The organism is Gillisia marina (genome assembly GCF_000258765.1).
Classification (GTDB): Bacteria; Bacteroidota; Bacteroidia; order Flavobacteriales; family Flavobacteriaceae; genus Gillisia; species Gillisia marina.
Genome location: NZ_AJLT01000003.1, coordinates 115,343 through 157,423 on the forward strand (window position 1 = coordinate 115,343; position 42,081 = coordinate 157,423).

The window sequence follows — 42,081 nt, forward strand, 5'->3', positions numbered from 1 at the left end:
TGACATTATCTGAAAGAGACAAAAAACACCTTTGGCATCCCTTAACTCAGCATAAAACTTCTCCAGAGACCCTTGCAATAGCAAAGGCAAAAGGCGTAAAATTATGGGATGAGCATGGGAAGGAATACATAGACGGAATTTCCAGTTGGTACACATCTATGTATGGGCATTGCAATTCGTTTATAACAGATAAAGTTGCTAAACAAATGCAACAATTGGATCAAGTGGTTTTTAGCGGATTTACACACGAACCTGCAATAAAGCTTTCTGAGGCTTTGATAAAAATTTTACCGGCGAATCAGGAAAAATTATTTTTCAGCGATAATGGTTCTACCGCTACTGAAATTGGGATCAAAATGGCCTTGCAATATCATTTTAATCTGGGGAACAACAGGAAAGTGATGCTAGCTTTCGAAGAAGGCTTTCATGGAGATACTTTTGGTGCCATGTCGGTTTCAGGACTTTCGGTTTACAATGGTGCTTTCGAAGATCATTTTTTGGAAGTGGTTCGAATCCCAACTCCGAATGGAGAGAATAATAATGAAGTTTTTCAGCAATTAAGGAATTTAATAAAAGAGCAAGCCATAGCAGGTTTCATTTATGAGCCTTTAGTACAAGGAGCTGCAGCGATGAAAATGCATGATGCAACCGGTTTAAACACAATTTTAAAAATTTGCCGAGAAAATGAGATTATTACCGTGGCAGATGAGGTGATGACAGGCTTTGGAAAAACCGGAAAGAATTTTGCCTCAGAATATATGGAAGAGCAACCCGATATTATTTGCATGTCTAAGGCTTTAACGGCAGGACTACTTCCCATGGCCATTACGTCTTGTTCCATGAAAATATATGATGCTTTTTATTCTGAAGACATTTCAAAAGGCTTATTTCATGGCCATACATATACTGCAAATCCATTGGCTTGTACAGCTGCTTTGGCAGGAATAGAATTATTAAATTCAGAAGAGATTCAGCAAAATATTCAGGAAGTGATTCAATCGCACGCTGGATTTTTGAAAGAAATCAAAGATCATCCAAAAGTTACAAACCCACGACAATTGGGCGTAATCCTCGCTGTTGAACTGAATGTGGAAATGGAGCGATATGGCAACCTAAGAAATAAACTCTTTCAGCATTTTATGGAAAATGGAGTGTTTTTGAGACCTCTAGGAAATACCATCTATATTCTTGCGCCTTATGTAATCTCGCAAGAAGAGCTCCAAAAAGTATATAATTCCATCCGTTCTGCCTTAGAAATATTTTAACTAATTTTTGAAATCTTTCAGTGCTTATTATACTTAAATTCGTTTAGTTATAATCGCTATATGATACATCCAGACACAGAGGTTAGATTTATAAGTGAAGAAATTGGTTACGGAATCGTGGCTACCAAATTAATTCCTGAGGGAACTATTACCTGGGTGCAGGATGAATTAGATCAGGTTTATACTCCAGCGCAAGTAGCTAAAATGTTACCATTTACTCAGGAGATGATAGATAAATTCACATTTCGGAACAATAAAGGGAATTATGTGATGTGTTGGGATACGGCAAAATATGTAAATCACAGTTTTAATTCTAATTGCGTTTCTACGGCCTACGATTTTGAAATTGCTGTTAGGGACATACTGCCGGGAGAAGAATTAACCGATGATTATGGCTATTTAAATGTGAGCGAAGCCTTTAAAGCTAAAAATGAAGGGACTTTACGAACAACAGTATATCCCGATGATCTTCTAAATTTTCATAAAGAATGGGATTCTAAATTGGCTAAATCTTTTAAAAACTTAAAAAACGTTCCGCAGCCTTTGGAATCTTTGTTGCCAAATAACATTAAAACTACTGTGCAGCAAGTGTTAAAGGGCGAAAAGAAATTAGACTCTATTTTAAAACTTTATTATTCTGAAAAAGTGAAGTAGGATTTTTGCTTAATTTTTCCTTCAACTTTAAGACAATAAACTTATAGAAATCTATTCAAGACCTTATTTTTGCTGAAAATTCTAAGTATTGAAAAATCCTGTTTATATAAATTCCATCGCTTCCATATCTCCGTTAGGAACTACAAGGGAAGAGATCTGGAATAATTATAAAACCGATAAACATTTTATTAAATCACAAAATTTTTCCAGTACTGATGCATTCGCCGCATTTTTATCTTCCAAGCAAAAGGTGGAGGTAGAAAATTTAAGAAACTCTGAATCCAGATTTAAAGCTCTAGATAACTCTGTGCTATACGCTATTGTATCGGCCAGAGCTGCATTTCAAGAAGCAAAATGGAAAAAGGAGGATACTATTGGGATAAATATAGGAAGTTCTCGGGGCGCAACTCAACTTTTCGAAAAACATCATAAAGAATTTATAGAAAATGGGAAAGTGGAGGTTTTGGCTTCTCCAAGTACAACTCTAGGAAATATATCTTCTTGGGTGGCACAAGACCTTAGAACTTCCGGGCCGGAAATTTCGCACAGTGTAACATGTTCCACAGGTTTACATGCAATTTTAAATGGTGTAGTTTGGCTTCAATCTGGTTTTGCCGATAAGTTTATAGTTGGGGGAAGCGAGGCTGCTTTAACCCCATTTACGATCGCTCAGATGAAAGCGATGAAAATTTATGCTTCACAAGATCTAGATTTTCCTTGCCAAGCTTTAAATATGGACAAGAAATATAATTCTATGGTTCTGGGAGAAGCAGCCGGCGTTGCTTGTATTTCTAACAATACTGAAAATAGTATCGCAAAGATCACAGGTATTGGTTTTGCTACAGAAGAGCTGAAGCATTCGGTTTCTATTTCAGCAAATGGAAGCTGTTTCCAAAAATCGATGAAAATGGCGATTGGAGATAAAGCATTAAACGATATTGATGCTGTTGTAATGCATGCTCCGGGAACAGTTAAAGGTGATGAAGCAGAAATAAATGCGATAAAAGCCATTTTTGGAGCTAAACTTCCGGCATTAACTTCTAATAAATGGAAAATAGGTCACACGTTTGGTGCTTCTGGCATTTTGAGTATGGAATTAGCCATCTTAATGTTACAAAACGACGATTTTATCCCGGTTCCATTTTCAACAATAAGTAAGACGCCTAATAAATTGGAAAATATCCTTATAAATGCCGTTGGTTTTGGGGGGAATGCAGTTTCTATTTTAATAAGTAAAAATTAATATATTCTGGCTTTTGGCTAGTAGTAAGGCAAAACTTTTATAAGTAAATATCCAAGAAAGCTTAGTTTTAGCTATTTTTGGAATTCAAATACAATTTCATGACAATTAAACACGACTGGACCAAGGAAGAAATTCTTGAAATATATAACAAACCCTTTATGGATCTGCTTTACGAAGCAGCCTCTGTTCATAGAGAAAATCACGATCCAAATGTAGTTCAGGTTTCTACCTTACTTTCAATAAAAACAGGAGGATGTCCGGAAGATTGCGGGTATTGCCCACAAGCAGCAAGATATCATACAGATATTGAAGGCAACGATCTTATGAGTGTAAACCAAGTGAAAGCACAAGCCTTACGGGCAAAAGCGTCTGGAAGTTCCAGAGTTTGTATGGGTGCAGCTTGGAGAAATGTAAAGGATGGGGAAGAATTTGATTCGGTTTTAGAAATGGTAAGAACCATCAATAAACTGGATATGGAAGTATGTTGTACTTTAGGTATGATTACCGAAAACCAGGCGCAGCGTCTTGCTGAAGCCGGTTTATATGCATATAACCACAACTTGGACTCTTCAGAAGAATATTATAAAGAGGTGATTTCTACAAGAGGTTACCAAGATAGACTAGATACTATTGGAAATGTTAGAAAAACCAATGTTACAGTTTGTAGTGGTGGAATTATAGGAATGGGTGAATCTAACGACGATCGCGCCGGGATGTTAGTTGCTTTGGCAACTTTGAGTCCGCAGCCGGAATCTGTGCCGATTAATGCCCTTGTTCCTGTTGAAGGAACGCCATTAGAAGAGCAACAACCGGTTTCTATCTGGGATATGGTTAGAATGGTAGCAACGACCCGAATTGTAATGCCGGAAACTCAGGTAAGACTTTCTGCAGGAAGAACTCAAATGAGTAGAGAGGGACAAGCTATGTGTTTCTTTGCAGGTGCTAACTCAATTTTTGCAGGAGATAAATTATTGACTACTCCAAACCCGGATGTGGGAGAAGATATGGAAATGTTTAAAGCACTAGGCTTCAGCCACAAAAACCATTTGTGAAGAAATCTCAGCCGGAAAGTATAGATGCTGCAGAATCTAAATTTCAAAATTTAGGTGAGAAACCAAAATGGTCTAGACCAGGACACAAAATTGAAAGAAATTTAGAGGCACAAAATCAGAAAAAAGCAAAAACTACCTTATAATTATCTTTTAGAATGTGCCACTTAATTTAAAATCCATACCGCGCGTTACAGCGATAGATAAAGAAACTTTTTTGAAGGAGTATTTTATTCCGCAGCGACCTGTGGTAATGGAAAATTTAAGCGAAGACTGGCCAGCTAGAGATAAATGGGGTTTTGAATATTTCCGAAGCAAAGCCGGTGAAATTGAAGTGCCATTATACGATGGGCAGCCTGCTAAAGGAAACCAAAAGAGCCATATTGTAGCCCAAAAAATGAAAATGTCCGCTTATATAGACATTTTAAAAAGTGGCCCTACAGATTTAAGAATGTTCTTTTTTAATCTGCTTCAGAATTGTCCAGATTTATTAAAAGATTTCAAGTATCCCGAGCTTGGAGTGAAATTCTTCAAAAAACTTCCGGTGCTATTTGTAGGAGGAGAAGGGGCAAAAGTGCTGATGCATTACGATATGGATTTAGCGAACAATTTTCATTTCAACTTTGCTGGGACTAAGAAGTTTATTTTGTATCCACCTTCAGAAACTAAATATCTATATAAAGTACCATATTCTATAGTGAGTATGGAGACTTTAGATATGGATAATCCGGATTTTGAGAAATACCCGGCCTTGGCAAAGGCAAAAGGTTTTGAGGTTGCTTTAAAGAACGGTGATGCTTTATTTATTCCAAGTAAATGGTGGCATTTTGTAAAATATGAAACTCCTTGCTTATCTTTAACTCTGCGTTCGCTGCCTACAAAACCAACGAAAATTTTGGAGGTATTGAAAAATGTAATTTTAGTTAGAAATTACGACAATCTTATGCGGAAACTTAAAGGCCAGAAATGGATAGATTATAAGAATACACGTGCTGTAATAGACACACATAAAAATGCAGGAATTTGATGATGGGCGAAAGACTTCAATTAGCTGAAATACCAAGAGTAAAAAATATCTCTAAAGCAGATTTTGTAGAGAGATATGTAAAACCACAAAAACCTGTGGTGATTGAGCATTTAATTGAAGACTGGCCGGCATATAAAAAATGGAGCTTAGAATATATAGAGGAAGTTGCCGGTGAAAAAATAGTGCCTTTGTATGACGATAGGCCCATAAGTTCTAAATTTAAATTCAACGAACCGCACTTAAAGATGAAGATGAGCGAGTATATCGAGCTCCTAAAATCTAAGCCTACCAACTATCGGATTTTTTTATATCATTTAATGAAGGAAGTTCCTTTGCTTCAGAAAGATTTTAAATTTCCGGATATGGGATTGCGATTTTTAAAGCAATTGCCAATGCTATTTTTTGGAGGTGAGAATTCTAAGGTGTTTATGCATTACGATATAGATTTTGCGAATATCCTTCATTTTCATTTCCACGGAAAAAAGCAATGTATTCTGTATCCTCCGTCGCAAAGCAAATATCTTTATAAAGTGCCGCACGCATTAATCTCCAGGGAGGACATCGATTTTTCGAATCCTGATTTCGAAAAATTTCCGGCTTTGAAACAAGCGGAAGGTTATGTTACGCAACTTAATCACGGGGAAACTTTATATATGCCGGAAGGTTATTGGCACCAAATGACTTATTTGACTCCGGGATTTTCAATGAGTTTACGGGCGACTTCCAGAAACATTACCAATTTTTCTAAAGCAGTTTACAATTTGGCTTTTATGCGGTATTTCGATAATTATATGCGCAAATGGAGAGGTCAGAAGTGGATTGATTATAAAAACGAGCAGGCTGTTTTGAAGACTCATAAAAAGAACAATATTAAAATTTAAGTGATTCTATCACCTCCATGATTATTGGGAATTCGTAACCTTTTTGATGTAGAAATGAAATCAGTTTTTGTTTCTTTTTATAGGAGTTTGGCTCTTTAATAAGTGGTAATTTCTTCTCTGCCAGCTCATGTAAAGTCTTAAAATATTCTGATTCCTCTATTTCAGAAAATGATATTTTAATTAGCGGACTTGATATATCCCTCGCTTTTAATTCTTGCTTGATCTTTATTTTGCCCCATTTTTTAATTCTGAATTTTCCACGAACAAAACTTCTAGCAAAACGTTCCTCATTCAAGAAATTCTCTCTCATTAATTGAATGGTAATTTGCTCGCAAGCATCCGGAATCATTCTCATCTCACGCAGCTTTTCCTGAACTTCCTTTTGAGAACGATCGCGATAAGCACAAAACTGCATCAGCTTTATTGTGGCTTCTTTAATAGTATAAGATTTCTCTGAGGCGTTTGGCTTCATATAAAGTCCCTAGTTAATTCGTGATGCTTTTAAATCAAGCTTATTTAGCTGATCTACCCAATCTGGGCCATCTAAATTATTTGCTTTTAAGTCCAGAAGATATTTTTCGGTCTTAGTCTGAATAGGTTGGTAGCCTTTAAGGAGTAATGTATTTACGTCCATAATAGTTCCATGCTGTAAACTTCCATCGGCAAATATTCTATACGTAACACCTTCGTATTTATTGGCCGGCTTTGTACTAATTAATTTCTTAATATTTGGGCCAATCTGATCTTTTTGAGTCAGCATTTCTTCAATATAAATATTTTTATTTACATCTATTAAAACATTTACAATAAGAGATTTGGGGGAGTTCGTTTTATTTTGTGCAACTATTGAAAAAGATGTGAGAACTAGAAAAAGAAGTAAGTATTTATAATTTTTCATAAAGACTAATAGTTTTAAATGTAAGAGTACAAAAATATAAAGAAGTTGAAGCTGTATTTTTAAAACAGGACATAAAAAAACCGCCTATCATTTATTTGATAGGCGGTTTTCAAAATTTTAGTCTAAAACTTCCCCGTTTTTATCGTGAAAGTGATATTCCATGTACGTGTAAGCGTCTCTTGGTAAAATTTTTACCCAGCGCTTATGGTCAAAAAACCATTGGGAGCGGGGTGATGGAAAGCCTCTTGTTAAAAAGGCTGCAATAAATGGGTGCGCACTTAAGGTGATCTTTTTATGATTCTTCTTGATCAGCCTTTCGAGGTCGGTTTTTATTTTATCAATAACAATAATAGGAGCCTCAATCTCTCCTGTTCCGTTCGGGTTTTCCTCACGGGTTTTGATATTTGTTTCCGGCCTAACGCGTTGTCTTGTAATTTGTATTAACCCAAATTTACTTGGGGGTAATATTTTGTGTTTTGCACGATCATCGCTCATTTCTTCGCGTAAATGATCAAATAGTGCTTTTCTGTTTTCTGCCTTGTTCATGTCTATAAAGTCGACCACAATAATTCCACCCATATCACGTAATCGTAATTGTCGGGCTATTTCTGTGGCGCTTATAAGGTTCACTTCTAAGGCGGTCTCTTCCTGGTTTTTAGCTTTATTGGAACGGTTTCCACTATTCACGTCTATAACGTGCATGGCTTCTGTGTGCTCAATAATCAGGTAAGCTCCTTTGCTCATCGATACGGTGCGACCAAAGGAAGTTTTTATTTGTCTTTCGATACCGAATTTTTCAAAAATTGGAACATTAGACTGGTACAACTTAACTATAGATTCTTTATTTGGAGCAATTTCTGCCACATAATCTTTTAGCTGTGTATAAAGCTCTTCTTCATCTACCACAATAGATGAGAAAGTGTCGTTAAAGATATCCCTCAAAATGGAGGATCCTCTATTTAACTCTCCCAATACTTTGGATGGATGAGGTGCTTTATATAATTTTTTACACATTGCTGTCCAGCGACTCATTAAATTCTGAAGATCTCTGTCTAGCTCTGCTACTTTTTTGCCTTCTGCTACGGTTCTTACAATTACACCAAACCCTTTAGGTTTTATGCTTTTCACCAATCTTTTAAGGCGGTCTTTTTCTTCTTTGCTTTCAATTTTTTGAGAAACTGAAACTCTATTGGAAAAAGGCACCAATACAATATAACGGCCGGGTAGAGAAAGCTCGGAGCTTATTCTAGGGCCTTTTGTGGAGATTGGTTCTTTCATTACTTGAACCAGTAACGACTGATTTGATTTTAAGACTTCAGCTACGCTTCCGTCTTTATCAATATCTTTTTCAAAAGTTAAATTCTGTAAAGAATAATCTTTTAATTTACCTGTGCTTACACGTTTTACGAATTTCAACAAAGTTTGGACTTGAGGGCCAAGATCATGATAGTGTAAAAAACCATCTTTTGTGTAGCCAACATTTACAAATGCGGCATTTAATCCTGGAACAGCTTTCCTGATTTTAGCGATAAAAATATCACCAACAGCAAAGTTGCTATCGTCTTCTTCTTTGTTTAATTCGACTAGTTTTCCATCTTTAATTAAGGCAAAATCTATAGCAGAGGAACCTGATCTAATAATCAATTCTTTGTCCACTCTTTTAGATTTTTATCCCGGAAATCGGGATGGATTAAACAATAAATTTTCACAGGGTTTTTAAGCCTGAAGAAACCGGAATTTTAATTTAGAATTAAACTCGGTTTCAATTTCAAAGAACGTCTTTTACTAAAAAAAAGTAGTGAGAACACTACTTTTTCTTATGGCGGTTAGCTCTACTTCTCTTTTTACGCTTGTGAGTAGCTACCTTATGTCTTTTTTCTTTTTTTACCACTTGGCATAGTGTTACTTTTTTTAAATTAATATTATACTTTCAAATTCCTTGTTACGGGAATTATTCTCTTACTTCAACGTTAGTCTTAACACCATCTACAAAAACACGAGCAGGTTTAAATGCAGGGATATTGTGTGCAGGGATTTTTATTGTAGTATTCTTTGAGATGTTTCTTCCTGTTTTTTCTGCTCTTGTTTTAACTACAAAGCTTCCAAAACCTCTTAAGTAAACATTATCTCCACTTTCCAAAGAAGATTTAACTTCTTCCATAAATGTTTCAACAGTAGCTTGAACATCACCTTTTTCCATTCCTAACTTTTCTGAAATCTTCGCTACGATATCTGCTTTCGTCATTTTCGTCCTATTTAATATTATAATTGGGGTTCTTAATTTTCAAGGGGGCAAATATAAGAATTAAATCTCCAATATTTCAATCCTAATTCATTAAATAGTAACCAAATAAAGAATTATTATTGCAAGCAAACAATGCTATTCATGATTTTTCATAAAATATTGATTAATTGGTACTTAGGTAATAAAAGAGATTTACCATGGAGAGAAACCAGTGATCCTTATCATATTTGGTTAAGTGAAATTATGCTTCAGCAAACCAGAATAGAGCAAGGTTTACCTTATTATTTGGCATTTACAGAAGCTTTTCCATCTGTTTTTGATCTTGCAAATGCCTCTCAGGAAAAAGTACTGAAGCTTTGGCAGGGTCTGGGTTATTATTCCAGAGCCAGAAATTTACATGAAACTGCAAAATATGTTGCAGAAGAATTAAACGGGAAGTTTCCAGATAACTATAAAGACTTAATAAAGCTAAAGGGAATTGGAGATTACACAGCAAGTGCGATTGCTTCCATTTGCTATAATGAGGCTACTCCGGTGTAGATGGAAATGTATATAGAGTGTTGGCCAGGTACTTTGATATAGATACTCCTATTAATAGTACTGCAGGTATAAAGGAATTTAAAGCGTTGGCTGTAGAATTGATAGATGAAGAAAATTCTGCAACTTATAATCAAGCGATCATGGAGTTTGGTGCTTTGCAATGTAAGCCACAAAATCCATTATGTGAAACTTGCCCACTTTCCAATAGCTGCTTGGCATTAAAAAACAATAGAATTTCATTGCTTCCTGTTAAATTGAAGAAGGCTAAAATCAAAAAAAGATATTTTAACTATTTGGTATTTCTATCAGAAGATAATGAAACCGTATTAGAACAGCGACTTGGGAAAGGAATTTGGGAAGGCTTATATCAATTCCCTTTATTGGAATCTAAATCCTTAATTGATGCTGAAGCGGTGTTGGCAGAATCTAACTTAGTAGCTGAAGAAATAGATGATCTTCCAAAAATCAGTTTATTTAATGACACTCCTATTATACATAAACTCTCACATCAGCATATCTATACCCGTTTTTGGATCTTGGAGAATACTGAATTTAATAGAAAACCAATTCCATTGTCTAAAATTCAAGAATATCCAGTGCCGGTTTTAATCTCCAATTTTATTAATGAATTTCAGCTGAGCGAATATTAGCTTCAACTTTAAAAATTTTAATGGCATGTAATATTGACATTAATTAGGAGGTGATACTGAATAAATTTCTTTATTTTTAAATTATTATAACGAGCTAAATTTTAAATAAAAAGTAATGACGGGTACACTTAATAAGGTAATGTTGATAGGGCACACAGGAGACGATGTAAAAATGCATTATTTTGAAGGAGGCGGAGCAATAGGTCGCTTTCCATTAGCTACCAATGAAGTTTATACAAATAAATCTACGGGACAGCGAGTAGAAAATACCGAGTGGCACAATATTGTTGTGCGAAATAAGGCTGCAGAAATTTGCGAGAAATACCTTAAAAAAGGTGATAAGGTTTATGTGGAAGGAAGGTTGAAAAGCAGAAAATGGACAGATGATAAAGGGATCGAGCGTTATTCGGTTGAAATTCAATGTACAGATTTTACATTTTTGACACCTAAAACTGAAAGCACTCAGAATCCGGCACAAAATTCGGCTTCAGCAAAACCGGTTTCCAATACTAAAAATGATACTTTTGCCAATCATAATAAAGGCAATGAGGAAGAAGATGATTTGCCTTTCTAAGTCTAACTAAAATATAAGCATTTGGATCCAGATCCTCCCAGTTTAATTTTATTGTTTATCTCACCGGAATTTTCACAAGTATTCAGTCTTATAATGCTTGTTGCATTATTAATTTGTTCTGCATTAATCTCTGGTGCAGAGGTTGCATTTTTCTCTCTAACACCTTCAGATTTTCTCGGAGATAATGGTAAGAGAACAAATGCTCAAAAAATTGTTACCAAATTATTAGAAAAACCTAAGAAACTATTAGCGACTATTCTAGTGGCTAACAATACTATAAACATAGCTATTGTATTGCTTTTTGATTCAGTTACCGATGAGTTTTTCGGAAATATGAATGCTGTTTTTCTAGGGATAAATTTTAAATTTTTAATTGAAGTTGGAATTGTAACATTTTTAATATTGCTTTTTGGAGAGATTCTTCCTAAAGTCTATGCAAGTAGGAACAATGTGAAATTCAGTAATTTCATGGCGTATCCCCTGAATGTTTTAGACTTTTTAATTTCACCACTTAGTACTCCTATGAGGGCCGTCACCATTTATATTCATGACAAGTTAGGAAAGCAAAAAGGGTTTTTAAGTGTAGATCATCTTTCTCAAGCTTTGGAAATGACTAGAGAAGAGGATACTACGCATGAAGAACAGAAGATATTGAGAGGGATAGTTTCCTTTGGGAACACAGATACAAAACAGGTAATGCGTCCTAGAATGGATATTTTTGCCTTGAATGAAAATCAGACTTATAAAGAGATAATACCGGAGATTGTAAATAATGGATTTTCTAGAATTCCGGTGTACAAAGAAAATATAGATCAGGTAAGAGGAATACTCTATGTAAAAGATCTTTTGCCTTTTCTTGATAAGAAAGATTTTGAATGGACGTCTCTTTTGCGAGAGCCATACTTTATCCCTGAAAACAAGAAACTGGATGATCTTTTAAATGAATTTAAGGATAAGAAAATTCACTTAGCAATTGTTGTGGATGAATATGGAGGAACCAGTGGGCTGGTATCATTAGAAGACATTATTGAAGAAATTGTAGGAGATATAAGCGATGAATTTGATGATGAGGATTTAGTGTTCTCGAAGTTAGATGAGTCTAATTTTATATTCGAAGGTAAAACTCCTCTGAAGGATTTTTATAAAATAATAAAACTCGAAGATTCTTCAATTTTTGAAGAAAACAAAGGAGAATCCGATACCCTAGCAGGTTTTTTGCTTGAGATATCAGGTGGTTTTCCCAAAAGAAATGAAAAGATCTCTTTTCAGAAATATCATTTCACGATAGAGGTTATAGATGATAAAAGAATAAAGCAGATCAAATTAAGTATTGAACAGGAAATACCTTCAGAAGAATAATCTCTTTTCAGTACCTTAAATTAGTTTTCACCATTTTTCAAGATGAAAAAAATAAGTATCATTTTATTAATATTTTCGATTTTTATATCGTGTAAAGATGAGGTGCTTCCTAAACCAAAAGCCTTTTTAGATTTAGAATTTCCTGCTGCAGAATATGTGGAAACAAACCTAGATTGCCCTTATAGTTTTGAGTATAATGCTATCGCAAAAATTGTAAAACCTAAAGGTGCTGTGCCTTGTTGGATCAATCTTAACTACCCGAAACTAAACGCCTCTATTTTTATTACATATCAGGAAGTAGATAACAATTTGGATTCTCTCTTGATGGATTCTCAAAAATTACCTTTGCAGCATACTATAAAAGCCGATTTTATCGAAGGAGACGTTTATGTAAATCCGGAGCATAAATCCTACGGAATGTTTTATGAGATCGATGGAAATGCTGCCTCCCAAGCACAATTCTATATTACAGATAGCGTCAACCACTTCGTGACGGGATCTCTCTATTTTAATCAGAAGCCTAATTTTGATTCCATTATGCCTGCTGCATCTTACATAAAATCAGACATTAAGAGGCTTATGGAATCTTTAAAGTGGAGGTAATTCCTACAAATACTTATTTAGTTGGTAAACTATTAACATTTTTTCGGTTATTTTAAACAATAATTAACTTTTAATAGAAGCCTTTGTATTTTTTGCCTATTTTGGTATTTGCTAATTGAAAAAACCAAAATTATGAGGCACATCCAATTAAATGGCATTAAAATAATGCTTTTACTTATTATTTTTCCTGCGGTGGTATTCGCCCAAGAAACTTTAACAGGTAAAACTATTAATCAGTCGACAGGGGAAGCTGTTCCTTTTGTTAATGTAATCCAGAAGGGAACTTCCAATGGAACCACGAGTGATTTAGACGGTAATTTTTCTTTAACCGTAGATTCATTACCGGTAACCTTAGTGTTTTCTTACTTGGGTTTTGAAACACAAGAAAGACTTGTTGATCAAAATTCTCCAATTAATATTCAATTTGTTGAAACTGCTGCAGCATTAGATGAAGTTGTAGTTACTGGATTAGCATCTTCTACCAAACGTTCAAATCTGGCCAATGCCGTTGCCTCGGTTTCCGCAGAGGAATTAACAGGGGTTACGGTGCAATCTGGATTGGATGGAGCACTTTCTGGAAAATTTACCGGAGCAGAAATTAAATCAAGTTCTGGAGCTCCCGGAGGTGGTATTTCTATGCGCTTACGTGGTGTGACTTCGATATTTGGAAATCAACAACCTCTATTTATTGTAGATGGGGTTTATGTAGATAACTCATCCATTGGATTAGGGAATAATATTGTTAGTCAGGCAGCAGGTGGTGGTAACGCATCAACTAATCAAGATGATGCATCCAATCGTATTGCAGATATAGATCCTCAGGATATTGAAAGTGTTGAGATTCTTAAAGGAGCATCTGCAGCAGCTATTTATGGATCGGCCGCAGCGGGAGGAGTTGTAATTATTACAACTAAAAGAGGGAAACAAGGAAAACCTCAAGTTGCTTTTTCACAAGTAATTGGATTTAGAAGTCCTACTCAACTTTTAGGTTTAAGAGATTATACACAAGAACAAATAACTGCTTTGGGAGGGCCAAACGACCCAACTTTAAGAGATTATGAAGCAGAGCTTTTTGATAATACTGTGGTATCTACGACCACTCGTTTTTCTACCTCTGGGGCTAAAGAAAATACAGATTATTTTCTTGGAGCAACACATAGAGATGAACCTGGATTGGTGGATAATACAGGATATACTAAAAGTTCTATTAGGCTAAATGTTGGGCAGCGTTTCAATGATTGGTTAGATTTATATGTAACTAGTAATTATATTAATTCTCAATCTGATAGGGGATTTTTCAATAATGGGAATGCCAATAGAACAGTAGGTTACGCCTTAGCATTTACATATCCTTGGGAGGATTTATCTCCAGTAGACGGAGTGTACCCTCAAGGTGGTGCCGGGTCTAATGTTCTTGAAACAGTTGCTCTTACGACAAACAGAGAAGAAGTGAATCGTTTTATAGGTAGTGCTAAAACAAATATTAAGCTGTTAACTACAGATATCCAAAGGCTAAAATTAGTTTTAGAAGGCGGTTACGATCAATATACATTAAGGACTACAAGTATATTCCCTAGTGGACTTACTTATTTTAGAAGTCCTACATCTTTAGGGGGTGTTGCTATTTCTGGAACCACAGTAAACACTAATTATAATATTTCTGCATTCTTGGTTCATAATCTTGATTTGGAAAGTGGGTTGTCATTTACCACACAAGCTGGTAGTTTTTTGCAAGATTTTGATAGAAATACAGTTATAACAATCGCAACTGGTTTAAATGGTTCGCAAACGAATTTAGGTCAGTCTACAAATGTATCGACTCAGCAAACTATCCAACCACAAAAGGATAAAGGGTTCTTCGTACAGGAAGAAATCAATTTTAGAGATCAGATAATTGGTACTATCGGGATTAGAGGGGATAAGTCTACGAACAATGGGGACGCTAATGAAATGAACTATTATCCAAAAGCAAATTTAGCTATTAACTTAAGTAATTTCGATTTCTGGTCTTTCGATAATGTAAATTTATTCAAACCAAGAATAGCTTATGGTGAGGCTGGACGTTTTCCAAATTTCAATGATCGATTCTCCTTAATGAATGGCCAGTTTATAGATGGTACTTCGGGAGTAAGTCCTGCTAACTTAAGAGGAAACCCAAATATTGGACCGGAAAGACAGACGGAATTAGAATTTGGTGTTGATCTTGGATTATTTGAAAATAGACTGAATTTTGAGGCTTCATATTATAATAAAACAATTAAAGACTTGCTTATTCAATCGCAATTTCCAACATCTTCTGGATTTACTACGGAAGTGGTTAATGGAGGTGAACTTGAGAATAGGGGTATTGAGTTAGGCCTGAATGCAACTGTTTTGGAGAAAGAAGATTTTTCTTGGGATGCAAATTTAAAATGGTGGAAGAATGAATCTGAAGTTACTAGTTTAGATGTTCCGGCGTTTACAAATGGTGGATTTGCAGCTTCTTTAGGAACATTTTTAATTCAGGAAGGGAAAAGTGTTACACAGATTGTTGGAACTTACGATGCAACAGCCTTTACTGCTGAAGAAATAGCTAGAAGAGATCCGGAAGGAGATGGCTTCTTTGTGTATGGTAATGCAGAACCAGATTTTCAGATGTCTTGGTACAATGAAATTAGTTATAAGAACTTTGATTTTACTTTCTTATGGCATTGGAAACAAGGTGGAGATAATATAAATTTAACTACCTTATTATACGATCTTGCGGGTACAACTTGGGACTATAATGATACTGGGCTAGATCCTAGTGGTCAATTGTCTAATGGAGATTATAGAGCAAGTCAAGCCTTTGTAAATCCAGATCCAGTAATAGAGGATGCAGGATATGTGAAATTAAGAGAAGTTGGTTTATTTTATACGTTACCTGAAGGCTTGATTAAATATACTAAGAACATTAAGATTGGTGTTTCGGGTAGAAATCTAATAAACATCTTTGATTATAATAGTTACGATCCTGAGGTTTCAAACTTTGGGAATAATGTATTGGCCAACAATGTAGAGGTAACACCCTACCCAACTTCAAAGTTTGTTAATTTTCATTTAAACGTTAACTTCTAAAAAAAAAACAATCATGAAAAAAATATCAATTACAATCGTCTTCATGTTTGCATTCATGCTTTTTCCAAGTTGTGAATTAGATGAGATAGAAAATCCAAATGCACCTACAGTAACTAGTTTTGCTGATGGTGCTAGTGCGGCCGATATTCAATTATTAACCACCGGTTTAGAGGCTGTTATGAGAAACGACTTGGCCTTTCACTATGATACTGTAAGTATATTAGGAAGAGAATATTATGACCTTTCGGGTGTTGACCCGCGATATACAGGAGAAATTTTGAAAGGTCCTTTAGATAATAATGGTTTCTTAACAACTCGGGCGTATGCTGCTTGGTACAAAGTTGTAAAATCTGCAAATATCTTAATTGAAGCTGTAGAAAATTCTACAGCAGGATTAAGTGATCAGGAAAAGAATAATTATTACGGATATGCTAAGACTTTAAAAGCTTATGCTTTACTAATGGTGGCCAACCGTCAGTTCGATAACGGGATTAGACTTGAGGTTGCCGATCCAGATAACCTTGGCCCAAATGTAGGCTATGACGAGGCACTTGCAGGAATTATGAGCTTACTTAACGAAGCAGACTCAGACTTGGCTAGTGGTTCTTCAAACTTTGTTAGTTTAAGCTCTGGGTTTGATGGTTTTGATACACCAGAAACATTTAGTGAGTTTAATAGAGCTTTAGCTGCAAGGGTAGCATTATATCAAGGCAATAATCAATTATCTTTAAGTTTATTAAATGAATCATTTTTTGATATTGATGGAGATCTCTATAATGGGCCTGCTCATGTCTTTGGTTTAACTGGTAACGATATTCTTAACACTCAATTCCACGTGCCATTACAATCTGGACAAGAATTTATGGTTCATGATTCATTTATAGAGGATGCTGAGGCTGGAGATACTCGAGTGACTGAAAAGACTATTGAGTTGCCTGGAGGTACTTCATTTGATGGATTATCTGCAGATTACCAGATTGCGGTATATGATAGTAATGTAGATCCAGTTTATTTAATAAGAAACGAGGAACTTATTCTTATTTATGCTGAAGTAAATATAGGTGTAGACAATGATGAAACTATTAAAGCTATTAATAGAGTAAGGAATGAAGCAGGTTTACCTGATTATTCCGGGTCGACAGATGATAGTAGCTTACTTGCTGAGGTTTTAAAGCAAAGAAGATATTCTCTTTTAGCTGAAGGCCATCGTTGGATAGATCTAAGAAGATTAAATATGCTAAATGAGGATAATATACCATTAGATCGTGCAGGGGATAATATAATAGATGCGTTCCCAACACCATTTACAGAGCAATTGAATTAATTCATTTTGTAAATAAAATTAAAAACCTCAACTAATTAGTTGGGGTTTTTTGATATAAGTTTTTTTTGAAAAAGAATACTATGGCTGCTGCAGGATACTGTATAATGAAAATTTTAAAGATGAGAGAGAATTATATTAAAACCATTTCTAAAATATATCTTCGCATTTCATAATTAAGTAGTCTCGTATTGAAAAATCTCAAATGGATCTATTTGATCTTACTTTCTTTAGTATGGGGAAGTTCCTTTATACTTATCAAAAAGGGCTTAATTGGTCTTAGTGCTTTGCAATTAGGATCGTTCAGGATAATTTTTGCTGCTTTGTTTTTGGTTTTGGTGGGTTTTAAAAGTATTTCTAAACTCACTATCGCACAATGGAAATGGATCTCCATATCTGCATTTATAGGTTCCTTCTTTCCAGTTTATCTCTTTGCTTTTGCGGAAACTGAGATTGATAGTGCCGTGGCTTCCATTCTAAATGCAACGACGCCTTTACTGACTTTAATTTTTGGAGTGCTATTCTTTAAAATGGCCTTTACTCAGAATAAGACTCTTGGAGTTATAATTGGACTAATCGGAACTTTAGGTTTGATATTTAGTGGGGGACAGGTAAATCCAGATCAAAATTACCTTTATTCATGTTTAGTGATTATTGCGGCTGCATGTTATGCTGTTAATGTAAATATTATAAAAAAGTATATGCATGGTATTACTGCATTGGGAATTACCGCGGGGAATTTTTTAGTCTTGCTAATTCCATCTTTTGTGGTTTTATTACTTACAGGTTTTTCTTTTGAAAGTGTTTTGAATGAAGAAATCGTATCAACCTCCATTATTTATGTGCTAATTTTAGGAGTAATAGGAACCGGAATTGCAATGATAATTTTCAACCGATTGATACAAATCTCCGACCCTGTGTTTTCGACTTCCGTAACTTATACCATTCCATTAGTGGCCTTAGGGTGGGGTTTTTTAGATGGAGAAGTGTTTAGTGTGTTTCAGCTAATTTCGATGTTAATTATTTTATTGGGTGTTTTTCTAGTTAATAGATCCAAGAACTTATATACTAAAAACAAAAAAGCCGACCACTAAGGGCCGGCTCTTTCAACATTAATAAAAAGATTATTCCATAAAATCTTCATCAGATACTCCTTCATTCACCTTTAGGTCTGAAACCTTAAATTCGAATGTTTGAGGTCCCATTGATTGAGATACTGTAAATGGAAATTTAATTCCGTTTACTTCTTGGTAATCACTGTACGTAATAGGGATTTCCATTGTTTGATCCCCTTGAGATACTTTGCTTACCGCCTTAACTTTTAATCCGCTTTCTACATCGTAGTAAGCCGTTTTATCTTCACTAAGGGCTACAACATAAGCATCTTTACCATCTACCGGCTCGATACCCATTACTTTTGCATCTTTAGTATTTAATTCTGGAAAAGGATTAGCATCGGCTTTAGCAGCTTCTAATTGCTTATCTGTAAAAGCCATTTTTTGACCTTGAGCCATTGTAAATCCAGTTTCCCCGTTGTAAACCTGCTTGCTTAAAACGTTTCCGCCCATCGCGATTTTTTGAGAGGACTTTCCGTTGGCAGTTTTTACTTCAAGATCTAATTTCTGACCTTGAATCTCTGCTTGCGCAACCATCATTACACTTTCTGCTTTAGTCACTGCTTCTTTTCCACCAATTGCCTTGATATAATTGTTGAAAACACTTTCAGCAGTTACAGAGGCATCAACAGTTTTATTAAATTCTGGTTTGTCTACTTTATTACCTTCTTTATCAAAATAAACAACCGGAATTTTCTTCCCGTTATAGTTTATCTTTTCAAGATTTTCTACCACATCACTTCCTTTACCAACAACTACAATTCTAGAATTATCTGCAAGGAAATATTTCTTAGCAACTCTTTGTACATCTTCAGCTGTTACGGCATTAATGTTTTCTAAATAATCTTCGTAAAAGTCATCATCAAGATCTTCAGTTTCTACATCTAAAGCCAATCTGGCAATTGTAGCAGGCTGCTCTAAAGACAAAACGAAATCTCCAGTATATTTTGCTTTTGCGTTAGCAAGCTCACTGTCAGAAACTTTTTCATTTCTAATTCTATAAATTTCATCTAAAAAAGCAACTACAGAACTATCTGTTACTGCATTTCTAACACTTGCGCTTGCAACAAAGGTAGCTGCACTATACTTATCGTTACCGGTTCTGGAATATGCTCCATAGGTATACCCTTTGTCTTCTCTCAAGTTTAAGAACAAACGAGCTTCTCCCCCGCCTCCAAGTATTTTATTAGCAACTAAAACAGCAAAATAATCTTCATCTTTTTGCTTCAAATTAATCGTATTCACTAAAGCAATTTCACTTTGTACTGCATTTGGCATATCTACAAACTGAATTTCAGTTTGAGCTAGGTTAGAAACCGTTGGCATTTTGTATGCTGGTAAATCTTTTTTCTTCCAGTTAGAAAAATTTTCTTTTACTAATTTTTTTACTTCATCCTCATCTACATCTCCAACAATTACCAAATAGGCATTTTGTGGAACGAAATAAGTATCGTAAAAAGATTGAGCATCTGCAAGCGTTAATTTCCCAACAGTTGCTTCAGTAGCAAATTCTCCATAAGGATGATTTTTTCCATATGCTAAAGCAGATCTTACTCTACCTGCATTATATGCTACATTTTTCTCGTTAGACTTTAAACCTTCGATCTCACGATCTTTTACTTTAGAAAATTCCTCTTCAGTAAATTTTGGGTTTATTGCGCCATCTGCCATAAGTTTTAAAACTTCCGGAAAATACTTAGATAATGTATTCGCATTTGCCCCACTTGAATAAAAATTAAGTCTGGCTCCTAAGAAATCTACACGTTCATTAAAATCGTCTTTAGACATGTTTTGAGTGCCAGTTCCAAGCAATTGCCCGGTTAAACTAGAAACTCCTGCTTTTCCATCTTCAAAAATAGGTGGATTGTCTAATCTTAAAGACATAGAAACTCTTGGAAGTTTGTGATTCTCAACCACCATCACTGTAAGGCCATTGTCTAACTTAAAACTTTCAGGTTCGTCTATGTTAATTTTTGGGGCTGGCCCCGCTTTTGGTTGCTTACTTCTATCTATTTGCGCATGCACACTAAAAGAAAGAAACAATAAGGCTGCAAAAGCTATTATATTATTTTTCATATTAATCGTTTTATAATTTTTTATTGTTTTGCCTCTTCAGCTTTCGGTAAATATTCTACAACAACTCGCTGATTTGGTTTTAAATATTCGTTTGCAACTCTTTTAATATCCTCTCTAGTAATAGATCTGTAGATATTAATTTCTTCGTTTATTAAATTGGTATCACCATATAATAAATAGCTAGAAGCTAAAGAGTTTGCAATCCCAGCTACACTAGAATTTGAATTTACATATCCATTTTCAGCTTTATTCTGAAGTTTTTGAAAATCTTTTTCTGAAATAAGATCAGTTCTGATTTTAGCTATTTCCTCTTCCATTTCAGTATTTAACGTCTCAAGAGTAGTTTCACCTTGTGGAATTGCAAATACTAAATACATCCCATAATCTTCTTGTTCTAAATTGAAGGCTTGAACTGCAAGTGCTTGTTTCTGCTCGTCTACCAATTTTTTGTAAAGTTTAGAACTATTACCATCACTTAAATAATCTGAAATCATATTCAAAACGTATGAATCTTTTTCAGTAAAAGCAGGGGTTCTGTATCCTAAAACAGTAGCAGGCAATTGAATATTCGCATCGTAAGCCGTAGCATTAATCTGCTTCGTGATAGGCTCTTCTTTCGCATAGTCTCTAGTTACAGCTGCTCCTTTTGGGATTGGACCAAAATAATCTTTGATCATTTTCTTTGTCTTGGAAATATCTATATCTCCGGCAACTACTAAAACAGCATTGTTTGGAACATAATATTTGTCAAAATATTGCTTAAACTCTTCTAAGGTAGAAGCGTCTAAATCCTCCATGTATCCAATATTTGGATCCTTGTATGGGTGATTCACAAACATATTTGATGATACTGCCTGTAATAAGTTTCCGTAAGGCGCATTATCTACGCGCAATCTTCTTTCTTCTTTTACAACTTCATTTTGAGTGTCTACTCCTTTTTGTTTGATGATAGGATGCATCATTCTTTCAGATTCCATCCAAAGTCCTAACTCTAAATTATTCGATGGAAAAACTTCGTAATAATAAGTTCTGTCATTAGAAGTATTTGCATTGTTGCTTCCTCCATTGCTACTTACAATTTCGAACCATTTTCCGTTTGGAATATTTTCGGTGCCTTCAAATAAAAGATGCTCAAAGAAATGTGCAAATCCTGTTTTTCCATTTTGTTGGTCTTTTCCACCCACATGATACATTACCGAAGTTGTAACAACAGGTGCGGTATTGTCTTGATGCAAGACAACGTGCAGGCCGTTATCCAGATCGTATTCTGTAAATTCAACTTCTTGTGCAAATCCGGTTACCCCCAGAAACAGCGCACATGCTGATAATTTAATTTTGTTGATCATTTTTTTAATGGTTTTATTAATGTGTTCTATAAGTATTACAATTTGCATTTTTGTTACGGAAAAACCCATAAATCACTAAATGTTGTATTAAGTTTAATAGAAACACCTAAATAATTGTTAAAATTAACAGCACATTAGGGAGAATACTGCTTGTTTTTTTGGAACTTTACTATAATCACAAAAGAATAAAATGATGAAAAAGTTTAGTATTCCAATTAAATACGGGATTGCAATAGCTGCAGGATTAATTGCCTATTTTTTAGTGCTGTCTCTTTTTGGGGCACATAAGAATCCTGTTTTCAGTTTATTTAATGGAGTTATTATGGCGTTTGGAATGTATGAGGCTATTAAGAACTACCGATTAGAAAGCGGCACTAAATTTAAATATCAAAAAGGTTTCATGACCGGACTTCTTACCGGCTTTAATGCAACCATAATTTTTACACTTTTTTTCGGAATTTATTCTACAGAATTGAATCCGGACTTTCTTAATGAATTGCTTACCATGTGGCGTAGCGACTACAATACAAGTGTTGGCATTATTTTATTTGTGGTAGCAGTAATGGGATTTGCCACTAGCTTTGTACTTACTTTAGCTTTTATGCAGCTTTTTAAAGATTCCTGGAACACAAAAGAAGCTAAAAAGCACACCTTAGGAAATTAATCAAAGACTTTGTGAATTAATTATTTAGAAGTATATTTGCACCCGCTTGAGGAAAATTTTCAAGTGATTTATTTTAGAATAATTAACTAATAAATACGCTATGTACGCAATTGTAGAGATAGCAGGGCAGCAATTTAAAGTTGCAAAAGACCAAAAAGTATTTGTAAACCGTTTAGCGGGAGAAGAAGGAGACAAAGTTTCTTTTGATAAAGTTCTTCTTTCAGGCGATGGTGACAATATTACTTTAGGCGCCCCAGCTATAGACGGAGCTTTGGTAGATGCTAAAATCACCAGACACGTTAAAGGAGACAAAGTTATTGTCTTTAAAAAGAAAAGAAGAAAAGGATACCGTGTGAAGAACGGTCACCGTCAATCCTTGACTGAAATTTCGATTGTAGGAATTACACTTCCTGGTGGAAAGAAATCTTCTTCTGCTAAAGCTGAACCTAAGAAAGAAGCTCCAAAAGCTGCTCCAAAGGCAAAAGCAAAAAAAGAAGTGGAAGTAAGTGAGAACTTAGTAACTCGTGCCGAACACAGAACTGAAGGAATGGAGATTAATATCGACAAACTTCTTCATAGTGTAGGAACTGCTGCTAAAGCTGATGCTGATGACTTGAAGGAGATCAACGGAATTGGACCTGCTTACGAAACTAAATTAAACGAAATAGGTATTTATACTTATGAGCAAATTAGTAAGCTTAAAGCTGCCGATAGAGAAGAACTTTCTGCTATCGATGGTATTACTCGTGAAAAGATCGAATCTGATGAATGGGTAAAGCAAGCTAAAGAATTGCTTAAGAATAAATAAAATACTAATTAGAAAAACTATAAGCCATGGCTCACAAAAAAGGTGTTGGTAGTTCCAAGAATGGTAGAGAATCCGAATCAAAACGTTTAGGCGTTAAGATTTTTGGAGGTCAAGCCGCAATCGCTGGAAATATCATCGTTAGACAAAGAGGCTATACACACAATCCAGGTGATAATGTGTATGGTGGAAAAGATCATACTTTACATGCTAAAGTGGATGGTCTTGTAAAATTCACAAAAAAGAGAGATAACAAATCTTACGTTTCTATCGAACCGTTTGAAGCATAGTTGATCATTTTGTACATATTAAAAAGCCCTTTCTAGAAACAGAAAGGGCTTTTTTGTATCTTCATTTTTAAACCTTTTAAAAAAATGAACTTTATCACTGTTTTTAATAGCAATCAATCTTTTCAAATTTCTATTGTCAAGAATTTATTCGATAGAGAAAAAATAAATTATAGGATTCCAGATGAATTTATGGACAGTGCTGCCGGAATTGGAGGCTTAGGAATTAATGGGATGCATGTTCAAGTTCTGGAGGAAGATGTAATGAGGGCAAAAGTGATATTAAAAGACGCAGGTTTTAATTAGCGAATAATATAAAATATAAAAGCCCCTTTCTAGCGATAGAAAGGGGCTTTTTAATTAATGTGTTTTATGGATTAGTATCTGTAATACTCAGGCTTAAATGGCCCCTCAACAGTTACACCAATATATTCTGCCTGTTCAGTAGAAAGTTCCGTTAGCTCCACTCCAATTTTTTCTAAGTGAAGTTTAGCCACTTTTTCATCTAAATGCTTCGGAAGCATATAAACTTCATTTTCGTACTTATCGGCATTTTTCCAAAGCTCAATTTGTGCTAGGGTTTGGTTTGTAAATGAGTTACTCATTACAAAACTAGGATGTCCGGTTGCACAACCAAGATTTACCAATCTACCTTCAGCAAGTAAGATAATATCTTTTCCGTTGATAGTATATTTGTCTACTTGTGGCTTAATGGTGTCCTTAGTCTTGCCATGATTTTCATTCAACCAAGCAACAGCTATTTCATTATCGAAGTGTCCAATGTTACAAACGATAGTTTTATCCTTCATCGCTTCAAAATGTTCACCTCTTACAATATCTTTATTTCCAGTAGTGGTGATTACGATATCGGCTTTTGGAAGTACTGTTTCTAATTTCTTAACCTCAAATCCGTCCATTGCAGCTTGTAAAGCACAAATAGGATCAATTTCTGTAACAGTTACAATAGATCCGGCGCCTTTAAATGAAGCAGCAGTTCCTTTTCCAACATCACCATATCCACAAACAACTACTCTTTTTCCTGCAAGCATGATATCTGTAGCTCTTCTAACAGCATCTACAGCACTTTCTCTACATCCGTATTTATTATCGAATTTAGATTTGGTAACCGAATCATTAATATTGATGGCCGGCATTGGAAGAGATCCATTTTTAACTCGCTCATACAATCTATGTACTCCGGTTGTAGTTTCTTCAGAAATTCCTCTTACCCCTTCAGCTAATTCCGGATATTTATCCAAAACCATGTTGGTAAGATCTCCACCATCATCTAAAATCATATTAAGTGGCTTACGGTCTTCCCCAAAAAATAAGGTTTGCTCGATACACCAGTTAAATTCTTCTTCATTCATCCCTTTCCATGCATACACAGGAACTCCTGTAGCCGCAATTGCTGCCGCTGCCTGATCTTGGGTAGAAAATATATTACAAGAACTCCAAGTAACTTCTGCGCCTAAAGCGGTTAGAGTTTCAATTAAAACTGCAGTCTGGATGGTCATGTGCAAACATCCTGCAATACGAGCGCCTTTTAAAGGTTGTTCTGCTCCAAATTCTTCACGAAGGGACATTAAACCTGGCATTTCTGCTTCAGCCAATTCTATTTCTTTTCTTCCCCAATCTGCAAGGGAAATATCTTTAACTTTATAGGCCGTATAAGGCACTGTTTTAGTTGACATATTATTATATTTGATTTTTAGCAATTTTTCAGTCGCAAAAGTACATAATATCTAACAGAATTTCATGCCACTTTACAAAACAATAACAGTTGATGAAGGCACTAAAGTGCTCATTTGGAAGATCGAAGAAACTCTGGATTGGCTTGTAGATGATATTCAATTAACTGCTCATTGCCAGGAACGAGTGAACGGAATGAAATCTATACTTCATAAACGTGGGTTCATGAGTATTAGGCATTTATTTGCTGAAATGGGGTATACAGACCACGATCTTTATTACGACGAAAATGGAAAACCGCATCTTAAAGACGGGAAATGTATTTCTATTACTCATTCCTTTAATTTCACCGCAATCATTATTTCTGAAGATGAAGTTGGAATAGATATAGAGAAACAACGAGATAAGATCTTGAAGATCGCAGAAAAGTTTACGCCGCTCAAAGAGTATCATACGTTGGCTAACGAAGAAGCACTTATTAGAAAACTTACGATCGTTTGGGGTGCCAAAGAATCTATCTACAAATTATATGCAAAGCCAGGTTTAGGGTTTTTGCAGCATATTAATATTGCCGATTTCGATTTCGACGATAAAAAAACTACCGGAAAAGTTTATTTTAAAGGTGAAAAATCTGATTATAACCTAGAGTTTTTAGAATTTGAAGGTTTTACATGCGTATATGCAAAGCCGGTTAAAGTTGCAGTTAAAAAATAAGCTATGCTCACAGCAACTATTTATGAAAATCTATCGCTTTTAAAAGATCTCGGTCAGAAGCAGCTTACAGTTCTTATAGATCCCGATAAATTTGATGAATCTAAAGCTGAAGAGTTTTTAAAGAATCTTTCCGAAGATGTAACCTACCTTTTTGTGGGAGGAAGTACTGTTGAGGCTACTAAGACAGAGAGAACAGTAGCTGCCATAAAGCGCAATTCTGAATTACCTATAATTATTTTTCCGGGAGACTATACTCAAATAACCGAAAAAGCTGATGGTTTACTCTTTTTGAGTTTGCTGTCCGGAAGAAACCCGGAGTATTTAATAGAACAGCAAGTGAAATCTGTTTCCAGACTTAAAAATTCCAATCTGGAAATTATCCCTACGGGTTATATTCTAATAGATGGAGGTAACGAAAGTGCAGTGCAAAGAATAAGCAACACGAAACCGATGCCGCAAAATAATATAGAAGCTATTGTAAATACAGCTTTGGCAGGGCAATTCTCTGGCAAACAATTAATTTATCTGGAAACAGGAAGTGGTGCGATTAATCATGTTTCGTTGGAAATTATAAGTGAAGTTAATAAGGCACTTTCAATTCCTTTAATCGTTGGTGGAGGAATTAAAAATTCAACTCAACTTGATGCAATTTATAAGGCCGGGGCAGATATGGCTGTAATAGGAACAGCATTCGAAAAAGGGACTTTTCAATATTGATTTCTTTTATAATTCAAGTACTTCCCAAATAATCTTCAATTTATCTCTAAATTTGATAGTTATAAAAATGAATTCATGAACATTTCCGTAGAACTTACACTTACACCTTTGCAAGATAATTATGAACCTGCAATTATAGATTTTATAAAGAAATTGAGGGCCTCAGGGCTTAATGTATTGGAAAATCCGTTAAGTACTCAGGTATATGGGGAGTATGATAAGGTGATGGAAGTTTTGAATAAAGAAATGAAGACTGCTTTAGAATCTGTAGAGCAAGGACTGCTCTATATTAAAATTGTAAAATCTGACCGTAGCGAGTATGCAGCCGATTTTTGATTTCTTCTTCGGGCAATACTATGGGTACCCAAGCCTATTTATATATCTGGAAGTTATTGCCGTAATTTTTGGATTTCTATCTGTTTGGTATTCTAAGCAGGAAAATATTTTGGTGTATCCAACAGGAATCATAAGTACTTTGATTTTTGTGTATCTCTTGTGGCAATGGGAGCTGTTAGGGGATATGATGATAAATGCCTATTATTTTTCTATGAGCATATATGGCTGGTATATTTGGACTAGAAAAGTGGATGCAACTCATTTTACTCCGGTAACAAAAATGACTAAAAAGGAGCATATTTGGGCAATTTTTATATTTGTTGCCACTTTATTATTTGTTTTTGGAGTTTATGAATATTTTGAGAAATGGAATAATTGGACCGCATATATAGACACCATTACCACCGCGATATTTTTTGTTGGAATGTGGTTAATGGCAAGAAAGAAAATTGAGAATTGGATCTTTTGGATCATCGGCGATATCATATCTGTACCGCTATATTTTTATAAAGGCTTAACCCTAACAAGCTTTCAGTATTTATTATTTACAATCATAGCCATTTTCGGTTATTTCGCATGGAAGAAAAGCTTAAACAAAAATCTTCAACCCGTATTAAAGTAGTGTTGTTTGGACCGGAATCTACCGGAAAGACTACTATGGCTAAAAAACTTGCGGCTCATTTTGAAACTGAATGGGTGGAGGAGTATATGAGGGAGTATCTTCAAAAAAAATGGGATTCCAAAAAAGAAGTGTGTAAGCCGGAAGATCTCATTACAATTGCCGAAGGACAAATTGAAAGAGAAAACCAAAAAACGAAAACAGCTAATAAAATTTTGATTTGTGATACAGACTTATTGGAATTAAGCGTTTATTCGAAAGCCTATTATAATGAGTTTTGTGAGCCGGCCATTCTTAAACATGCGTTAAACAATTGGTACGACCTTTACTTTTTAACTAATATTGATGTCCCTTGGGTTGCAGACGACCTTAGAGATAAGCCCGAAGATAGGGTGGAAATGTTCACGAAATTCAAAAATGCGCTGCAGTTTTATGAGAAACCTTTTATTGAGTTAAAAGGAGATGAAAACGAACGATTTGAAACTGCGGTTTCAGCAATTAATGAATTATTAAAGTCAAAAAATTGAAATTTAGTCAGAAAGATATCACCCAGATACAAGAAAAGGGACTCAGTTTAAAACAGGTAGAAGATCAAATTGCCATCTTTAAGCGAGGCAATAAAGCTGTTAAGATTTTAGCTGCAGCTACTGTGGAAAATGGAATTAGCCAAGTGGACAGCAAACAGGCTGAAAAATTCATTTGCATATTCGAAGACTTAAAGCACAATGTTAAGCTCGTCAATTTTATTCCGGCATCTGGGGCAGCGACAAGAATGTTTAAAGAGATCTATGTCTTTATTGAAAATTTCCAGCCCGAAGAAGATACTATAGAGGAATATTTCAGAAGAAGTGAAAACAAGAAACTTCAGCAATTTTTAACCGAACTCAATAAGTTGCCTTTCTATGAAGAAGCTCTTTCTTCAGCAGAGAAAAATTATCCCGATTTTAAAAGCAGTTCACCAGATACACAAAAATACTATTTAGTGAAAGCTATGTTGTTTGCGCCGGGATTAGAACTTGGGAATTTCCCAAAGGGATTGGTGCCTTTTCATACATATAAAGAATATACCGCTACTGCTTTTGAAGAGCATCTTTATGAGGCTGGGACATATGCAGATAAAAACGATAGAGTCAATATTCATTTTACTATCTCTAAAGAGCATTTAGATAAATTTAAAAAGGAATACGATGCGATAAGAACTCGTGTAGAAGCACAAACAGGAATGAGCTTTCAAATAGGTTTTTCTTTTCAGGATTCTAAAACAGATACCATTGCTGTAGATACTTCCAACGAAGTTTTTAGATCTCCGGGCGACGATCTATTTTTTAGACCGGGAGGACACGGAGCACTTATTGAAAACCTTAATAACTTGGATGCCGATCTTGTTTTTATAAAGAATATAGATAATCTTGTTACAGCTAAAAATAGAAAGGAAGTTGCCTTTTATAAAAAAAATGCTCGCCGGTAATTTAATGAAGGTACAGCAAGAGTGTTTCTATTATTTGGAAATCTTGGATGGCAAAGATTTTTCTGAGATCAGCCTTCAGCAAATTATCCAATTCTCTAAGGACCAACTATCCTTAAATTTTTCAAGAGAATTTGAATCATTTTCTGAAGCTGAAAAAATTCAAAAATTAAAGCATTTATTAAATAGACCCTTACGTGTTTGCGGAATGGTTAAAAATGAAGGAGAACCAGGAGGTGGCCCATTTTTAGTCGAATTTGAAAACGGGGAGGCTTCTCTACAAATCATCGAGAGTGCACAAATAGATACAACGAATCCTCAGCAAAAGGAGATCGCGCAAAATGCTACTCATTTTAACCCCGTGGATTTAGTATGTGGACTTAAAGATTATAAAGGTGAAAAATTTGATCTTAATGAATTTGTAGATCCTGAAATGAGTTTTATTTCATCTAAAACTAAAGATGGGAAAGAGCTTAAAGCTTTGGAACTTCCAGGTTTGTGGAATGGTGCAATGGCCAAATGGAATACTATTTTTGTGGAAGTTCCTGTTGCAACATTTAATCCGGTAAAAACAGTTGCCGATCTTCTAAAACCGAGTCATCAGGCTAAATAAATCATGCCTAATCTAACTCAATTATTTAACGAGGTTTCGTTTAAAGCTGTCCGCAGTTCTGGCGCCGGTGGACAGCATGTAAATAAAACTGCCTCTAAAGTAATTCTCACTTTTAATGTTGAGCAATCTTCCGGGCTTTCCGAAGAAGAAAAGCATTTACTGAGTAAAAAATTGCTAAGTAGGCTGACACTTAATAATGAATTGATTCTGGAGTGTAGTGAAACTCGAAGTCAGCATAAAAATAAGGAACTAGTTCTTGAGCGATTCAAGGAACTTATTTTGAAAGGACTCATTAAGCCTAAAAAGAGAAAAAAGACAAAGCCTAGTAGAGCTTCAAAGTTTAAACGACTTCGCGAAAAGAAAATGCATTCAGAGAAAAAAAGTAATCGCCGCAAGCCAGAACTTTAAATATTTCCCACTAGGCTTGGGGAAAATATCCCCAATAATGAAATAATTTTCTACACTTTTTTGAAAATCTAAAATTGAACACCAATCCTAAGAGCAAGATTTAAAGCCTGTTGCGTTAATTTTTACTTAAATGGTATAATTATTCGTTAAGGTTAATCAGTAAAACTTAATATTAACTTTAAATGTAGATTATTATGAAAAAGTTAGGATTAACATTGGCAGCAATAGGATTGTTTTTTACAGCTGCACAGGCGCAAGTAGAAGGTGAAGTGCAGGCTGAGGTAGAAGTAGAAAAAGAAGTAGTAGTTGCAGGAGATGAATTTCAAAAAATAGAAGTTTCGGCGCTACCTGAAGCTGTAAATGCAGCAATTTTAACTGAATTTCCGGGAGCTATTACGTCGTATGCTTTTGTGAAGCAAGATGATGAGGAAGTGATTTATAAAGTTAAATTGGATATAAATGGACAAATGAAAAAGGTCTATTTAGATGCTGAAGGCAACTGGATTAAGAAAGAAGATAAGAAAGAGGAGTCTAACTAACCAACCAATCTTTCTAAACAAGAAGAGCTGACATTGCGGTCGGCTCTTTTTTTTTGTTTTAATAAGTACCACGTTAAAAGAAGCATAATTCGTAAATTTGCGAGATATTAAATCCAAAGCCGAATTATGGTATCCATGCTTATAGTAGAAGACGATGTGGCATTTGCAACAATGTTAAAGACCTTTTTTGAAAAAAGGGATTATAAGGTGGACACTTCCTTTTCTGCTGCAGAAGCCTTCAAAAAAATGAAGGCAAGTCCATTTGAAGTAATCTTAACAGATGTTAGATTGCCTGATAGTGATGGTTTAGAAGTGCTTCTAGAAGTTAAATCTAATTATCCTACAGCGCAGGTTATCGTAATGACCAACTATGCTGAAATTAATATGGCGGTAAAAGCATGAAAAATGGAGCTTTCGATTATGTTTCAAAACCTTTTAGACCGGAGGCAATTCTTCAGACCATCGAAAATGCTTTAGATCAGAAAAATTTAAATGGAAATAAGATCGCTCAGGATGAAATTCTTCCGAAGAAAAAGCAAAAGATAAAAGTATCCGAGTCTATTTCAGAATTTGTGAAAGGAGTAAGTGATGCCGCAATTAAATTAAACGATTATATAGAGCTGGTAGCACCAACCAACATGTCGGTCTTAATTATGGGCGAGAGTGGTACTGGAAAAGAACAAGTTGCAAAAAGCATCCATGATAAAAGCAAGAGAAAAGGTGCACCTTTTATAGCTGTAGATTGTGGAGCAATTCCTAAAGAAATTGCATCGAGTGAGTTTTTTGGGCATGTAAAAGGATCTTTTACGGGTGCCATACAGGATAAAACAGGGCATTTTGAAGCTGCTAACGGAGGAACTTTGTTTTTGGATGAAATAGGTAATCTAAGTTATGGTTTGCAAGTACAATTGTTAAGAGCATTACAGGAACGTAAAATTAAACCTGTAGGGAGCAACCATGAAATTAAAGTAGATATTCGAGTGGTAACGGCCACCAATGAAGACTTGACAAAAGCGGTAAAAGAGGGTAATTTTAGAGAAGATCTTTATCACAGGTTAAATGAATTTTCTATTAAAGTTCCCGCATTGCGAGAACGAAGGGAAGATTTAATGCTTTTTGCCGATTATTTTTTAGACCAGGCAAATGAAGATCTGGAAAAAGAGGTTGTTGGATTTAGTGACGAAGCTACCGAAGCTTTTAAAAATTATAGCTGGCCGGGAAATTTAAGAGAACTTAAAAATATGGTGAAAAGAGCGGTGTTACTTGCTCAAAACAACATAATCCCTCTTAAAGTTTTACCGCATGAGATCTCTGTGGCTAAAAGTAGCGAGGAATCGTATGGTTTGTTTAAAAATAAAAACGAAGAAGCTTTAATCCTAGATGCTTTGGAAAAAGCACAGGGCAATAAAAGTAAAGCTGCAAGGCTTCTTAATATAGACAGAAAGACACTTTACAATAAGCTGAAGCAGTATAATATTAAACTATAATTTCTCTCTCTAACTTCGCTAAAAGAGTTTCAATTTCGGATATCAAACTTTGGATTTTTTGTTCTTCAAAATAGCTAGGAACTTCCTTTTCTAACTGTTCTAGCTGAAATACGATATTTCTAGTATTTAATTGCTTATACATTGGCAGCATTTTGTGTGCAATCGTAGCAATTTTACTAGTGTTTTTCTTCTCGGTCGCTTTCTTTATTTCTAATAGGTTTTTTCTACTGGCATCTACAAAAACTTTCAAAATAGTGTTAAGTGCAGCTTTATCCTCGCCAGCAAATAATAAAATTTCCTTTAAAGAAAATTCATCTGAACTATCCTCGGTTTGGATTTTTATACCCGAGTTAGTCTCTAATTCCAGATGAAGAACATCTCCAATTTTTTGTAATAATTCCTGTGGCTTATAGGGCTTTAATAAATTCCCAGAGAATCCGGCAGCTAAATAATCGTTGTTGCTAAGGGTTGTTCTACCGGAAGCTGCAATTACAGGGATGTGTTTAAGGTTATTTTTAGATTGAATTTTATTAAGTAACTCAAAACCATCCATCGTTGGCATTTGAATATCTGTAAGGACAAGATCGTATTTGTTCTTTTCTAATTTTTCCAGAGCCTCTTTTCCATTCTGAGCGATGTCACAATTCATCCCAATAGATTTTATGAGTTCTCTAGAAAGTGCCAGTTGAGAGGATTCATCATCTACTGCAAGAATATTTTTTCCGTTTAAATGTGTGTTGTTAATTTGTGCCTCGGGAATAACCTCTGTGGCATCTTTTAGTTTTATAACCGGAATTCTAACAATAAATTCGCTTCCTTGTCCAGGCTCACTTTTTAAGGAGAGTTCCCCGTTTAGTAAATTTGTAATGCGCTTAGAAATGGCTAAACCAAGACCTGTTCCTCCATATTTTTTTTCAATTTGACGATGTTCCTGGGAAAACTCTTCAAAGATCTCTTCCTGCTTATCTTTCGAAATTCCCAGGCCAGTATCTTTTATTTTATAGGTTAGAATGTAGCTGTCTTCAATTTGTTTTTGAAGACTAACAGCTACTGTTAAGCTCCCTTCTTCGGTAAATTTATAGGAATTATTAATTAGGTTAGAGAGTATTTGTTTAATCCTAAATGGATCACTTAAGACATTTGTATTTGCACTTTCATCCGCATCGACGATCAATTTCAAATTCTTAGGATCGTCTTCGGGAATAATATTATAGAACGTTTCTTCCAGTAAATTTTTTGCATTAAAAGGGAGCTTTTCTATTTGCATTTTACCCGCATCTAATTTCGAGAGATCTAAAAGATCATTTACTAAATGAAGTATATAATCTGAACTTTTTTTTAAGGTGCCCCAAATAGTGTTCTTGTTTTGTGCTTAAGGAAGTCTTGCCAATTAATTCTGTATAACCTAGCACCGTATTGAGAGGAGATCTTAAATCGTGGGTGATCGTTGCCATGAATCGCTCTCGACGACGCATTAGAGACTCTGTAAAAGATTTAGCTTCCTCCAATTGAATTCTATATTGCTGGCTCCTGGAAACATCTCGAATAATAAGAAACAGAAAAAATAGCACGATAAGCACACTCGTTCCCCCAACAAAAAGAAGAATCTGCGAAACTTCATTCAGCATATCTTGAGATCTTTTTGCTCTATTAAGTGTCGTGACTCTTTCTTCTTGCTCTACAGATGCCAATAAATTTCTTAATTGATCATTCAGGATAATATCGTTATCCAGTAATTCATTTTCTTTTTTATTGATTATAGATCGAAATCGTTGATTTTGCCGCTCTAATTCATTCAATACTTTTTTTTACTGAAGTCACTAAAGAATCGGCACTTATACTGGAAAGCTGTTCTTGATTTTCATCTTTGGAGAATTCAAGTAATCTAATTAATACCCTTCGTTGATGGGGTTCTAAATTTGCGAAGCGCTTATCGTAATTATTATCCTTAAAGGATTCGTCTACTTTTTCCAATTCCTGAATTACTTCCGCATAAAAGCTGGTATTTCTATCTCTGGATCGAAGTTTTAATAATTCTTCTAGGTTTTCGCTTTTTCGAGATAATAAGGTAGAAATACTATCCAATTCAATTTTCATTAGCGAATCGGCATAGGTCATTTTAAGAACATTAATACTTTCCTGGACACCATCTATCTGCTCGCTATACCTATTAAGATCTGTAGTGTCCCCAGTTTGAATAAATTGTCGGCCCGTACTTTCTGTTTCGTATAAAGCGGTAGCAATCTCGCTCACCAATACTAATTGCTGATTGTTTAAATCGTTGGACTGGTTTATAGAAGAAAATTTAACTACCTGCGCATAAGTAAACCATACTGCCATGGCAGCAACTGCAGCTACCATTAGATACCCAATAATTACCTTAAAAGTTATGGAGCGCTTCGTGTTTTTCATTAGCGAATTATCACCAAAATTACGCCAATTCTTTTAAATTTTACTATTGGTGTAGGAATTCAAAAAAACCTTATTACATTTGCAGCACATCTCAAAGGGGTGCTGTTTTAAGATTTATTTCTGAAAAATAGCTGAGATTATACCCAACGAACCTGGGCAGGTAATGCTGCCAAGGGATACCGATACTCGAAAGAGCATCAAACGTGTATAGACCCCCTTTATAGATCTTTAAGATAGATTTATTAAGGGTTTTTTTATGCAGTATTTTATAACTAATCAATAATTAAAGAATAATCGCCCCTTTTATTCGTAACAACATTAACGTAACGAATGAAACGTTTACTTCTATTACCTACATTTCTTTTAATAACCATTTTGGGTTATTCGCAACAAGAAAGCGACACGCTAAGAAAACCTGTCGAAAAATTGGACGAAGTCTTAGTGCAAGCTATCCGGGTGGAGGCAGATTCTCCGGTAACCCACTCCGATCTTTCTAAGGAAGATCTTGAAAAACGCAATCTAGGACAGGATATCCCTTTTCTTTTAAATTACTTGCCATCTGTAGTAACCACTTCCGATGCGGGAGCCGGTGTAGGCTACACTTATATTAGAGTTAGGGGAAGTGATGCCTCACGCGTGAATGTAACTCTTAACGGAATTCCATTTAACGATTCTGAAAGTCAGGGTTCTTTCTGGGTGAATTTACCGGATTTTGCCTCTTCAGTTGAAAATTTGCAATTGCAAAGAGGAGTTGGAACTTCTACGAATGGCTCAGGAGCTTTTGGGGCGAGTTTAAATTTGCTTTCGGATGCTGTTTCTGAAGAAGCTTACGGAGAGATTTCGAACTCTATTGGATCTTTTGGGACTAGAAAACATAATGTGAAATTAAGTACCGGTTTACTTCAGGATCATATAGAGATCTCAGGAAGATTGTCTACAATAGTTTCAGACGGGTATATAGATCGCGCTTTTTCCGATCTTAAATCATATTTCTTGCAAGCTTCTTATGTGGATGAAAACACTTTGATAAAAGCCATCACTTTTGGGGGGCATGAGGTTACATATCAATCCTGGTTTGGGATAGATAAGGAAACTTTAGAAACCGACAGAACATTTAATCCTGCAGGAATGTATACAGATGTAGATGGCAATACTCAATTTTATGATAACGAAGTAGATAATTATAAGCAAGATCATTATCAGCTACACTGGAATCAGCGGTTTAACAATAATTGGTCTACAAACCTTGGTTTAAATTATACCTATGGAAGAGGATATTTTGAGCAATATAAGGAGGATGAGGACTTTGAGGATTATAATTTTGCGCCAATAGAAATTGGCGAAGAAACTATTAATTCTACAGATCTTATTAGAAGAAGGTGGTTGGATAACGATTACTATGTTGTAAACGCGAATGCTACCTATAAAAATGCAAATTTAGAGGTAACCTCTGGGACATTTTATAGTCTGTACAAAGGTGATCATTTTGGAGAGGTGATTTGGGCTAGATTTGCCAGTGATTCGGAAATTCGTGACCGCTATTATTTTAGTGATGCTACTAAAAATGAATTTACCGTATTCTCTAAAGCCACGTATAAGTTCAATAATAAATGGCAATTTTTTGTAGATCTTCAAGGAAGATTTTTAGATTATAAAACCGGTGGAATCACTTCAGATCTTGTTGGTATAGATGTGGATAAAAGTTTTGAATTCTTCAATCCAAAAGCTGGGATTACCTACCAATTGAATGCAAGCAACCAGTTTTATGGCTACTACGGTAGAGCAAATAGAGAACCTACCAGAAACGATTTTGAAGAAGGAATAAGCACTGCCGAAAAATTGAATGATTTCGAATTAGGTTGGAGGTATAGTAAATCCAATTTTAAATTGAATTCGAATCTTTACTTTATGGATTATAAAGATCAGCTGGTACTTTCTGGTGCCTTGAACGACGTAGGAGCGCCACTAAGAACTACAAGCGGAAACAGTTATAGATTGGGATTAGAAATAGATGCCGAATGGCAGTTATCCAATAAATGGAGGTTGATGCCTAATCTTGCATTGAGTACCAATAAAAACAAAGATTTTGTAGCTTCTATAGACGGCTCTTTGGTAAATCTTGGCAATACAAATATTTCATATTCCCCGGAAATAGTAGCATCAAACATGCTGGTCTATTCGCCTAAAGAGAATTTACAGATAGGCTTGTTATCTAAATTTGTAGGAGAACAATATATGGGGAATATCGATAGTGAAGCTTCAATACTTGATAGTTTCTTTATAAATGATTTAAATGTGGTGTATGAGCTAAACAATATTCCGGTTTTTAAATCTATTGTTTTTAACGCTTTGGTAAACAATTTTTTCGATGTGAACTATGTCTCAAATGGATATTTCTTTACCTATAATGACGATTTTTCTAATCCGGGAGTAATCACTACTGTGGAAGGGGCTGGTTATTATCCGCAGTCAGGAATCAATTTCTTGGCGGGAGCAACTTTGAAGTTTTAGAACCTCATTGAGGGTTTGAAAAAATAATTTTGTGCGTTAGGGTTCAATTTTCAAGATTGAAGCACAAAAAAAAGTCGCCATTCTTACAATGAGAGTGGCGACTTATATTTTTATTGAGTTAGTATTAATTAAACACTTCTAACATATTTCCATTTTTAGTAATCCTATAGGGTTTCATTGTGTATTGACCACTACCGTTAGTAAGCTCCCCCGTTAGAATATTGTAACTGTTACCATCATTGCAATCACATTTTGCAATAACACCTTCTACTCGCAAGCTGGAACATTCATTTAACGGATGGTTTGGATCACTTAATTCAAAGGCGGTGAACTGGGTATTGTTGATATTATAAATAACTACGCCGTTAATTCCGGTATTATAAGTAGAGTAACTGTTTCCTGGAAAATTTAAGCTATTGTACTCTGGTAGGTTCAAATTAATATTCAGCCTAAAACTTACATTTATTAAATTGGGGTTATCTATTCTATCATTATCATTAGAACTACAGGCGGTTAAAACTATAAGTAGCATTAAAAAACTAATTGCTTTAGATATCATTTTATGTGAATTTTGGGCTTGAGAAATATATTGCTTTCAAAATTTAAATTTATTATATTTGTGTATATAAATCCCGTCTTATGTGGGATTTTTTGTATTTATTAGCAAGATTTTGAAATTTAAACGCATATAAAATAGACCTAAATTAGGTTCTCCAAACCCTGTTACTTTTGGGGTTTGGAATTTATAAAATCACAATACAGTTATAGGTAAGGAGGAGTGTGAGGTTAATTCCTGTAACTATTATTGATAAACGAGAAAATTATGAGTAAAGTATCTTATTATACAGCTGAAGGATTAAAAAAGCTGAAAGATGAACTTAATCAATTAAGAGATGTAGAGCGTCCTAAAGCATCTCAGGCTATCGCTGAAGCCCGCGACAAGGGGGATTTAAGTGAAAATGCTGAATATGATGCTGCAAAGGAAGCACAAGGTTTGTTAGAAATGAGGATTTCCAAAATGGAAGAAGTAGTTTCTAACGCTCGTATTATAGATGAATCTCAGTTGGATACTTCGAAAGCTCTAGTTCATTCCTTGGTGAAAATCAAAAATAAGACCAACGGAATGGAAATGACTTATAAGTTGGTAGCTCAAAGTGAAGCCGATATTAAAACTGGAAAGATTTCAGTAGAATCACCTATTGGAAAAGGATTATTGGGTAAACAGGTGGGAGATACAGCTGAAATTAGTGTTCCTAATGGCACCATGGAATTTGAAGTGCTTGAGATCTGGAGAGAATAACTTTAAATTTTAATAAAGACCATTTTAACCTTTTCTGCGCCTTGAAAAAGATGCCATGAAAAGGTTTTTTAATTATAATTAATACAATAGATATGTCTACAATTTTTTCTAAAATCATCAGTGGAGAACTTCCATCTTATAAGATTGCCGAAACCGATAAATTTCTTGCCTTTTTGGATATAAACCCAAATGCTAAAGGACATACGCTATGTATTCCAAAAGAAGAGGTGAATAAACTTTTTGATCTAGATGAAGAAACCTATTTGGAATTGATGAATTTCTCGAGAAAAGTCGCGATGGCTTTGGAAGAAGCTGTTCCTTGTAAACGAGTAGGAATGGCTGTCATTGGATTGGAAGTGCCTCATGTGCACGTACATTTAATTCCTCTAAACAAAATGAAGGATATGGACTTTAGTAATAAGTTGAATTTTTCGCATGATCAATTTTCGAGATTGGCAGAAGAGATCAAGGAGAATTTATAATGGATTATAAAGATTATAAACTCAGCATTGATCTAAGAATAGATTGGAGTGATCTGGACATGTATAAACATGTAAATAATCTTAGTTTTATAAGATTTATGCAAACGGGAAGAGCGCTTTTTTGGGAAGCCACAGGGCTAACTAAAATTTTTGAAGAAATCAATAAAGGACCAATGGTAGTTTCTACACATTGCGATTTTAAAAAATCTTTATATTACCCGGGAACCGCCATTGTAAAAACCAAACTGGCATTTATCAAAAATAGCAGTTTTGGTCTGGATCATGTTATTTTAAATGAAAATATGGAAGTATGTGCTGAAGGTCGTGATGTTGCTGTATTTTACGATTTCAATACAAATGAAACCTATACAATCCCAGGTGATCTTCGGGAAATAATGAAGAAATATTAAATCTTTTTTAAGGCTATTTGAAATGTTGTTCCCTTATTCAGCTCACTTTCATAAACCTTAATTTTTCCATTGTGATACTCTTCAACAATTCTTTTTGAAAGTGAGAGTCCAAGTCCCCAACCCCTTTTTTTTGTGGTAAAACCCGGATTGAAAATAGTATGATACTTGCTTTTTGGAATTCCTTTTCCACTATCCTTTATATAAATGTATACCCAGTGCAAGTCTTGCTTAATTTCTATTAGAAGATTCCCTTTCCCTTTCATCGCATCAATAGCGTTTCTTACCAAATTTTCGATGGTCCAACTAAATAATGACTCATTTAAATTAACATAAATGGGCTCTTTAGGTGTTGAAAGCTTAAAGTCGATAAGGCGCGAACTTCTTGTAAAAAGATAGTTATAACTCTCCTTAGTAGCAATAATGATGTCTGTTTCAGAAAGAATTGGAGTAGAACCTATTTTCGAGAATCTATCGGTAATAGTTCTCAACCTTTCTATATCTTTTTCAATTTCAGAAATATAAGACTTATTAACATTTTCCTCTTTCAGAATTTCTGTCCAACCAATTAAAGACGATAATGGGGTTCCTATTTGATGAGCAGTTTCTTTTGCCATTCCTGCCCATAATTTATTTTGCTCACTAGACTTCGTGGTGGTATAAAAGAAATAAACCACTCCAATAAATAGAAAAATAATTAGCAGCAAACCTATTGGATAGTATTTGATTTTTGTGAGCAATGGCGAATCTCCATAGTAGATCTTATGAACTTGATTTTTTCCCAAGACCATTTCTATAGGCTCATTTTCCGACTTTAATTTATTGAAATATTCTTCTAATTTTTCCTGATCTCCCCGTGTTTCTATTGGAATATTTAGTCCGTCTACAATTTCCCCTTTTTCATTTATCCAAATGGTGGGAATAGTTGTGTTGGTGTTAAGAATTCTTAGCGTGAGGTCGATATCGGTATCTCCTGTGGCTTTATCTAGAAATGCCTGCGCGGCAGCCCATAATTCCATTTTATCACGCTCATCCTGTTTTAAGCGCTCAAAAAAGATAGAGGTGTTCCATAATATAAGCGCTACAATGAGCAGGGAAGAGATAATAATGAACCAACGTGCAAAGTTTCGTTCGTTTGTAAAATTCATGTAGCCTTATTTAGCAGGATTTAAATATAACCGTTTTCTGTTAATATTATTGTTGAAATACGGTTTTTCATTACTAAGGCTATTCGTTACCTTTGTGAAAAATTGCTGAATGCTATCTATAGATCCAAAGGAAATTAGTACTGGAAAAAGACATCAATATTTACTGGGAGCAATAGGGCCAAGACCCATTGCATTTGCTAGTACTTTAGATGAAAACGACAGACCAAACTTGTCGCCATTTAGTTTTTTTAACGTGTTTAGCGCAAACCCGCCTATCTTGATTTTTTCTCCTGCAAGAAGAGGTCGGGATAATACTGTTAAGCATACATATTTGAATGCTAAGGCAACAAAGGAAGCGGTGATTAATATCGTCGATTTTAAGATCGTACAGCAAATGTCACTTTCTAGCACAGAATATCCGGAAGGGGTGAATGAGTTTGAAAAAGCTGGTTTTACGATGTTGGCTTCAGATAAAGTGAAGCCTTTTCGAGTAGCGGAATCTCCTGCACAATTTGAATGCAAGATCTTAGAGGTGAAAGAGCTGGGTGAAGAAGGCGGAGCGGGAAATTTGGTGATTTGTGAAGTGGTGAAAATGCATTTTGATGAAGCCATCTTGGATGCCGAAGGTTTTATAGATCAATATAAAATAGATCAGGTAGCGAGAATGGGAGGCAATTGGTACACGAGAGCAAATAAGGGGCTTTTTGAAGTGCCTAAACCTTTATCAACTTTAGGGATTGGTGTAGATCAAATTCCGCAGGAAATTAGAAATAGCAAGGTCTTAACTGGGAATGACCTTGGTAGACTTGGGAATGTAGAAGTTTTACCTTCCGCAGAAGAAATAAATGAATTTATAAGCGAGGACAGCAATGCCTCAAGCTTGGTGAAATCTGGAGATATTAAAAAAATCCATACCCAAGCACAAGAATATTTAGAGAAAGAAGATCCGGCGAAAGCCTGGAAAATATTATTAGCAAAATCAAATTAACATGGAAGTAGAAGGAAAAATAAAAATGATTGGTGAAACCCAAACATTTGGAAGTAACGGATTTAGAAAAAGAGAAGTTGTTGTAACAACTGAAGAGCAATATCCACAGCATATTATGGTAGAATTTATACAAGATAAAACAGATCTTTTAAATAACTACCAAGTTGGACAACCAGTAAAAATAGGAATCAATTTAAGAGGTCGTGAATGGGTGAACCCACAAGGAGAAACCAAATATTTTAATTCTATCCAAGGTTGGAGAATAGAGAACTTGCAAGCCGGTAATGCAGCACCGGGGCAAACTCCTCCACCTGCCGATCAATTTGAGCCTGCTCAAGATCTTAAGGATGAAGATTACGATGATTTGCCTTTCTAGGCGGATTGTAAAGTTATTTAAAAGCTGTTTGAAAGTTAATTAATATGAACTTTCAAACAGCTTTTTTTATTTAATATATTAGAGGTTAGTTTATGTTCTCGTCTGAATTTTACTGTTTAGTAGGAATGTCAGGTTGAGCGTAGTCGAAACCTCCTTATTAAGCTAAAAA

General features: G+C 35.1%; 42 protein-coding genes and 3 pseudogenes (1 of these 45 running past the window's edge). 33 read left to right on the plus strand and 12 right to left on the minus strand.

The features are described from left to right. From bioA to ON07_RS01330, 6 genes and pseudogenes are all read left to right on the plus strand, one after another. Positions 1-1,265 carry the 3' portion of an adenosylmethionine--8-amino-7-oxononanoate transaminase gene (gene bioA / locus ON07_RS01305; protein ID WP_010227557.1) on the plus strand. Its footprint begins 1 nt before the window's first position, so 1,265 of the gene's 1,266 nt are visible here — the last part of the coding sequence; only part of the start codon is in view: it crosses the left edge, with 2 bases visible at positions 1-2; its stop codon occupies positions 1,263-1,265. Between the two features lie 60 nt (positions 1,266-1,325). Next, a complete protein-coding gene (locus tag ON07_RS01310) occupies positions 1,326-1,919 on the plus strand; it encodes an SET domain-containing protein (RefSeq protein ID WP_010227559.1) in 594 nt (197 codons plus the stop codon). Positions 1,920-2,007: 88 nt separating this feature from the next. Then, positions 2,008-3,162, plus strand: a complete 1,155-nt coding sequence (locus ON07_RS01315; RefSeq protein WP_010227561.1) for a beta-ketoacyl synthase N-terminal-like domain-containing protein — start codon at positions 2,008-2,010, stop codon at positions 3,160-3,162. A gap of 98 nt (positions 3,163-3,260) precedes the next feature. Then, a pseudogene (bioB, locus tag ON07_RS14115) lies at positions 3,261-4,357 on the plus strand (biotin synthase BioB). A 14-nt stretch (positions 4,358-4,371) separates the two neighbouring features. After that, positions 4,372-5,238, plus strand: a complete 867-nt coding sequence (locus tag ON07_RS01325; RefSeq protein ID WP_010227563.1) for a cupin-like domain-containing protein — start codon at positions 4,372-4,374, stop codon at positions 5,236-5,238. Then, complete coding sequence (locus ON07_RS01330; RefSeq protein ID WP_010227565.1) at positions 5,238-6,119, plus strand: cupin-like domain-containing protein; 882 nt, start codon at positions 5,238-5,240, stop codon at positions 6,117-6,119. Before ON07_RS01325 ends, ON07_RS01330 begins: the two co-directional genes overlap by 1 nt. On the opposite strand, the gene ON07_RS01335 is transcribed toward ON07_RS01330, so the two are convergent. The 4 genes from ON07_RS01335 to ON07_RS01350 all read right to left on the minus strand — a co-directional run bounded on the left by ON07_RS01335 (position 6,109) and on the right by ON07_RS01350 (position 9,262). Then, complete coding sequence (locus ON07_RS01335) at positions 6,109-6,591, minus strand: regulatory protein RecX (RefSeq protein WP_010227566.1); 483 nt, start codon at positions 6,589-6,591, stop codon at positions 6,109-6,111. The genes ON07_RS01330 and ON07_RS01335 overlap by 11 nt on opposite strands. 9 nt (positions 6,592-6,600) lie before the next feature. Next, the gene (locus ON07_RS01340; protein WP_010227568.1) at positions 6,601-7,017 is read right to left on the minus strand and encodes a biopolymer transporter ExbD/TolR; all 417 of its coding nucleotides are present in this window, start codon (positions 7,015-7,017) and stop codon (positions 6,601-6,603) included. Between the two features lie 117 nt (positions 7,018-7,134). Then, complete coding sequence (locus ON07_RS01345) at positions 7,135-8,673, minus strand: Rne/Rng family ribonuclease (RefSeq protein ID WP_010227569.1); 1,539 nt, start codon at positions 8,671-8,673, stop codon at positions 7,135-7,137. 295 nt (positions 8,674-8,968) lie between these two features. Next, a complete protein-coding gene (locus tag ON07_RS01350; RefSeq protein WP_010227570.1) occupies positions 8,969-9,262 on the minus strand; it encodes an HU family DNA-binding protein in 294 nt (97 codons plus the stop codon). 141 nt (positions 9,263-9,403) lie between these two features. Here ON07_RS01350 and mutY point away from each other — a divergent pair. From mutY to ON07_RS01385, 7 genes and pseudogenes are all read left to right on the plus strand, one after another. Further along, a pseudogene (gene mutY / locus ON07_RS14120) lies at positions 9,404-10,452 on the plus strand (A/G-specific adenine glycosylase). Between the two features lie 115 nt (positions 10,453-10,567). Continuing rightward, the gene (locus ON07_RS01360; protein WP_010227571.1) at positions 10,568-11,026 is read left to right on the plus strand and encodes a single-stranded DNA-binding protein; all 459 of its coding nucleotides are present in this window, start codon (positions 10,568-10,570) and stop codon (positions 11,024-11,026) included. A gap of 21 nt (positions 11,027-11,047) precedes the next feature. Continuing rightward, complete coding sequence (locus tag ON07_RS01365; RefSeq protein ID WP_010227572.1) at positions 11,048-12,385, plus strand: gliding motility-associated protein GldE; 1,338 nt, start codon at positions 11,048-11,050, stop codon at positions 12,383-12,385. 42 nt (positions 12,386-12,427) lie between these two features. After that, entirely contained in the window at positions 12,428-12,988 is a 561-nt protein-coding gene (gldD, locus tag ON07_RS01370) for a gliding motility lipoprotein GldD (protein ID WP_010227573.1), read from the plus strand. Between the two features lie 132 nt (positions 12,989-13,120). Further along, the gene (locus tag ON07_RS01375; protein WP_010227574.1) at positions 13,121-16,084 is read left to right on the plus strand and encodes a SusC/RagA family TonB-linked outer membrane protein; all 2,964 of its coding nucleotides are present in this window, start codon (positions 13,121-13,123) and stop codon (positions 16,082-16,084) included. A gap of 13 nt (positions 16,085-16,097) precedes the next feature. Next, positions 16,098-17,408 (plus strand): RagB/SusD family nutrient uptake outer membrane protein, encoded by a 1,311-nt coding sequence (locus tag ON07_RS01380; protein ID WP_029331305.1) that lies wholly within the window; start codon positions 16,098-16,100, stop codon positions 17,406-17,408. 188 nt (positions 17,409-17,596) lie between these two features. Then, entirely contained in the window at positions 17,597-18,499 is a 903-nt protein-coding gene (locus ON07_RS01385; RefSeq protein ID WP_033445001.1) for a DMT family transporter, read from the plus strand. A gap of 30 nt (positions 18,500-18,529) precedes the next feature. Here ON07_RS01385 and ON07_RS01390 read toward each other — a convergent pair whose 3' ends face one another. Both ON07_RS01390 and ON07_RS01395 read right to left on the minus strand, forming a co-directional pair. After that, positions 18,530-20,596, minus strand: coding sequence for a M16 family metallopeptidase (locus ON07_RS01390; RefSeq protein ID WP_010227577.1), 2,067 nt, complete (start codon positions 20,594-20,596; stop codon positions 18,530-18,532). Positions 20,597-20,616: 20 nt separating this feature from the next. After that, positions 20,617-21,942, minus strand: coding sequence for a M16 family metallopeptidase (locus ON07_RS01395; protein WP_010227579.1), 1,326 nt, complete (start codon positions 21,940-21,942; stop codon positions 20,617-20,619). A 193-nt stretch (positions 21,943-22,135) separates the two neighbouring features. Here ON07_RS01395 and ON07_RS01400 point away from each other — a divergent pair, with 193 nt between their 5' ends. The 4 genes from ON07_RS01400 to ON07_RS01415 all read left to right on the plus strand — a co-directional run bounded on the left by ON07_RS01400 (position 22,136) and on the right by ON07_RS01415 (position 24,004). Then, positions 22,136-22,606, plus strand: coding sequence for a DUF4199 domain-containing protein (locus ON07_RS01400; RefSeq protein ID WP_010227580.1), 471 nt, complete (start codon positions 22,136-22,138; stop codon positions 22,604-22,606). A gap of 100 nt (positions 22,607-22,706) precedes the next feature. Further along, on the plus strand, positions 22,707-23,414 hold the full coding sequence (rplU, locus tag ON07_RS01405; protein WP_010227581.1) for a 50S ribosomal protein L21: 708 nt from the start codon (positions 22,707-22,709) through the stop codon (positions 23,412-23,414). 26 nt (positions 23,415-23,440) lie between these two features. Beyond that, a complete protein-coding gene (gene rpmA, locus ON07_RS01410) occupies positions 23,441-23,701 on the plus strand; it encodes a 50S ribosomal protein L27 (protein WP_010227582.1) in 261 nt (86 codons plus the stop codon). Between the two features lie 84 nt (positions 23,702-23,785). After that, positions 23,786-24,004 (plus strand): putative signal transducing protein, encoded by a 219-nt coding sequence (locus ON07_RS01415; protein WP_010227583.1) that lies wholly within the window; start codon positions 23,786-23,788, stop codon positions 24,002-24,004. A gap of 71 nt (positions 24,005-24,075) precedes the next feature. Here ON07_RS01415 and ahcY read toward each other — a convergent pair whose 3' ends face one another. Further along, positions 24,076-25,392, minus strand: coding sequence for an adenosylhomocysteinase (ahcY, locus tag ON07_RS01420; RefSeq protein ID WP_010227584.1), 1,317 nt, complete (start codon positions 25,390-25,392; stop codon positions 24,076-24,078). Between the two features lie 64 nt (positions 25,393-25,456). Between ahcY and ON07_RS01425 the strand changes: the two genes are divergently transcribed. The 10 genes and pseudogenes from ON07_RS01425 (at position 25,457) to ON07_RS14130 (ending at position 32,288) form a co-directional block, all read left to right on the plus strand. After that, positions 25,457-26,104: a 4'-phosphopantetheinyl transferase family protein gene (locus ON07_RS01425; RefSeq protein ID WP_010227585.1), complete on the plus strand. Its 648-nt coding sequence runs from the start codon at positions 25,457-25,459 to the stop codon at positions 26,102-26,104. Positions 26,105-26,107: 3 nt separating this feature from the next. Continuing rightward, positions 26,108-26,821 carry a geranylgeranylglyceryl/heptaprenylglyceryl phosphate synthase gene (locus ON07_RS01430; RefSeq protein WP_010227586.1) on the plus strand — a complete coding sequence of 238 codons (714 nt, stop codon included), beginning with the start codon at positions 26,108-26,110 and terminating at the stop codon, positions 26,819-26,821. 75 nt (positions 26,822-26,896) lie between these two features. Further along, positions 26,897-27,157, plus strand: a complete 261-nt coding sequence (locus ON07_RS01435) for a thiamine-binding protein (RefSeq protein ID WP_010227587.1) — start codon at positions 26,897-26,899, stop codon at positions 27,155-27,157. Next, positions 27,141-27,779: a nicotinamide riboside transporter PnuC gene (pnuC, locus tag ON07_RS01440; RefSeq protein WP_010227588.1), complete on the plus strand. Its 639-nt coding sequence runs from the start codon at positions 27,141-27,143 to the stop codon at positions 27,777-27,779. The genes ON07_RS01435 and pnuC overlap by 17 nt, the downstream gene beginning before the upstream one ends. Next, positions 27,734-28,303: an AAA family ATPase gene (locus ON07_RS01445; protein WP_010227590.1), complete on the plus strand. Its 570-nt coding sequence runs from the start codon at positions 27,734-27,736 to the stop codon at positions 28,301-28,303. The genes pnuC and ON07_RS01445 overlap by 46 nt, the downstream gene beginning before the upstream one ends. Then, a complete protein-coding gene (locus ON07_RS17565) occupies positions 28,300-29,244 on the plus strand; it encodes a DUF4301 family protein (RefSeq protein ID WP_316928055.1) in 945 nt (314 codons plus the stop codon). Before ON07_RS01445 ends, ON07_RS17565 begins: the two co-directional genes overlap by 4 nt. Continuing rightward, the gene (locus ON07_RS17570; protein ID WP_316928056.1) at positions 29,231-29,854 is read left to right on the plus strand and encodes a DUF4301 family protein; all 624 of its coding nucleotides are present in this window, start codon (positions 29,231-29,233) and stop codon (positions 29,852-29,854) included. Before ON07_RS17565 ends, ON07_RS17570 begins: the two co-directional genes overlap by 14 nt. A gap of 3 nt (positions 29,855-29,857) precedes the next feature. After that, positions 29,858-30,262 carry an alternative ribosome rescue aminoacyl-tRNA hydrolase ArfB gene (arfB, locus tag ON07_RS01455; protein ID WP_010227592.1) on the plus strand — a complete coding sequence of 135 codons (405 nt, stop codon included), beginning with the start codon at positions 29,858-29,860 and terminating at the stop codon, positions 30,260-30,262. 194 nt (positions 30,263-30,456) lie between these two features. Next, the gene (locus tag ON07_RS01460) at positions 30,457-30,801 is read left to right on the plus strand and encodes a hypothetical protein (protein WP_010227594.1); all 345 of its coding nucleotides are present in this window, start codon (positions 30,457-30,459) and stop codon (positions 30,799-30,801) included. A gap of 126 nt (positions 30,802-30,927) precedes the next feature. Beyond that, positions 30,928-32,288 (plus strand): annotated as a pseudogene (locus ON07_RS14130) (sigma-54-dependent transcriptional regulator). Here the strand turns inward: ON07_RS14130 and ON07_RS16810 are convergent. Genes ON07_RS16810 through ON07_RS16820 form a run of 3 tightly spaced genes read right to left on the minus strand, consistent with a single transcriptional unit; the run spans position 32,278 to position 34,700 of the window. Beyond that, complete coding sequence (locus ON07_RS16810) at positions 32,278-33,555, minus strand: ATP-binding protein (RefSeq protein WP_237708815.1); 1,278 nt, start codon at positions 33,553-33,555, stop codon at positions 32,278-32,280. The pseudogene ON07_RS14130 and the gene ON07_RS16810 overlap by 11 nt on opposite strands. Positions 33,556-33,589: 34 nt before the next feature. Further along, positions 33,590-34,087: a histidine kinase dimerization/phospho-acceptor domain-containing protein gene (locus tag ON07_RS16815; protein ID WP_237708816.1), complete on the minus strand. Its 498-nt coding sequence runs from the start codon at positions 34,085-34,087 to the stop codon at positions 33,590-33,592. Next, positions 34,080-34,700 (minus strand): CHASE3 domain-containing protein, encoded by a 621-nt coding sequence (locus tag ON07_RS16820; protein WP_237708817.1) that lies wholly within the window; start codon positions 34,698-34,700, stop codon positions 34,080-34,082. The genes ON07_RS16815 and ON07_RS16820 overlap by 8 nt, the downstream gene beginning before the upstream one ends. Positions 34,701-35,030: 330 nt before the next feature. Between ON07_RS16820 and ON07_RS01475 the strand changes: the two genes are divergently transcribed. Next, positions 35,031-37,211 (plus strand): TonB-dependent receptor, encoded by a 2,181-nt coding sequence (locus tag ON07_RS01475; protein ID WP_010227596.1) that lies wholly within the window; start codon positions 35,031-35,033, stop codon positions 37,209-37,211. A gap of 124 nt (positions 37,212-37,335) precedes the next feature. On the opposite strand, the gene ON07_RS01480 is transcribed toward ON07_RS01475, so the two are convergent. After that, the gene (locus ON07_RS01480) at positions 37,336-37,770 is read right to left on the minus strand and encodes a hypothetical protein (protein ID WP_010227598.1); all 435 of its coding nucleotides are present in this window, start codon (positions 37,768-37,770) and stop codon (positions 37,336-37,338) included. 264 nt (positions 37,771-38,034) lie between these two features. On the opposite strand from ON07_RS01480, the gene greA reads away from it, so the two are divergent. The 3 genes from greA to ON07_RS01495 all read left to right on the plus strand — a co-directional run bounded on the left by greA (position 38,035) and on the right by ON07_RS01495 (position 39,403). Continuing rightward, the gene (gene greA / locus ON07_RS01485) at positions 38,035-38,511 is read left to right on the plus strand and encodes a transcription elongation factor GreA (protein WP_010227600.1); all 477 of its coding nucleotides are present in this window, start codon (positions 38,035-38,037) and stop codon (positions 38,509-38,511) included. Positions 38,512-38,603: 92 nt separating this feature from the next. After that, a complete protein-coding gene (locus ON07_RS01490) occupies positions 38,604-38,993 on the plus strand; it encodes an HIT family protein (protein WP_010227602.1) in 390 nt (129 codons plus the stop codon). After that, positions 38,993-39,403, plus strand: coding sequence for an acyl-CoA thioesterase (locus tag ON07_RS01495; RefSeq protein ID WP_010227604.1), 411 nt, complete (start codon positions 38,993-38,995; stop codon positions 39,401-39,403). Before ON07_RS01490 ends, ON07_RS01495 begins: the two co-directional genes overlap by 1 nt. On the opposite strand, the gene ON07_RS01500 is transcribed toward ON07_RS01495, so the two are convergent. Next, a complete protein-coding gene (locus ON07_RS01500) occupies positions 39,400-40,548 on the minus strand; it encodes a sensor histidine kinase (RefSeq protein ID WP_010227605.1) in 1,149 nt (382 codons plus the stop codon). The two genes, ON07_RS01495 and ON07_RS01500, sit on opposite strands and share 4 nt — an antisense overlap. Before the next feature lie 109 nt (positions 40,549-40,657). Between ON07_RS01500 and ON07_RS01505 the strand changes: the two genes are divergently transcribed. Further along, complete coding sequence (locus ON07_RS01505) at positions 40,658-41,536, plus strand: flavin reductase family protein (RefSeq protein ID WP_010227606.1); 879 nt, start codon at positions 40,658-40,660, stop codon at positions 41,534-41,536. Between the two features lies 1 nt (position 41,537). After that, the gene (locus ON07_RS01510; RefSeq protein ID WP_010227608.1) at positions 41,538-41,912 is read left to right on the plus strand and encodes a DUF3127 domain-containing protein; all 375 of its coding nucleotides are present in this window, start codon (positions 41,538-41,540) and stop codon (positions 41,910-41,912) included. Positions 41,913-42,081 lie beyond the last annotated feature (169 nt).

Coding starts and splice junctions, on each gene's coding strand:
- ON07_RS01310 (WP_010227559.1), top strand. CDS start 1,326: ATGATACATCCAGACACAGAGGTTAGATTTATAAGTGAAGAAATTGGT.
- ON07_RS01330 (WP_010227565.1), top strand. CDS start 5,238: ATGATGGGCGAAAGACTTCAATTAGCTGAAATACCAAGAGTAAAAAAT.
- ON07_RS01335 (WP_010227566.1), bottom strand. CDS start 6,591: ATGAAGCCAAACGCCTCAGAGAAATCTTATACTATTAAAGAAGCCACA.
- ON07_RS01340 (WP_010227568.1), bottom strand. CDS start 7,017: ATGAAAAATTATAAATACTTACTTCTTTTTCTAGTTCTCACATCTTTT.
- ON07_RS01350 (WP_010227570.1), bottom strand. CDS start 9,262: ATGACGAAAGCAGATATCGTAGCGAAGATTTCAGAAAAGTTAGGAATG.
- ON07_RS01360 (WP_010227571.1), top strand. CDS start 10,568: ATGACGGGTACACTTAATAAGGTAATGTTGATAGGGCACACAGGAGAC.
- gldD (WP_010227573.1), top strand. CDS start 12,428: ATGAAAAAAATAAGTATCATTTTATTAATATTTTCGATTTTTATATCG.
- ON07_RS01375 (WP_010227574.1), top strand. CDS start 13,121: ATGAGGCACATCCAATTAAATGGCATTAAAATAATGCTTTTACTTATT.
- ON07_RS01380 (WP_029331305.1), top strand. CDS start 16,098: ATGAAAAAAATATCAATTACAATCGTCTTCATGTTTGCATTCATGCTT.
- ON07_RS01390 (WP_010227577.1), bottom strand. CDS start 20,596: ATGAAAAATAATATAATAGCTTTTGCAGCCTTATTGTTTCTTTCTTTT.
- ON07_RS01395 (WP_010227579.1), bottom strand. CDS start 21,942: ATGATCAACAAAATTAAATTATCAGCATGTGCGCTGTTTCTGGGGGTA.
- ON07_RS01400 (WP_010227580.1), top strand. CDS start 22,136: ATGAAAAAGTTTAGTATTCCAATTAAATACGGGATTGCAATAGCTGCA.
- rplU (WP_010227581.1), top strand. CDS start 22,707: ATGTACGCAATTGTAGAGATAGCAGGGCAGCAATTTAAAGTTGCAAAA.
- rpmA (WP_010227582.1), top strand. CDS start 23,441: ATGGCTCACAAAAAAGGTGTTGGTAGTTCCAAGAATGGTAGAGAATCC.
- ON07_RS01415 (WP_010227583.1), top strand. CDS start 23,786: ATGAACTTTATCACTGTTTTTAATAGCAATCAATCTTTTCAAATTTCT.
- ahcY (WP_010227584.1), bottom strand. CDS start 25,392: ATGTCAACTAAAACAGTGCCTTATACGGCCTATAAAGTTAAAGATATT.
- ON07_RS01425 (WP_010227585.1), top strand. CDS start 25,457: ATGCCACTTTACAAAACAATAACAGTTGATGAAGGCACTAAAGTGCTC.
- ON07_RS01430 (WP_010227586.1), top strand. CDS start 26,108: ATGCTCACAGCAACTATTTATGAAAATCTATCGCTTTTAAAAGATCTC.
- ON07_RS01435 (WP_010227587.1), top strand. CDS start 26,897: ATGAACATTTCCGTAGAACTTACACTTACACCTTTGCAAGATAATTAT.
- pnuC (WP_010227588.1), top strand. CDS start 27,141: ATGCAGCCGATTTTTGATTTCTTCTTCGGGCAATACTATGGGTACCCA.
- ON07_RS01445 (WP_010227590.1), top strand. CDS start 27,734: ATGGAAGAAAAGCTTAAACAAAAATCTTCAACCCGTATTAAAGTAGTG.
- ON07_RS17570 (WP_316928056.1), top strand. CDS start 29,231: ATGCTCGCCGGTAATTTAATGAAGGTACAGCAAGAGTGTTTCTATTAT.
- arfB (WP_010227592.1), top strand. CDS start 29,858: ATGCCTAATCTAACTCAATTATTTAACGAGGTTTCGTTTAAAGCTGTC.
- ON07_RS01460 (WP_010227594.1), top strand. CDS start 30,457: ATGAAAAAGTTAGGATTAACATTGGCAGCAATAGGATTGTTTTTTACA.
- ON07_RS16810 (WP_237708815.1), bottom strand. CDS start 33,555: ATGCAAATAGAAAAGCTCCCTTTTAATGCAAAAAATTTACTGGAAGAA.
- ON07_RS16820 (WP_237708817.1), bottom strand. CDS start 34,700: ATGAAAAACACGAAGCGCTCCATAACTTTTAAGGTAATTATTGGGTAT.
- ON07_RS01475 (WP_010227596.1), top strand. CDS start 35,031: ATGAAACGTTTACTTCTATTACCTACATTTCTTTTAATAACCATTTTG.
- ON07_RS01480 (WP_010227598.1), bottom strand. CDS start 37,770: ATGATATCTAAAGCAATTAGTTTTTTAATGCTACTTATAGTTTTAACC.
- greA (WP_010227600.1), top strand. CDS start 38,035: ATGAGTAAAGTATCTTATTATACAGCTGAAGGATTAAAAAAGCTGAAA.
- ON07_RS01490 (WP_010227602.1), top strand. CDS start 38,604: ATGTCTACAATTTTTTCTAAAATCATCAGTGGAGAACTTCCATCTTAT.
- ON07_RS01495 (WP_010227604.1), top strand. CDS start 38,993: ATGGATTATAAAGATTATAAACTCAGCATTGATCTAAGAATAGATTGG.
- ON07_RS01500 (WP_010227605.1), bottom strand. CDS start 40,548: ATGAATTTTACAAACGAACGAAACTTTGCACGTTGGTTCATTATTATC.
- ON07_RS01505 (WP_010227606.1), top strand. CDS start 40,658: ATGCTATCTATAGATCCAAAGGAAATTAGTACTGGAAAAAGACATCAA.
- ON07_RS01510 (WP_010227608.1), top strand. CDS start 41,538: ATGGAAGTAGAAGGAAAAATAAAAATGATTGGTGAAACCCAAACATTT.